53 protein-coding genes, 2 tRNA genes and 5 pseudogenes (2 of these 60 running past the window's edge) are annotated in these 57,671 nt (G+C 43.0%); 33 read left to right on the plus strand and 27 right to left on the minus strand.

Features of this window, described 5'->3' with window-relative positions; all coding sequences use genetic code 11:
• From oppB to R8N46_RS09220, 3 genes are all read right to left on the minus strand, one after another.
• Positions 1 to 5: the beginning of an oligopeptide ABC transporter permease OppB gene (gene oppB / locus R8N46_RS09210; RefSeq protein ID WP_005377838.1), read on the minus strand. The gene continues 916 nt to the left of window position 1, outside the view; the window shows 5 of its 921 coding nt (coding positions 1–5); its start codon is at positions 3 to 5; its stop codon lies beyond the left edge, outside the window.
• Positions 6 to 150: 145 nt separating this feature from the next.
• Positions 151 to 1,761 carry a peptide ABC transporter substrate-binding protein gene (locus R8N46_RS09215; protein WP_213972308.1) on the minus strand — a complete coding sequence of 537 codons (1,611 nt, stop codon included), beginning with the start codon at positions 1,759 to 1,761 and terminating at the stop codon, positions 151 to 153.
• 263 nt (positions 1,762 to 2,024) lie between these two features.
• A complete protein-coding gene (locus R8N46_RS09220) occupies positions 2,025 to 3,131 on the minus strand; it encodes a M20/M25/M40 family metallo-hydrolase (RefSeq protein ID WP_213972309.1) in 1,107 nt (368 codons plus the stop codon).
• Positions 3,132 to 3,670: 539 nt separating this feature from the next.
• Between R8N46_RS09220 and hppD the strand changes: the two genes are divergently transcribed.
• The 8 genes from hppD (at position 3,671) to R8N46_RS09260 (ending at position 9,283) form a co-directional block, all read left to right on the plus strand.
• Positions 3,671 to 4,744, plus strand: coding sequence for a 4-hydroxyphenylpyruvate dioxygenase (gene hppD / locus R8N46_RS09225; RefSeq protein WP_005377835.1), 1,074 nt, complete (start codon positions 3,671 to 3,673; stop codon positions 4,742 to 4,744).
• Positions 4,737 to 5,867, plus strand: a complete 1,131-nt coding sequence (locus R8N46_RS09230) for a homogentisate 1,2-dioxygenase (protein WP_213972310.1) — start codon at positions 4,737 to 4,739, stop codon at positions 5,865 to 5,867. The genes hppD and R8N46_RS09230 overlap by 8 nt, the downstream gene beginning before the upstream one ends.
• A gap of 9 nt (positions 5,868 to 5,876) precedes the next feature.
• Positions 5,877 to 6,914 (plus strand): fumarylacetoacetate hydrolase family protein, encoded by a 1,038-nt coding sequence (locus R8N46_RS09235; RefSeq protein WP_213972311.1) that lies wholly within the window; start codon positions 5,877 to 5,879, stop codon positions 6,912 to 6,914.
• 21 nt (positions 6,915 to 6,935) lie between these two features.
• Positions 6,936 to 7,604 (plus strand): maleylacetoacetate isomerase, encoded by a 669-nt coding sequence (gene maiA, locus R8N46_RS09240; protein ID WP_017820906.1) that lies wholly within the window; start codon positions 6,936 to 6,938, stop codon positions 7,602 to 7,604.
• Positions 7,605 to 7,799: 195 nt separating this feature from the next.
• Complete coding sequence (locus R8N46_RS09245; RefSeq protein WP_047100684.1) at positions 7,800 to 8,459, plus strand: DUF2726 domain-containing protein; 660 nt, start codon at positions 7,800 to 7,802, stop codon at positions 8,457 to 8,459.
• A gap of 119 nt (positions 8,460 to 8,578) precedes the next feature.
• On the plus strand, positions 8,579 to 8,917 hold the full coding sequence (locus R8N46_RS09250; protein WP_005377830.1) for a hypothetical protein: 339 nt from the start codon (positions 8,579 to 8,581) through the stop codon (positions 8,915 to 8,917).
• Positions 8,918 to 9,096: 179 nt separating this feature from the next.
• Positions 9,097 to 9,173 (plus strand) — tRNA-Val (locus R8N46_RS09255).
• A gap of 33 nt (positions 9,174 to 9,206) precedes the next feature.
• A tRNA-Val gene (locus R8N46_RS09260) sits at positions 9,207 to 9,283 on the plus strand.
• Between the two features lie 185 nt (positions 9,284 to 9,468).
• Here the strand turns inward: R8N46_RS09260 and R8N46_RS09265 are convergent.
• Both R8N46_RS09265 and R8N46_RS09270 read right to left on the minus strand, forming a co-directional pair.
• The gene (locus R8N46_RS09265) at positions 9,469 to 10,281 is read right to left on the minus strand and encodes a tyrosine-type recombinase/integrase (RefSeq protein WP_033905174.1); all 813 of its coding nucleotides are present in this window, start codon (positions 10,279 to 10,281) and stop codon (positions 9,469 to 9,471) included.
• A gap of 51 nt (positions 10,282 to 10,332) precedes the next feature.
• A pseudogene (locus tag R8N46_RS09270) lies at positions 10,333 to 10,614 on the minus strand (helix-turn-helix domain-containing protein); the annotation flags it as partial.
• A gap of 172 nt (positions 10,615 to 10,786) precedes the next feature.
• On the opposite strand from R8N46_RS09270, the gene R8N46_RS09275 reads away from it, so the two are divergent.
• The 5 genes from R8N46_RS09275 to R8N46_RS09295 all read left to right on the plus strand — a co-directional run bounded on the left by R8N46_RS09275 (position 10,787) and on the right by R8N46_RS09295 (position 15,192).
• Positions 10,787 to 11,002, plus strand: a complete 216-nt coding sequence (locus R8N46_RS09275) for a hypothetical protein (protein WP_033905175.1) — start codon at positions 10,787 to 10,789, stop codon at positions 11,000 to 11,002.
• A 551-nt stretch (positions 11,003 to 11,553) separates the two neighbouring features.
• Positions 11,554 to 11,997 carry a hypothetical protein gene (locus tag R8N46_RS09280; RefSeq protein ID WP_033905177.1) on the plus strand — a complete coding sequence of 148 codons (444 nt, stop codon included), beginning with the start codon at positions 11,554 to 11,556 and terminating at the stop codon, positions 11,995 to 11,997.
• A 151-nt stretch (positions 11,998 to 12,148) separates the two neighbouring features.
• On the plus strand, positions 12,149 to 12,457 hold the full coding sequence (locus R8N46_RS09285; protein WP_033905178.1) for a hypothetical protein: 309 nt from the start codon (positions 12,149 to 12,151) through the stop codon (positions 12,455 to 12,457).
• An 833-nt stretch (positions 12,458 to 13,290) separates the two neighbouring features.
• Positions 13,291 to 13,947, plus strand: coding sequence for a hypothetical protein (locus R8N46_RS09290; protein WP_104975270.1), 657 nt, complete (start codon positions 13,291 to 13,293; stop codon positions 13,945 to 13,947).
• An 837-nt stretch (positions 13,948 to 14,784) separates the two neighbouring features.
• Positions 14,785 to 15,192: a hypothetical protein gene (locus R8N46_RS09295; RefSeq protein ID WP_064353862.1), complete on the plus strand. Its 408-nt coding sequence runs from the start codon at positions 14,785 to 14,787 to the stop codon at positions 15,190 to 15,192.
• 174 nt (positions 15,193 to 15,366) lie between these two features.
• Here the strand turns inward: R8N46_RS09295 and R8N46_RS09300 are convergent.
• From R8N46_RS09300 to R8N46_RS09315, 4 genes and pseudogenes are all read right to left on the minus strand, one after another.
• Positions 15,367 to 16,344, minus strand: a pseudogene (locus tag R8N46_RS09300) (DDE-type integrase/transposase/recombinase).
• 1,033 nt (positions 16,345 to 17,377) lie between these two features.
• Entirely contained in the window at positions 17,378 to 17,542 is a 165-nt protein-coding gene (locus R8N46_RS09305) for a hypothetical protein (RefSeq protein ID WP_161781338.1), read from the minus strand.
• Positions 17,543 to 18,151: 609 nt separating this feature from the next.
• A complete protein-coding gene (locus tag R8N46_RS09310; RefSeq protein ID WP_064353863.1) occupies positions 18,152 to 18,721 on the minus strand; it encodes a hypothetical protein in 570 nt (189 codons plus the stop codon).
• Positions 18,721 to 19,050, minus strand: a complete 330-nt coding sequence (locus R8N46_RS09315; RefSeq protein ID WP_081248153.1) for an AHH domain-containing protein — start codon at positions 19,048 to 19,050, stop codon at positions 18,721 to 18,723. Before R8N46_RS09315 ends, R8N46_RS09310 begins: the two co-directional genes overlap by 1 nt.
• Before the next feature lie 652 nt (positions 19,051 to 19,702).
• On the opposite strand from R8N46_RS09315, the gene R8N46_RS09320 reads away from it, so the two are divergent.
• The 4 genes from R8N46_RS09320 to R8N46_RS09335 all read left to right on the plus strand — a co-directional run bounded on the left by R8N46_RS09320 (position 19,703) and on the right by R8N46_RS09335 (position 22,275).
• The gene (locus R8N46_RS09320) at positions 19,703 to 19,972 is read left to right on the plus strand and encodes a YegP family protein (protein ID WP_225452469.1); all 270 of its coding nucleotides are present in this window, start codon (positions 19,703 to 19,705) and stop codon (positions 19,970 to 19,972) included.
• 1,000 nt (positions 19,973 to 20,972) lie between these two features.
• A complete protein-coding gene (locus R8N46_RS09325; protein WP_033905186.1) occupies positions 20,973 to 21,206 on the plus strand; it encodes a hypothetical protein in 234 nt (77 codons plus the stop codon).
• A 184-nt stretch (positions 21,207 to 21,390) separates the two neighbouring features.
• A complete protein-coding gene (locus R8N46_RS09330; protein ID WP_033905187.1) occupies positions 21,391 to 21,684 on the plus strand; it encodes a hypothetical protein in 294 nt (97 codons plus the stop codon).
• A 165-nt stretch (positions 21,685 to 21,849) separates the two neighbouring features.
• Positions 21,850 to 22,275 (plus strand): hypothetical protein, encoded by a 426-nt coding sequence (locus R8N46_RS09335; protein WP_064353871.1) that lies wholly within the window; start codon positions 21,850 to 21,852, stop codon positions 22,273 to 22,275.
• 356 nt (positions 22,276 to 22,631) lie between these two features.
• Here the strand turns inward: R8N46_RS09335 and istB are convergent.
• The 10 genes and pseudogenes from istB to R8N46_RS09385 all read right to left on the minus strand — a co-directional run bounded on the left by istB (position 22,632) and on the right by R8N46_RS09385 (position 31,580).
• A pseudogene (istB, locus tag R8N46_RS09340) lies at positions 22,632 to 23,372 on the minus strand (IS21-like element helper ATPase IstB).
• Positions 23,373 to 23,382: 10 nt separating this feature from the next.
• Positions 23,383 to 24,899, minus strand: a pseudogene (istA, locus tag R8N46_RS09345) (IS21 family transposase).
• Between the two features lie 193 nt (positions 24,900 to 25,092).
• Positions 25,093 to 25,296: pseudogene (locus R8N46_RS09350) on the minus strand (histone acetyltransferase); the annotation flags it as partial.
• A gap of 150 nt (positions 25,297 to 25,446) precedes the next feature.
• The gene (locus R8N46_RS09355; protein ID WP_025766737.1) at positions 25,447 to 25,827 is read right to left on the minus strand and encodes a hypothetical protein; all 381 of its coding nucleotides are present in this window, start codon (positions 25,825 to 25,827) and stop codon (positions 25,447 to 25,449) included.
• A 153-nt stretch (positions 25,828 to 25,980) separates the two neighbouring features.
• The gene (locus R8N46_RS09360; protein WP_213972312.1) at positions 25,981 to 26,385 is read right to left on the minus strand and encodes a DUF1801 domain-containing protein; all 405 of its coding nucleotides are present in this window, start codon (positions 26,383 to 26,385) and stop codon (positions 25,981 to 25,983) included.
• A gap of 141 nt (positions 26,386 to 26,526) precedes the next feature.
• Positions 26,527 to 26,859 (minus strand): YnfA family protein, encoded by a 333-nt coding sequence (locus tag R8N46_RS09365; RefSeq protein ID WP_213972313.1) that lies wholly within the window; start codon positions 26,857 to 26,859, stop codon positions 26,527 to 26,529.
• Between the two features lie 64 nt (positions 26,860 to 26,923).
• Positions 26,924 to 27,391: an Sbal_3080 family lipoprotein gene (locus tag R8N46_RS09370; protein ID WP_005385757.1), complete on the minus strand. Its 468-nt coding sequence runs from the start codon at positions 27,389 to 27,391 to the stop codon at positions 26,924 to 26,926.
• Positions 27,392 to 27,809: 418 nt separating this feature from the next.
• The gene (locus R8N46_RS09375) at positions 27,810 to 28,493 is read right to left on the minus strand and encodes a DUF4336 domain-containing protein (protein WP_213972314.1); all 684 of its coding nucleotides are present in this window, start codon (positions 28,491 to 28,493) and stop codon (positions 27,810 to 27,812) included.
• A gap of 249 nt (positions 28,494 to 28,742) precedes the next feature.
• Positions 28,743 to 30,218, minus strand: coding sequence for a Na+/H+ antiporter NhaC family protein (locus tag R8N46_RS09380; protein WP_005377816.1), 1,476 nt, complete (start codon positions 30,216 to 30,218; stop codon positions 28,743 to 28,745).
• An 18-nt stretch (positions 30,219 to 30,236) separates the two neighbouring features.
• Entirely contained in the window at positions 30,237 to 31,580 is a 1,344-nt protein-coding gene (locus R8N46_RS09385; RefSeq protein WP_213972315.1) for a glutamine synthetase family protein, read from the minus strand.
• A gap of 340 nt (positions 31,581 to 31,920) precedes the next feature.
• Between R8N46_RS09385 and R8N46_RS09390 the strand changes: the two genes are divergently transcribed.
• The 9 genes from R8N46_RS09390 to R8N46_RS09430 all read left to right on the plus strand — a co-directional run bounded on the left by R8N46_RS09390 (position 31,921) and on the right by R8N46_RS09430 (position 42,667).
• Positions 31,921 to 32,667 carry a gamma-glutamyl-gamma-aminobutyrate hydrolase family protein gene (locus tag R8N46_RS09390; RefSeq protein WP_169628436.1) on the plus strand — a complete coding sequence of 249 codons (747 nt, stop codon included), beginning with the start codon at positions 31,921 to 31,923 and terminating at the stop codon, positions 32,665 to 32,667.
• Between the two features lie 18 nt (positions 32,668 to 32,685).
• Positions 32,686 to 33,243, plus strand: coding sequence for an HTH-type transcriptional regulator PuuR (puuR, locus tag R8N46_RS09395; RefSeq protein WP_005377813.1), 558 nt, complete (start codon positions 32,686 to 32,688; stop codon positions 33,241 to 33,243).
• A 35-nt stretch (positions 33,244 to 33,278) separates the two neighbouring features.
• Complete coding sequence (locus R8N46_RS09400; RefSeq protein ID WP_086046701.1) at positions 33,279 to 34,763, plus strand: aldehyde dehydrogenase; 1,485 nt, start codon at positions 33,279 to 33,281, stop codon at positions 34,761 to 34,763.
• Between the two features lie 37 nt (positions 34,764 to 34,800).
• Entirely contained in the window at positions 34,801 to 36,078 is a 1,278-nt protein-coding gene (locus tag R8N46_RS09405) for an NAD(P)/FAD-dependent oxidoreductase (RefSeq protein ID WP_005377810.1), read from the plus strand.
• A gap of 17 nt (positions 36,079 to 36,095) precedes the next feature.
• Positions 36,096 to 36,962: an N-carbamoylputrescine amidase gene (aguB, locus tag R8N46_RS09410; RefSeq protein ID WP_140100406.1), complete on the plus strand. Its 867-nt coding sequence runs from the start codon at positions 36,096 to 36,098 to the stop codon at positions 36,960 to 36,962.
• A gap of 12 nt (positions 36,963 to 36,974) precedes the next feature.
• Positions 36,975 to 38,057, plus strand: coding sequence for an agmatine deiminase (gene aguA, locus R8N46_RS09415; protein WP_213972316.1), 1,083 nt, complete (start codon positions 36,975 to 36,977; stop codon positions 38,055 to 38,057).
• A 54-nt stretch (positions 38,058 to 38,111) separates the two neighbouring features.
• On the plus strand, positions 38,112 to 39,539 hold the full coding sequence (locus tag R8N46_RS09420; protein ID WP_213972317.1) for an NAD-dependent succinate-semialdehyde dehydrogenase: 1,428 nt from the start codon (positions 38,112 to 38,114) through the stop codon (positions 39,537 to 39,539).
• A gap of 14 nt (positions 39,540 to 39,553) precedes the next feature.
• Positions 39,554 to 40,825 (plus strand): 4-aminobutyrate--2-oxoglutarate transaminase, encoded by a 1,272-nt coding sequence (gene gabT / locus R8N46_RS09425; RefSeq protein ID WP_154204640.1) that lies wholly within the window; start codon positions 39,554 to 39,556, stop codon positions 40,823 to 40,825.
• Positions 40,826 to 41,170: 345 nt separating this feature from the next.
• Entirely contained in the window at positions 41,171 to 42,667 is a 1,497-nt protein-coding gene (locus R8N46_RS09430) for an EAL domain-containing protein (protein ID WP_154204639.1), read from the plus strand.
• Between the two features lie 132 nt (positions 42,668 to 42,799).
• On the opposite strand, the gene R8N46_RS09435 is transcribed toward R8N46_RS09430, so the two are convergent.
• Positions 42,800 to 43,687, minus strand: coding sequence for a DMT family transporter (locus R8N46_RS09435; RefSeq protein WP_064353868.1), 888 nt, complete (start codon positions 43,685 to 43,687; stop codon positions 42,800 to 42,802).
• Between the two features lie 110 nt (positions 43,688 to 43,797).
• Between R8N46_RS09435 and R8N46_RS09440 the strand changes: the two genes are divergently transcribed.
• The 4 genes from R8N46_RS09440 (at position 43,798) to R8N46_RS09455 (ending at position 45,725) form a co-directional block, all read left to right on the plus strand.
• Positions 43,798 to 44,280 (plus strand): MarR family winged helix-turn-helix transcriptional regulator, encoded by a 483-nt coding sequence (locus R8N46_RS09440; protein ID WP_053350391.1) that lies wholly within the window; start codon positions 43,798 to 43,800, stop codon positions 44,278 to 44,280.
• A gap of 23 nt (positions 44,281 to 44,303) precedes the next feature.
• Positions 44,304 to 44,657 (plus strand): MmcQ/YjbR family DNA-binding protein, encoded by a 354-nt coding sequence (locus tag R8N46_RS09445; protein WP_005377801.1) that lies wholly within the window; start codon positions 44,304 to 44,306, stop codon positions 44,655 to 44,657.
• 119 nt (positions 44,658 to 44,776) lie between these two features.
• A complete protein-coding gene (locus tag R8N46_RS09450) occupies positions 44,777 to 45,211 on the plus strand; it encodes a DUF962 domain-containing protein (protein WP_005377800.1) in 435 nt (144 codons plus the stop codon).
• 202 nt (positions 45,212 to 45,413) lie between these two features.
• Positions 45,414 to 45,725, plus strand: coding sequence for a hypothetical protein (locus R8N46_RS09455; RefSeq protein WP_005377799.1), 312 nt, complete (start codon positions 45,414 to 45,416; stop codon positions 45,723 to 45,725).
• A 146-nt stretch (positions 45,726 to 45,871) separates the two neighbouring features.
• Here R8N46_RS09455 and R8N46_RS09460 read toward each other — a convergent pair whose 3' ends face one another.
• The 7 genes from R8N46_RS09460 to metA form a co-directional block, all read right to left on the minus strand.
• A complete protein-coding gene (locus R8N46_RS09460) occupies positions 45,872 to 46,963 on the minus strand; it encodes a sulfate ABC transporter permease (protein WP_213972318.1) in 1,092 nt (363 codons plus the stop codon).
• Position 46,964: 1 nt separating this feature from the next.
• Complete coding sequence (locus R8N46_RS09465; RefSeq protein WP_017633987.1) at positions 46,965 to 47,441, minus strand: hypothetical protein; 477 nt, start codon at positions 47,439 to 47,441, stop codon at positions 46,965 to 46,967.
• 9 nt (positions 47,442 to 47,450) lie between these two features.
• Complete coding sequence (locus R8N46_RS09470; RefSeq protein WP_213972319.1) at positions 47,451 to 50,627, minus strand: response regulator; 3,177 nt, start codon at positions 50,625 to 50,627, stop codon at positions 47,451 to 47,453.
• 156 nt (positions 50,628 to 50,783) lie between these two features.
• Positions 50,784 to 52,940 carry a GGDEF domain-containing phosphodiesterase gene (locus R8N46_RS09475; protein WP_213972320.1) on the minus strand — a complete coding sequence of 719 codons (2,157 nt, stop codon included), beginning with the start codon at positions 52,938 to 52,940 and terminating at the stop codon, positions 50,784 to 50,786.
• Entirely contained in the window at positions 52,940 to 53,869 is a 930-nt protein-coding gene (locus R8N46_RS09480) for a phosphate/phosphite/phosphonate ABC transporter substrate-binding protein (RefSeq protein ID WP_005385723.1), read from the minus strand. Before R8N46_RS09480 ends, R8N46_RS09475 begins: the two co-directional genes overlap by 1 nt.
• 267 nt (positions 53,870 to 54,136) lie before the next feature.
• Positions 54,137 to 54,862 carry a type IV pilus biogenesis/stability protein PilW gene (pilW, locus tag R8N46_RS09485; protein WP_151514736.1) on the minus strand — a complete coding sequence of 242 codons (726 nt, stop codon included), beginning with the start codon at positions 54,860 to 54,862 and terminating at the stop codon, positions 54,137 to 54,139.
• 179 nt (positions 54,863 to 55,041) lie between these two features.
• Positions 55,042 to 55,983 carry a homoserine O-acetyltransferase MetA gene (metA, locus tag R8N46_RS09490; RefSeq protein ID WP_158159640.1) on the minus strand — a complete coding sequence of 314 codons (942 nt, stop codon included), beginning with the start codon at positions 55,981 to 55,983 and terminating at the stop codon, positions 55,042 to 55,044.
• 340 nt (positions 55,984 to 56,323) lie between these two features.
• On the opposite strand from metA, the gene R8N46_RS09495 reads away from it, so the two are divergent.
• The 3 genes from R8N46_RS09495 to R8N46_RS09505 form a co-directional block, all read left to right on the plus strand.
• A complete protein-coding gene (locus tag R8N46_RS09495; RefSeq protein WP_053303128.1) occupies positions 56,324 to 56,710 on the plus strand; it encodes a hypothetical protein in 387 nt (128 codons plus the stop codon).
• A gap of 123 nt (positions 56,711 to 56,833) precedes the next feature.
• Entirely contained in the window at positions 56,834 to 57,169 is a 336-nt protein-coding gene (locus tag R8N46_RS09500; RefSeq protein WP_213966591.1) for a DMT family transporter, read from the plus strand.
• 420 nt (positions 57,170 to 57,589) lie between these two features.
• On the plus strand, positions 57,590 to 57,671 hold the 5' portion of the coding sequence (locus R8N46_RS09505; RefSeq protein ID WP_213966580.1) for an LpxL/LpxP family Kdo(2)-lipid IV(A) lauroyl/palmitoleoyl acyltransferase. 869 nt of this gene lie beyond the right edge of the window; 82 of the gene's 951 nt are visible here — the first part of the coding sequence; the start codon lies at positions 57,590 to 57,592; the stop codon falls past the right edge of the window.

Genomic DNA, 57,671 nt, shown 5'->3' on the forward strand with positions numbered 1-57,671 from the left:
ATCATGATCCATCATCCTTTGGTCATCCGAAATCACTTCGAACGGTTATGAATAAAAAAATGGTCTGAGCTCAGGTTGCCTTCTCCACCGAGAGATATGAGGAACGGCAAGTAAACATTGAACTTGCCGACTCAGACCGAAAACATGCTTTTAGTGGGCTTTTACATAGACATTCTTGCGGTAGTACGACGACTCAGGGTTTGTCAGTTCGTAGCCGCCCACGTAAGGCTTGATGAGGTATTGATCGTTACCCGGACGATAAATAGGAATAATGGCCATGTCTTCAATCAGCATGCTTTCTGCTTGTAAATACAGTTCTGATGGGTTGCTCATGGTCTTTGAGCGAGCCATTAACTCGTCGTATTGCGGGTTGTTATAACGAGAATCGTTGTACTCACCACTAGAAACGAAGATATCCAACCATGTAGAGGCTTCATTGTAGTCGGCCGTCCAGCCGCCGCGAGTAATGTCGGTCGGCTCTTTAAGTGCGTAGAACACTTTCGGTTCTAGCTGTTTTATCGTGACTTGCGCACCCAATCGGCTTTTCCACATGCCTGCCATGGTGGTTGCCATTTTTACGTCCATCGAGAAAGTTGGTACGGTAAACGTTAACTTAAGCGGATTGCTTTTATCGTATCCAGCTTCTGACAGTAATTGCTGCGCTTTTTCGATACGTTTATGGCGGTTCCAAGTTGCGAACTCAGGAGTGTGAGATTTAAAACCATCTGTTTGAGGTGGCACAAGGGTATACATTGGAACCCCACCGTTTCTCAAAATAGCACTCGTTAACAGTTGACGGTCAATGGCATATGAGAGGGCTTTACGAACCCGAACGTCTTTTGTTGGCCCTTGTTGAGTGTTGAGGTAATAGAATGTGGAGCCAAGAGACGCACTGGTGCTTGCCACCTCTTGTGGGCGTTGTTGAATTAACTTTTTCTTCTGAGCGGCAGGAATGGAAACCGCTTGGTCTATCTCACCAGCTAGGTAGCGGTTTAGCACTACGTTTGCATCACCAATTGGTAGCCAAGTGACTTTTTCCAGCACTACATTGCTTGCGTCCCAATAATGTGGATTTTTAACCATCACCAGTTTTTCGTTAACTTTCCATTCAGAGACAGTAAACGCACCATTTGTAACGATATGCTCAGGCTGGGTCCAACGGTTGCCATGTTTTTTAACGGTCGCTTTGTGAACGGGGGCAAGCACTGGATGACTTAATAGTTTCGTAAAGAAGGGAATAGGCTCTTCGAGTGTTACCTGGAATGTTTTTTCATCCAGCGCCTTCACGCCCAAAGACTCAGGCTCGGCTTCGCCCTTCATAATCGCTTGCGAGTTTTCGATATTTGGAATGGCCGCAAACCAAGCGTAGGGTGAAGCAGTGCTTGGATTCAGTAAGCGTTGCCAGCTGTAGACAAAATCTTGTGCAGTGACCGTTTCGCCATTTGACCATTTTGCATCACGTAAGTGGAAGGTATAAACCGTATTGTTGTCATTGACTGACCAAGACTCAGCAACACCAGGAATGGTTTTACCTTGCTTATCTTGAATGACCAGACCTTCAAACAGGTCTCGACCGAGATTAAAAGCGGGCTCTGCGGCTTGCTTGGCTGGATCAATAGAAGTAACTTCAGCTCCATTGTTTAGCGTAATTTCTTGTGTCTCATCGAGGGTCACACCTGCGGGATACGGCGCGGCATAGCTTGATGTTGCCAGTATTGGACTCATCATCGACGCTAATAAAAGCAACTTAGGTAATTTCATCCTTGTCTCACTCTTTTCATCCTGAAAGATGCCAAAAATGTATATTGTATAAATTGTCTACACAATCGAGTTTTAACATTACTGTAACAGGGTGTCAGGTGTTGAGCTGTCTGGTCTCAAAAAGTGAGCTAGGGGAATTTCTTTGAAGATCTGATATCAAGTTGGCATGACGGGAAGTAATTTTGCTTCGATACAAATTAAAATCCCCTTCAAACACAGGCTAGAAGGGGAAGATAGTCAGTCTCTCTTCAAAAGGCACGACGTTAACTGACTAGGAAATGTTTCACGAACTCAGTGATTTTGACCATATCACTTACCGCGATAAACTCTTCTGTCGTGTGTACTTTTGCCATGCCAGTTGAAAGGTTGACCGTTGTGAGACCTTTCTTGTTAAAGTTGTTGGCATCGCTACCGCCGCCAGTGCCTTTTGTGAAGGCGTCAATTCCCAACTCTGAAAACGCTGCTTTTATAGCGTTTACGTGTGGGTGGTTTTCTTCAATAACAAAAGCGTCGTAGGCTCGGCTAGATTCAATTTCGACTTCTGCACCGTGTTTTTTACAGACAGACTCTAATGTTGAGATCATATGATTGACCTGAGCATCTAGTTTATCGCCATTCAGGGAGCGTGCTTCTGCCACGATTTTTAATTCAGGCATAACAATGTTTGTGGCCTGACCGCCGTTAACCATACCGATGTTGGCTGTCGTTTCTTCGTCGATGCGCAGCAGCTTCATTTGGTTGATAGCATCAGCCGCCACCATGATCGCACTGATGCCTTCTTCTGGCGCAAGCCCTGCGTGTGCTGGTCGACCTTTGATTTTTGCCATGATCTTTTGCTGGCCTGGGGCTGCGGTCACAATGGTGCCAATAGGGCCACCCGTATCTAACACGATTGCTTCCGTTGAAGTGACGTGTGACATATCGAAGTATTGTGAACCGAATAAACCGCCTTCTTCATACACGGTGAAAGCAAGTTCTAACGTTTTGTGCTCACGGTTTTCCGCTTGAATACAACGAACGGCTTCCATGATGGCAGCAATACCAGATTTATCATCGCCACCGAGAATCGTATTGCCTTTTGAACGGATAATGCCGTCTTCGATGATTGGCTCAATGCCAATACCTGGAGTGACCGTATCCATATGACAGCTCATTAGAATAGAGCCGTCTTTTTTGCCGTCTAAACGGGCGTACACGTTAAAACCGTTAGAAATGTGCTCAGGCACTGGAAGCTTGCGTACGGTAAAGCCTAGCTCGCCTAGCTGTTCTGCCAGTGTTTCTGCAATTTGTTTTTCGTTTTTTGATTCGCTGTCGATACGTACTAGTTGGCAAAAGTGTTCAACTAAGCGTTCTTGATTGATGTGTGTCATTAGATGTCTCTTTTTCTGATCGAGCGTGAAGCCTTGTGGCTCGGCTCGATAGGGAACAGAGCACCACTTATGGCACAGTTACTTTTGAATAAAACTGAGGTGAATCAATAAAGGGGTATCCATGACACGATTCTGACCGATGAGCCTTTCGAACTGTATGAAGCGTCACGAAACATTACTTTTGATGTTTTGTAGGACCAAATGAATGAAGCAGATAGAAATAGGGGGCAATAGGCTTTCTATCCCTCTTTTACTTTTTGAGCTACGTTGCCAAGATAAAATGCCAAAGTAACAACTTGTTTACATTTTTCATGTTGGCGTAAAGCCGAAAATATCAATCTAATGTATTGAAAATAAGCAATTTGTTTGATTTTTGCGAAAGTGGATTCGATGTGCCTTCTGTGTGTAACATATATTTTACAATTATGCGTAAAAGTCGCCAAGATAAAGATTTCTCCCCATGTATTCCAATTTCTCAAGACCTGCGCCAAGTTAGAAAAATAAGTCCAAACAAAAGCTACTGAGACAAGGAGAAAGTCATGGTTGATGCATATAACCCACTAGGAACAGACGGATTTGAGTTTGTTGAATATACCGCTGCAGACAACAAAGGCATTCAACAGCTTAAAGATCTGTTTATATCGTTAGGTTTTGCGGAGATTGCAAAGCATCGCTCAAAAGAAGCGTGGTTATATCGACAAGGTGACATTAGCTTTATTGTGAATGCGCAGCCGCATAGCCAAGCTGAGGGATTCGCCAAAGTTCACGGTCCGTCGGTTTGTGGCATGGCATTTCGTGTGAAAGACGCCACCGTTGCTCTGGCGCATGCGTTAGAGAATGGCGGTAAAGAATATAAAACGGAAATTGGGCCGATGGAGCTAAGCATTCCTGCTATTTATGGCATCGGTGAAAGCTTGCTTTATTTTGTCGACCGTTATGGAAAGCAGAGTATTTATGATGTCGATTTTCGTTTTTATGATGATGCTGATGAGCGTTTATCAAAAGCGAATGTTGGTCTTTACGAAATCGACCACTTAACGCACAACGTTAAGCAAGGCAACATGGATGTCTGGTCTGGTTTCTATGAGCGCATTGGTAACTTCCGCGAAATTCGTTATTTCGATATCGAAGGTAAGCTGACTGGTCTTGTCAGCCGTGCGATGACCGCACCTTGCGGCAAAATCCGAATTCCTATCAATGAGTCGTCAGATGATAAATCACAGATTGAAGAGTTTATCCGTGAATACAATGGCGAAGGTATTCAACACATCGCATTGACCACAGACGACATCTACGAAACGGTCAAAACCTTGCGTGAGCGAGGCATGGACTTTATGCCAACGCCAGATACTTATTACGAGAAAGTCGATCAGCGTGTTGAAGGCCACGGTGAAGATGTAAGCAAGCTTCGTGATTTGCAGATTCTTATTGATGGTGCGCCAACGAAAGATGGCATCTTGCTACAAATCTTTACTCAAACCGTTATCGGCCCTGTGTTCTTCGAAATCATCCAACGTAAAGGCAATGAAGGCTTTGGCGAGGGTAACTTCAAAGCGTTGTTTGAATCGATAGAAGAAGACCAAATTCGCCGAGGAGTATTGAGCGATGCATAAATGGATCACATTCCCTCATCGGGAGGGAGTCTGCTCTAAACAAGCGCATGCTGACTTCCCGGAAGAGGCAATTTATGAACGTGAGGCAGGTCGAAGTGGCTTCTTCGGCCCCGCAACACATTTTCATCATCAACATGCCCCAACGGGGTGGTCTGAGTGGGAGGGCGAGCTACGTCCACGAGCGTTCGATTTTAATCTAGTGGAGAAAGTCAGCCATATTACCCCTTGGGCAGTCCCGCATCTATTACACAACGCGAATTGTAAAGTTCGTGTTTGGCGTATGGATGAAAAAATGGATTTCTTGGTGAGAAACGCTGATGGCGACGAACTGCTATTCATCCACCAAGGTACGGCAGATCTCTACTGTGATTATGGTCATTTGAAAGTGAGCGAAGGGGATTATGTCATGATCCCTCGCTCAACGAGCTGGCGTTTAGAGCCAAGCGAGCCGATGTTCATTCTGATGATCGAAAACACCGATGCGGCTTATACATTGCCCGAAAAAGGCATGGTTGGAAACCACGCGGTGTTTGATCCGGCGGTTTTAGAAACGCCGTCGATCAACGATCAGTTCCGTGCTCAATATTCTGAGAATCAAACACAGGTTCAGGTGAAACGCCACGATAAAGTCAGTGTTATCACTTACCCATTCAACCCGCTGGATGCGATTGGCTGGCATGGTGATTTGGCGGTAGTAAAAGTGAACTGGCGTGATATTCGTCCACTTATGTCACATCGTTACCATTTACCGCCTTCTGCACATACTACATTTGTAGGAGCAGGATTTGTGGTGTGTACCTTCGTTCCTCGTCCAATTGAAAGTGATCCTGGAGCGCTCAAAGTACCGTTCTACCACAACAATGACGATTATGACGAAGTCTTGTTCTACCATGCAGGTGATTTCTTCAGCCGTGACAACATTGAAGCAGGTATGGTGACATTCCATCCAGCAGGATTTACACATGGCCCTCACCCGAAAGCATTCAAAGCAGGGCGAGAGCACAAGAAGACTTTCACCGACGAAGTTGCGGTAATGATCGATACGCGTCACGCACTTCAGTTTGCGGATGAGCTGGAAAAAGTAGAAAACAAAGAATACGTCTATAGCTGGCAAGAGAAGTAAGAGGCAAGGATGAAATTAGCAACCAAGAAAAATGGCACTCGTGACGGTTTGTTGATGGTCGTGAGCAAAGACTTAACGCGCTGCGTACCTGCGACAGAAATTTTCCACCCCATGAACTTAGCTCCGACGATGCAGGTGGCGCTTGATAACTGGGATACGCTAGCACCACAACTGGAAGAGCTATACGTTGCACTGAACAATGGCACGGTTGCAGGGTATGAAGAGTTTGAAGCGCACTACTGTGAGTCGCCGCTTCCTCGCGCTTATCAGTGGGCTGATGGCAGTGCTTACGTAAACCACGTTGAGTTGGTTCGAAAAGCTCGCGGCGCTGAAATGCCAGAGAGTTTTAGGACGGATCCGTTGATGTACCAAGGAGGCTCTGATGCCTTTATTGGTCCTTGTGACAACATCGAGTTTGCGAGTGATGAATGGGGTATTGATTTCGAAGGTGAAGTTGCTGTGGTAACTGGTGACGTACCAATGGGCGCGAGTGTTGCAGAGGCTCAGGAGTCGATTCGTTTGATCATGCTGGTGAATGATGTCTCACTACGTGGCCTAATTCCGGCAGAGTTAGCTAAAGGGTTTGGTTTTTTCCAATCTAAACCTTCTTCTGCGTTTTCTCCTGTGGCAGTAACACCTGACGAACTAGGCGATGCGTGGTACGAAAACAAAGTGCATTTACCACTGGTCTCGACATACAACCACAAGCCGTTTGGTCGCCCAAATGCGGGTATCGATATGACGTTTGATTTTGCAGACTTAATTGTTCATGCGACTAAAACGCGCCCGCTATCTGCTGGGGCAATTATAGGTTCTGGCACGGTATCTAATAAGCAAGGCACCGAACATGGCACTTCGATTGAGGAGGGTGGTGTTGGTTATTCATGTATCGCGGAAGTTCGCATGATTGAAACCATTCGTGATGGTAAGCCGTCGACTAACTTCATGTCGTTTGGAGATTCAATTAGATTGGAAATGTTCGATGCGGATGGCAACAACATATTCGGTTCGATTGACCAACAAGTTAGCCAATATCTCAAGCACTAACAGTGCTGGTTGGGAGACGATATGAGCGATAGCATGGTTTTGTACGGATATTGGCGGTCTTCAGCGGCGTATCGTGTGCGTATTTGTTTGAATCTTAAAGAGTTATCGTATGATTCAAAATCGGTACACTTGGTGCGCAATGGTGGCGAACAACACAGTGACGAGTACCATGAGTTAAACGCTTCTGAACTGGTTCCTTTGCTGGTGGATGGGGAGGTTCAGTTAACCCAGTCACTGGCGATCATTCAATACTTAGAAGAACACTACCCGGATGTCACCGTGATCCCCGAGCAAACGCCGCTTCGATACCAAGCGCTAGCTTTGGCTCAGGATATTGCAATGGAGATTCATCCCCTGAATAACTTAAGAGTTCTACAGTATTTAGAGGGGGAGTTAGCTTGCGAGCCAGAGCGCAAAGTCGCTTGGATTCATCACTGGATCCACAAAGGTTTTACGGCATTAGAAGAGAAACTTCAGAAGCATCGTAAACTAAATGGTGATTGTAAGTTTAGCCTGACAAGCTCGCCATCTATTGTCGATATTTGTCTGGTACCACAATTTTATAACGCACAACGCTTTGGTGTAGATACCTCTCTTTATCCAACCATTAACGCTGTTGTGCAGTCATGCAATCAACTGCCAGCTTTTATTGATGCGATGCCAGAGAATCAGCCAGACGCTAATAGTTGATTCTTAGCATACATAATGTATTAAAAAAATTTAAACGAGCCAATCCAAGTGTGTGATTGGCTTGTTTTTATTGGTGAGCAAAATTTTCTGTTTCTCGCTATCGTCGTGGCGCCTCAAAATTGCGAGGTTTTGTTGCTCTGCATAACATTTCCATTTACGCTTTGAGCAACGAGTTGTTTTGGATGCACTTTATTTATGACCAACATTTTTATCATTGTTGTTCTTCTGGTTTTATTCTTCTTTGTTATTCAAAAGTACGTGATTAAGCACGATGACACGCGTGATTATCCTTATCGCTCGAAAGGCCCTCTGCTCAGAGGTCAAGAGGGTGCGTTCTATAATGCGTTAAGAGCGGCGGTAGGGGAGCATGCCGTAGTATTCGCGAAAGTAAACATGTCCAGTTTGGTTACGCCAAAAGAAATCAAAAATAAGAAGCAGTTTTTTGTCGCGAACAATCGTATATCTCGAAGCTATTTTGATTACGTTATTTGTGACCCAAGGACACTAGAGCCGCGCGTTATCGTTGAATTGGATAATGGGCAGGAGCTAAACAAGGGTAAGATAGAAAGACAAAAGTTATTGATTCATGTTTGTAAGACGGCCAACCTGCCTTTAATTGGCGCCTCGGTAAAGCACAGTTATCAAGTTGGGCGATTACGTCGTTTGCTTGCGGCACACATTGATTTGATTGAGCCTGATAAAGAAGTGCGCTTTTGCAAAAAATGCGGCAGTCCGATGATCATTAAAACCGCAAGCCAAGGTGAGTTCAAAGGGAGACGTTTCTTTACTTGTAGCCGTCAGCCGAATTGTACATACACCGAAAATTATAACGTTGTGTTTGAGGCGGACGACTAAACACGACAATTAACCTGCAGAAATAAGGGGCTTTGATTAGAGATGATCAAAGCCTTTTTTGTATCTGTCCTCAAGGCAAGACCTATACTTTGAAAAAGAGTGCAGAATAGGGCAGCCATATGCGATACGGATGGATTTTGTCAGCATTGTTCATCGCATCTAATGTTAGTGCGATACCTAATTTGAAACCACTGGAGTGTGAATTGACAGAGACACCCCAAGATCATTTCTTGTTTTACCGAGAGCAAATGGTTTACCACAGTGAGCAGTTTGTCATATTTCAAAACTTCAAAGGCAGGGTGAGCACTCAAGTGGACGTCAAAACAGGAGAGTTGATTCGTACAACCTATATCGGCGAACCATTTAAACCTAAATATCAGATTTTGTTCGGCACTTGCCCTAAGGTATCGCAAACCTTACAGATTTGGATGCTCAGTGAAGTGCCTTACGACAATTAAGTGAGATAATAAAAGTTATATAGATCACACTTTTAAACCCTGCAGGCTCAGTCCTTGTCGATAAAATCATCTGAAAACGCGTGTTGAGTTTACATTTTCGCCAAACGGTTCAAAGTTGGTAAATTTGTGCTTGCACCGTCGTTCGCTTATAGCTAATATCCTCGTCGTTCCAGAGAAATGCGTCCGTAGCTCAGCTGGTTAGAGTATCGCCTTGACATGGCGGGGGTCGGTGGTTCGAGTCCACTCGGACGCACCATTCTGAATTGAATGGTTAGGAACATAAAAATTTGGGTCCGTAGCTCAGTTGGTTAGAGTACTACCTTGACATGGTAGGGGTCGGCGATTCGAGTTCGCCCGGACCCACCAAATTTTAGAAAAAGCCCACCTTTTGGTGGGCTTTTTTGTGTCTATAACTTATTGATATTCAAGTGGAATTCCTTCTTTTTTCCTTTTTATCCCCTTGTTATTACTCTGCGTTAGTACTGAGTAAAGTTCGAGGGGGTGGTAAAAAGGTGGTAAAATACAGTAGTTTGTACAGCGCTTGAAATGGGCTATATTGCGACGCTTATGGCTGGTACTTCATGCCATTCTACGTCGTGACTATCAGTGTAAATCTGAGTGGTTCTATCACTGGCATGTGCCATGCGTTGGCGAGGGTTTACACCCATTTCATCGATGAGTTTTGCCGATAGCCTTCGGATTTCATGGAAAGTAGGGCGCTTAGCTTTTTCTACGTTAGAGTACAAACCGAGTTCGTCGCGTACTTTGGAAAATGTTTCGCTGATCATGCGACTGGTCACTTGGTAACGGTGGTCACACTGCTTAGCGATATTATTGTTTCTTGCAGGTCTACGATGCACTACGTAAGGGCAATGTAGCTTATCTGTTTTAGATAGCTCTACAACTTCTTTGATAGCGCTTGTCACCGGAATAGCAACATAAGACGTTTTAGCATTCTTAACCTTTGCTCGATGTATGTACAAGGTACCAAATACAATTTCTCCGTTCTCTGGTTTTGGAGTATCAAACCAGACAATTCCACATGTATCCGGTTTTGGTATACGGTATTTTATTCTATGTAGTTCAGCTACTGCGTGAGTCGATTGAATCGATAACCCCATCGCTACTTTTAAAAATAGAGGGGCCTCTTTTTCAATTGCTTTGAATGCTTCTATATCTAAACCCAAGCGTTCTTTCTTATTATCAGAAACATTTAGCCATTTTGGTTTTTTGTTAAACATAAAGTTTTCACTAATTGCGGATTCATCTGCTAGATAGCTAAAGCTCTTCTTTAATCGAGAAAGTTTCTTGTTATAAACCTCTTTGGATTTATCGCCATAATATGTATTTAGAAAGTCGTTCATGGTTTCCTAAGTTAATTGACTTGGAAAGCTTGTCTCCTACAAACTCATTAAGTCGAGCATTATAAGTGCGTCAATAATTTTGAAATCGTGCTTGGTATACCGCTTGTTACGCCGTGATCGGCTTAACCTGTTTCTAGCTCTTTGTTGCGCTCTAGCTGGCTGATAGGAAGGGTTGGGGCGATAGGCATTATATCGAGAGTTACGTTTAAAGTCTCGGTAGATAGTGCTCTTGTGACGCCCTAGCTCTTTAGCGATGTTGACGACACTAATGCCTTGCTTTCTAAGTGCGGACATCATATACCTTTCATTCTCAGTGAGGTGTGTGTAATTCATGGTTTTTCACTTCTTGGCGGGAGTAAAACTTATGAATAGCACATCTCACAGTTTTAAATTTCAGGGGTGTCGCACTTCGTACTTGAATCCAAGCGGTATAACAAGTTACTTCAGAGTGATTCGCAACGCACTAAGTCGACATGATATTTATAAACATTATTAAGAGGAAAAGATGAAATTTGATATGTCTGTTAATGATAACTCTGCTTCATTCTTTTATGAGGGGAGTGAAATGTGTATTTTCGTTGATAGTTTTGATAATAAAAGCTTTGATGTGAGACTAGGAAATATAAGTGAATCAGAGTTAATTGGCTCAATTTCTGCGAAAAGTGACTCTGAATTGAACTCGAAGCTTGAAGAGCTTTATCGTAGCTTTATGGAGGGGTAAACATGATTTCACGATCTCAAATAGCTGCTCTCGAACGTTCAGTGAATAAGATTTTACGTTGCCATAAATGTCATTTAAGTCATCTAAGCACTTTGTTAAAGATAGAATGAATGGCATACGTAATAATCTATTGATAATTATTACTGAGCTTAACTCTATATTTAACAGGTTAACAGTATTACATGTAGAGGTGCTTAAGAAGTTGAGTTACAATGATACTTTTAATATTAGGTGTACGGTTTCGCATATAAATATGCCTTGCGCTGTTAATAAGATTCACGTTGATGGTGATGAGCATCAACGTGAATATAGTTATTACAGTAATGAGGAAAAAAGGACTGGAAGTCAACGGACCCCAAAGAATTTCTTGTTTAACTTAATAGCGCGCTAACAAAGCGTTTAAGAGGGATTTTGCACACGTGGCATTTTTACTATGCGTCGATTTAAGTTATTAAGGTGGTATGCGTCAGCTTCGGCATTGCGTTGCTCACACCTTAACAGGGTGTTAGCTGTAATGCCAGATATTGCCTAATGTAAATTGGAGGAATAACATGAATGGAATCTTACCTGACTTGATTCAAAGCTTTGAAGAGTGCTTAAAAATGGTTGGCGGCCAAAACGATCATTACGATGTTGACGCAGCATTGGCGATGACTCTTATTTTGATGCAAAGAAAAGTTTTCAACGAACAAGAGCGCAGTATCTTGTCCATGAAATTATCCAAAAAGTGTCTAAAACGGGAAAATATATTTAATGATGTGAATGAGCAAGCTGAATTTTTAGAAATGGCCAGTTTTTATCCTGAGACAGTAAAATATTTGGTTAATAACGGAGTGTTTAATCTTTCAACTCTTCGTCTTGCGCTAGATAATTTGAATCATGAAGTACGTAAGAGTAGTGGCTATAGCTCTATGGCACAATGCGCGATGCAAACTCAAAGTAAAGCTGATAGTGCAATCATCATTCAAAACTGTATCAATTTGATAGATAGCTAACAAACTGTTTAAGAGTGATTTCCAACGCTTGGCATTTTTACTATGCGTTAATTTGAGTGATTAAGGTGCTTTGCGGTGCATCGGTTTTGCGTTACTCACCCCCTTAATTGGGCGTTAGCAGACAAAAGTAAATCAAGGAAGAGGGTACGTTATGTCTGATAAAGTAATTAAGTCTTCAACAGCTACAACTCAATTCGGTGCGACTAAAGCAGATGGGAAATTAGAACTAACGAAGCCGGATTTAATTTTTATTCCGTACAACGAAAAGTTGGGTTTTGGTCCATATCAATTAAAGCGCCAAGGCATTGCTGCCGTAGCTAAGTACTTGGGCAAAGGTGGTGGTGTAACTCCAACCAACACGAATGCATTTCGCATAAAGCTAGCCAACAACACGTGTTACGAGTTTATTGTAGCGAAGCCAGAGCAATGGATAGATGCACTCGGTGAAACTTTCAGCTAACAAACTGTTCAAGATGGATTCTCGATTTCATTACAAGGCATTGTTTTATATGTAATATTGTCTTGGTGTTACCCTCTAGGGAAACATTGAGAGGAACTGCGAAAATAACTCCTAATTGTGATTTAAATCACTGTTTGTGCTTGTTTTTGTTTCGGATCTTCACCGAATAGCCTCTAAGATCAAAATGTGCTCAAGAGGAGTAATTTAAGTTTGTGGAATTAATCTCAGGATTTAAGATAGCGCCCAAGTTTTTTAAAGTGGAGTTCAAATTCGTTAATTTGCCTCATTTCCTGCTGGCAATAAGTAAGAAACCCTTACCTGTTGCTTTCCAACTCAAAGCAACTCTTTAGTTGTTGCGTCCGTATATTCGGTTTCTTGATGAAGGAGCTACCCTCTAGCCTTTTATGCTTCATCATCTTGTAAAGTTATTGAATTTATTAATGATTAAGCACTGAGCAATATGGGTTTGTATTCGGTGTGCTCTGTTCCAATGATACTGGGCGCTCAAATAAGCGAGTTGCCATACATCAGTTAATTCATGCTCTACTAAATTAGAAAAACGCAACTCTGAACTGTGCAAAGGCGTGTCAGATGTCGACCACGGCAGACTCACCTTTGCCTCAAAATAAGTTTCACCAAGTTACAATCAACGATGCAACTTTACAAGTTTGCATCAGCTTTTGTAACCTAAAAGTGGATACCCCTACCAGATCTCACTTTTAATATAGTTCTATATATCAATACATTAGAAGTAAATGACATTTTACAAACGAAACGCCTACTTAATATTATGTAATGATTTGTGTATTGAAATTACCTAAGGACTTTTAGGCATGGACTCTTTAAGCGTCACATCTTCCAGATACACCCATCGGCAACACAATCAAGATCCGTTAAAGTTTTTCATTGTTCTCATGGGTCTAGAACCATATAAAAATGATTTACATCGTGAAAATCAATCGTTAAGCCTTTTATCTGGTATTGTGTTGTACAGACATTTATCGAAGCCCGACCAAAGAAAAGTAACGAGTAGTGTGTTGAATTTAAAAAACAATCGCTTGAAGTCTAAACTCTATGGAATGATAGGCCAAATCGGCGCAAATCCATACTGGTTCTGCTGGTCACTAAGTGATTCTGAGTTAAAAAGTTATTATAATTCAAACAAGAAAATCTCTGACTTACTCAGTAGCCCTGGCTTTGATGTTCCAACGATTTCAGTCGGAGTGTTACCCGCTGGCGTATATTCTGTTTTTAATGAAGGAATGAAAACAACAGTGACCAAAGGTCTAACGAGTATCGTTAGTTCGAATAAGGTGTTAGAGACAGCGAAAAAATTGGGATTAAGAAAGCAACTTGTAGGTGAGTCAGGGCGAATGCTTGGCGCTTTTGTGATAATGATTATTGGTTTTAATGCAATGCAAACCAAAGGCATGAAAGATGCCAGAAAAGAGCTGATCCTCAGAGGTCTAATCAATCCTTCGGAGTTATAATGATTATAGCAATATTGGGTCTTTTCGGTGGGTGCACTTTACTCTTCTTTTACTTGCAAGGACTAAAGACAGAGCTAAGAGAGGGCTCATCCGGTATAGTTAAATTCAACGCTTTTCCATTCAACGTAGCGATGTTGATTGGTGTTATTGTCGGCTGCTTATTCTACATCGTGATGGCTGTAGACAGTTTGGCTGTGGTATCAGCGACGATAGCGATAACATGGTTTATCTTACGTATATTTCGCGATCGAATAATTCGTGCACTCTTAAAGGGCCTATGAACTACTATCTACCCTTTGATGTTTGCTTCGAGTTCTTAGTATCAAGTTTGAAGTGCGACACTTAGAGTAACTGCTATTTTTGAGTGTGTTAGAGTGCTTTTTGTTTCAGTGAGGTACGTACAGTGTCAGTAATTCAATTTGTCAAGTTGTGGAAAAACCATCCATACCCAAAATCTCCTTGTGATAGGGCTCATTTTCCTAATCAGTGTGCTATTCGTACGGGTTGCTCTGGAGGAAACAGGTATCGACACTTCAAGTTTTGACCAAAAATATCCTAATAGGCGCTGCTACCCTGGCTTTAAACATAGTCCTAGACACATTTTAGCAGCCCAAGAGTTAGCAAATTGGATCTCTGTTAACCCTAATATATTTGGAAATAAAGAGCTTATTAAAGAGCAAAGAGAAAATCATTAATGGGTCGGAGAGGGATTATCTTTATCAGGAATGGGTGGGGTAGTACCGATCACATTGACGTTTGGGATGGCGAGCATATGAAGGGAGGCGCCCCTGATTGGATTAATCTTGGTGATGAAGTTTGGTTTTGGGAGATAAAACAGTGAAACAAACAACTACGCTACTTTTATCGTTTGTTAATTTTTCTTCCTTAGCATTTAATCTGTCAGTTAACAATGGATCATCTTGTACTTTGTTTGAAGAGTCTACCATTTTTGAAACAAAACTAACTTCTCAATGTAATTGGGCAGTTAATGCTCAAGGTGATTTACAGACACTCAGTGTAAAAGGTAACAAAGTAGCCATTCTTCTAGGCCAACCTATATCTTCTAATCAAGCTGAAAAATGGGGGGTGAGTGTCGAACAGAACTGTTCTCTTGAATCTGTTGGTGTAATGATTGATGAGGTTTCAAAAGTAATCGCGGTCAGTAAGCCGCTTGAAGGGGCATTGTTGTGCCCGGTTCTTCCTATAGATGATGTGTTTTTCAAAAGCTACAATTGGTCTCTCTAGCCGCTATACATAACAAAGCATTTAAGAGTGATTCCCAACGCGTGGCATTTTCACTGTGTGTTGGTTTCGGTGTTTAAGGTGGCATCAGTATTGCGTTGCTCACCCCTTAACAGGGCGTTAGTCGCCAGAAAAAGCTAGCAATCAAAATCATGTTTCTAAGCTTAAATGTGTGATTCATAGAGATGGTTTCACTTTTCTTAGCTGAAGATCGAGCTTGTAATTCTGCTCTTGATACCTCTCTTTCTTGATCTCGTAGTTCTGAGATACCTCTTCAGACAAAAGGGTTTGATCAGAATCTTAGTAATCCTGTCTATCCGAGGTTAGCCCATTTAACGAGCTGTGGGGCCGTTCCTAGGTGTAGTAGTGTTGCCATTCAGCTAGCAGCAGGTCCAGTTCTTCCAACCCCACATAGACATCTATGGTCGGATAGAACTCACTTTTATCTGTTTTCTGCGAGAGTTCCATTTTACCATTCAAGTGAGGTGAACCAGGGTTATTTGGGCGAAACTTGATCCCATAAATCATGAGTTGTTTCTGGACTTTCTCAGCAAAGAATTCACGCTCTCTGTCCGTCTGAATACGCTGGATAGGAAATGGTATCTCTTCCACGACACAATCGATAAAGTCAACTGTATTTGCTGCTGTGCGCCGAGAGCAGCACCTTAGAACCCGATAGCGAGAGCAGTCATCAATAGCTGTATAATGGTAAATTCCAGGCGCTATTTTACAGGTGTTCATGTGGACTCTATCACCAGGAATTGGGCGCTCATATCTTTGGAAATCTTTTTTTCGTCGGTAAGTTACGATGAGTTTGACTGGTGCTTCGTATAAAACTTTATGGAGTGTCGCTGTGCTTAGATGTATTTGGTGAAGTCGGATTACTTTCGTTTGTATACGCCGCGCCCCTAAATTGCCTTTCTCACGCATCGTAACGATCAATGCTCTTAGCTCATCATAGAGCTTGGCAACTGGAGATGAATGAGGGCGTCTGCTCTGGCTTTCCAGACCAGCGATTCCATACTGCTTCTATCGCCTAGCCCACTTATGTAATGTTGGTCTGGAAATACTACAGCGTCGACATACCAGGCCTGCATAACCACATTCCTCATACATTTTTACCCACCGTAGTCTTTGTTGGATTTCTCTGTCCATAGACACCCAGCATAGTTGAAAGAATGTCTATGAATCACACAGTTTAGGATAAAGACTCTAAAATCTGAAGGGGCTGGTTTGTGTACGGATAGCGTCTTGGTTGTAGAGGTTTAAATTAGAGACATCCTTTAAAACATGATAGGGCCAAGCTTTGAAAGTTAACTCTAGTCACTTCGTAATATCTTGTATTTGAGGTTGAAAATCCTCCCCTATGGCTGACCGATAAATTAAATTCTTAGCTAACTCACGCATCACTTTAGTACGCATTGACATAAAATGATTTATTTTGTCTCGGTCGACACTATAAGTAATTAAATGAATCAACCCCATTCTCATGTGTTAACTTCAGTTTCTTGCGGAGTTTCTTAATATACTGTTTATCGTCATCTTTTTTGCCCTTGCAACCTCCTGGCTCAAACACATAATTAATTCGTATATCTTCCAATTGTTGATATTTTAGAGGGTGCTCGTCATTTTTCGGCGACGTGAATTACGCTGAAGCCAGTCCGTAACCACTACTAGTTCTTCATCGGATTGAGTAGTAATCAGAAAGCTAGTTGTAGATAGAATAATCAACATCTTTGGTATATTCTTGGGTTTTTCGTCGTCATTTGTGTTTGGGGTACATAGATAATTTGACTCCCTTCTGGATCATACCCTGCACAATTTCGAGAACCACAGTATAAAAATATCATACTAGTCTCATACTCTTTAGTCCGGAATGTGACTTTGTCATTTCCATTGCTTTTTATAACTGCTATCACATCATTTTCTCTAGTGACGCCTTGTTTTTCATGATTGGATATATGACAATAAAAATGAATTTTGCTAAAAGCAATCCTCAAGATACCTTTAAATATGATAGATATTTATCTTCTATTTTCGTTGGATTTTTAGTATTTAACCTAAAGTGCTTTTGACCTGCTACTTTTCTGGCTAAAAATTTTACGTATATTTGTACTGATTGATATTCTAAAAAATGAATATACAAACACGCATCCAAACGAAAGAAGCTAAAAATCTACAATATTATTTAAGATTTATATAAAACCTCATAAATAATTTCTTGGAAGCTTCGCTCTAATAAATCGCCATCAAGACCTAAGGTTCTAAAATATCCATGTTTAAATTCTGTGCTAGCACAGTATAAACATTCAGTAATTAAAGCAGTAGCTCCCGCGCTGTCAACTAACTTCATATAATTCCCTTTTAAGACTATAATGGAATATTACTTTGTGATAATTTTAATAATTAACTTTAACCACGAAGGTCGCTATTTAATTGAAATGCCAAGCGTTTGAGTCATTCTTAAGGGATTTTATAAAAGCCGACGTATGTTTACCACAAAGGAAAATACTTTGCTATTGATGTACTCAAAGAAACAGCTATGAGAAATAGCAAACCAAACATAAACATAGGATACATGGTGAAGTTTGTTATAAAATTAAAGTATTTTTGCTCTAGGCCTAGTAGTATTAACTTTGTCTTCTCGTCTGATTTTGCTTTAACTCTTAACTGCCAAGTTTTATGAGGTAAATACTGGGAGCCATTAATCCTTACAAAGAAAATAACGAGTAAAGAAAGAACCCGATTTACCGACGGTGAAGATGTTCCCATATACGTTATTGCCAGAGTAAAAGTTAACACCCCGAACCTGTATTGAGGAAGTTAGCCCACAGTTTAAATTGTTCGCTAACTAGTGCAATGTACTCGTTTGTTCATTCTATTTTATCCAATCACGGTTTCCTCATTGTTACTCTTGAATAATTTAATACATTTCATAGCTGCTACTTGAAATTTAAGTTGGCTAAAACACTCTTAGCAGCTCTTCTTCAAACCGAAGCCCACGCAAGTCATAGTGGTCACATAAGTGTTTAAAAGATTCAGTGGCATACAGTCTTTGACAACCTTCAAGTCGTGATTTAAATAGATATCGCTTCTCGATATCCGATTCTTCGAAATAAAGTATTTCGTAACCATCTTCGATGCCATCAAGATATTTCTTCACGCAAACAGATTCGTCTTCTTGGCCAAAGGAGAGGCAGTTAAAGACATAAACTTGTTCCTCTCCGACAGTTACCAATAGAAACTCACCTTCATTTTCTAAGGTGGGTTTTAATATTTCGTAAGCACGATGGGACAGTACTAGGTATGTCATAGACCACAGCGACACATCAGGGATGTCAGCGTTAGTTCCTAAAACGTCATCGAATGAGGCGGATACATTTTTCCAAATATCTAGTAATGACGTGTTCTGAGAGCGCTGGCGGTGTATGGTCATTAGATGTTGTTTGCCTATGGCACCGAAGAGTTCCGTTGGACCTAATTGCAAAGCCTTGTAATCATGCGGCGCCTCTTTCAATTGGTAGACGTTCATTATTCATCATTCCAGTTCGGGTTTTTGCTAGAAATCATACCTTCGGGGTAAGTAGAAGTTTTTAATTTAATTTTGATATTACGAAGACGGTTAATGAACACATCTTTTTTAAGAGAGTTATTGCTTAAATTTGTAACTACCCATGCTTCATAGTCATAGCGATGAACTTTCTTATATGCTTCAGCATCTGGAGAACTCCAATATCCTTTGTTTTTCACATTTCTAGGTAACCAAACACCATTGGATGGGTCATTGATTCCAAGACCAAGCGTATGAAGGTTGCGTGTTACAAAGATCATTTCCATTTTTCGGAAATGCCCAGTTCCCATAATAATATGGTGGCTTCATGCGGTTTAGTTTGCTTGGTGTCACCGATACTGGGTAGGTATCTTGCCAAAACACGGGTAAGGTGATGAGGTTCATCCATTAAATCGTCTGGCGAAGTCACTGCGCTTCGCTCTTGATATTCTGTAAGTTATTTTGTAATGATACCGTGCATTTAAGCTACGTCTCAAGGTTTTGAGGTGTTTCAAATCTTCTTGAGAAGCTTTGAAAGATTTAGGGTTGTCTCATCCAAGTTTGATTATAAAGTTTAATAGTTGAAACCTCATATCGGTGTACAGCTAGTTCAAGTGCCATTGGATTTTGGGACGTAGTGGTACAGAAAGTGATTTGCCTCTAGGTTGCACAACATAATCTCCATTTCCGATTGTGCGTCTATCATATGCACAACTACAGATAGCTTCAACGCTAATTAGTTGATATTGTAATTAGCTCTCAAAAATGTCCTTGGTTGTTTATAACTCTATAGATGGCAGCTACTTGTGAGTGCATTAAGTTCTTTGAGAACACACCTACAGAAGCTAGTGTGTATTACTTATTCAACATAATTGAAAATTTTGAAAAATTGATTATATTTTGTATGATCTGACATGCATATATCTTTAATGTTTGATTTGTCAATAATATTGTGGGGCGTCTATGTCTGGAAAATTTGAACTTTATAAAGATACAGCGGGAGAATATCGCTTTCGTTTAAAAGCAGGAAATGGACAAAATATCTTAGCTAGTGAGAGCTACACAACAAAACCAAGTTGTGAGAATGGCATTGACTCAGTGAAAAAGAAGGCGCCTGACGATTCAAAATATGAAAGGAAAGAAACAGCGGCTGGCAAATACATGTTCAACCTAAAAGCTGGTAACTATCCAAGGAATCTAAAGCTAGAGGTAAACTTGGCAGAGGTGGTTTAGCTATGTTTGTCATTTTGGGAGCTGTTGCGTTTAATAAGTCTGAATTAAAAAAAGTAAGTACAGAGTTAGAAAATCGAAGTGTGCGATTAGTTTCGGGGCTTCATCAATGATTTCAAATATTATTTCTTATGTGCTTGTCACTGTCTTCGCTATATGGTTGTGGAATGATGCTCCAGCTCAACATAGAGATAACCTGTTCTATGTGGCCGTAGTATGCTCTCAAATCGGTTTCTTTATTTATTCTCGAAAGTTAGAGAAACTTAAAAACAGGTTAGACGACTTGGAAAATAAGCACACTCTAGAAACAAAAAACTAACAAGGTATTTAAGAGTGATTTCCAACGCGTGGCATTTTTATGTCATCGTTGGGTTTTGTATTTAAGGCGTATAAGTTAGTGTGGTGGTGACGTTGCTCACACCTTAATGCGGCATTAGTGCGGGTTTGGCGTCGAAGGTCATAAGTTTTGGTATTTATCTGTGTTGGCGCTCGTTTTTACACCTTTCAGTTTGTGTCTTTCATGTTCTTTCCGGTGGCACTATATATGGATTGTTCGCTTCGATTTCATCGTTTACGGTTTCTAACTATTAGCCTACTTCTTTGGAGCTTCTTCGTTTTCGCTGTACTTCCTAAGTTAATCTTGTCGTTTTTCGGGTGTTGCCATAAAAGTGCGATGAATGAATCCTTTTCTAATTTGAAGCCAGTGAAAGTAGGGCAGTTCAGTGCATTTTTCTTCTAGTCAACTCTCGTCCATTAATCGAGTTGAAGTTTTGTAGCTGCCCGTCTCACTTCAGTGTTCAAATTCTTTCATATTATGCCACTTTTCAATATTTTTGAGCGTATAAATAGAAGTGGCGCATGTACGAACAAATTGCTTAAGAGTGATTCGTAACGTGTGGCATTTTTACTTTACGGTGGCTTATGGTGATTAAGGCGCTGTGCGGTAGCTTATTATTGCGTTACTCACACTTTAGCAAGGCGTTAGCATTCATGGAGAAAAAGAATGTCTCACAAAACAGAAGTTCGTTACTGTTCAGATTGCGGTACGGATACTCATCACGTAGTTGTCTTGGTCAGAAAGCCGAGTGCTTTTAAAGGTGCCAAAAATCAGAAATTTAAGGAATTTATAGCAGGCGCGATTAAAGGCTGGGCTCTTGGAGCATTTGTTGCCTCTATGGATGAGTTTGAACGCCACCTAGTTTGTGAAAAGTGCGGTAAAAAGACAGTAGAAGGTTAGCTACCTATATAACGTAGAAAATTTATAGTATAACTTGGTGCTGAATGCTAACAAACGCTTTAAGACGGATTCGCAACGCGCTGCATTTTCACTATGCGTTGGTTTTAGTGTTTAAGGTGGTATGCGGCGGCTTCGGTATTGCGTTGCTCACCCCTTAGCAAGGCATTATTGCCCAGAGGAAAAAATGAAGCATAAACAAAGAGAGCTGTTAGCATATATTGAGTTGGAAAGTGGTACTGTTTTGATTGATATCGTCAAACTGACTCGAAACGGTCGCTCTTATTATTTTCAAGGTAAAAGATGGTTACGCAATCAATATGGATTAGGTTGCGATGATTGCACATCAGAATCTGGGGATAAGCTAAATATTTCCATTTTGAATCGAAGACATGCTCCTAAGTGGATTGAGGGCACAGTGTTGCGTGTATCTGAAAGGGCAAAAGAACGGTATGAATTTTGGCTATCAAATGGGCGCTGACAGCGTAGCCGTTAGCTCAGTGCAATAACAAACTATTCAAGAGGGATTCGCAACGCGTGGCATTTTCATTATGCGTTGGTTTTAGGGATTAGAGTGGTGTGCGGCGGCTTTCGTATTGCGTTGCTCACACCTTCACAGGGCGTTAGCTTTCTTTGGGAGAATGAAATGAACCAATATTTGATCGAACCAGAAGTTCCTGGAAGCTTGGGTGAAAATACGCTGGCAAATTTCGATTTGCATCCACCGACAATAGAAAAGCTACATTTTCAGTTTGATGGTTGGTTAGGTGATGATTTATTGACTTCATTTCCATGCTTTTTAGTCTCTGAGCGTTTAGCCATGGCCTTACGCTCATCGCAGTTGTCAGGATACAATCTGGAAGTGGCTGAAATATCTATTTCTGACATATTTGAAGAACTGTATCCAGAGTGTACATTACCTCGTTTTTCGTGGTTCCAAGTCTCTGGAACCATAGATAAAGACGATTTTAGCGTGACAGATACTGGGCTACTCTTAGTTTCTGAAAGGGCACTGGTTTTGTTACAAAAATATCAACTAAAAAATGCTGACGTCGTAGAGTACGAAAGCTAACAAAGCATTTAAGAGGGATTCCCAACGCTCGGCAGTTTCAGTTCAAAGTTTTAGTGCGGTGTTTATGGCACTATATTTCGGGTTAGGCGGTGAGTTGCTCACCACTTAATGCGGCGTTATACGCAGGGTGAATTTTGCTTCTAATTCCTTGCGTCAAAGGCTCCTTCTCTGTAGCTTATCGCTTTGTTTTATATGCATTAGTTCCTCTTAGTTTTGCTAAATCATTAGGTAATGGACTCCAAGCCTTCATGCCAAAATTCTAAATTTGCGAGTGTTTTGCGTATTTCGGTGATTGCGATCGCTTGTTTCGTTTTATTCCGATCACCTGATCCTGCCGTTTTTCTCTCTTCCTATTTTTACTCTAAGTGATCGGATTGCGCCAGTTTTCTCATCGACTCACCTCCTAGTTCTGTTCGATGACTATTATGTACCAGCCGATCCATGAGAGCGTCTGCGACGGTTGCGTTGCCGATCATGTTGTACCACTCTTTTACAGGTAACTGAATAATGACGATTGTGCTGCTGTTTTGGTAATGATCTTCGAATACTTCCAGAAGATGGCCTGCATGCTCTTGAGTCAGTTTTTCCATCCCCCAGTCGTCAAGGTTCAGTAAGGCTTTCTTAGCCTTCGATTGGAGTTGTTTTTGATAGCTGCCATCTAGACGTTCTGCGGTCAGAGCATCAAGCAAGCGAATTAATCGGTAGTACCTGACGGTTTGTTGTTGGTCGAAGGCACTGGTTGCCAGTGCGCAGCCAAGATAGGTTTTGCCTGCGCCTGTTGGGCCTGTGATCAAGATGTTCTGATGCTTGTAAAGATAACTACCCGTCATAAGTTCGCTTATCTGTTGACGATTGAGATTTCGTCCTTCTTTGTAGATGAGTTGGCTTGGCTTCGCATCTACTCTCAGCTTGGCTTGTCGCTTTAGACGTTGGATTTTGGTCTGAGTACGATTCAAGATTTCACTTTCCAGAAGCAGGCTTATTCTTTCCTCGAAGTCCAACTCTGCGTAGGTGCTTAGTTGTTCCTGTTACTGCTCTAACGATTTTACAACATGGCTCAGGCGGAGAGTTTTGGTTTGGTCGTTCAGTGAGTTCATGTCTTTTCTCCTAGTGATAACAGTTCGGGCCACGGACATTGCTATGAACTAGGTTCGGCGTGCTCGCCTTGTCTTTGCTTAGTTGCCCTTCTCGATTATTTTTCAGTAGATTGCTGATGAAGGTGTAGTTCGGTTTTGTCAGCATCAGCGCATCGTTACAGGCTTGCTTTAAGCGCGATTCGCCATGCGCTTTGTTCAGATTGAGCAGCTCAAGGCAGGAGCGATACGACTGCTCTGGATGAGGCTTGGAGTTGAGCATCTTATTAACGGCTTCTCGCATAGCTGGGCCGATATTGGCTCCCTTAGTTGAGCAGGCGTCCAAGCGACCACTTCTGATGTTGATGATTACTCGGCATGTGCTCTGGTTGGGTGCTGTTTCCGCGCTCTCTTTGGCTGAGTGGATGCTGGGCGACCAAGTTACCTTGATGGTAGATCTGCACGAGACGGTTGTAGGCTTCCAGTTCGACATGGTGACCTACAAGTTGATGTGGCACGAGTAGTGGTGGCGGCGATATTCGATGTGATAATCAGGCCCGACTTTGGCTCGTTTGGTTTAGGTATACAGGTAACGCTGTATTTTTTTTGGGGGGGGGGGGGGAACGGAGGCTTATCGAGTTTGTCGAACAACGCTTTACGACTTGCACCATACTGTTTCATCTCACGTTGGTTTAAGTCGTTCATAAGCTGACGGATGGCGAGATTCAGTTCCTTGAAGGTATGGAAGGTTTGTGTCGTAGCCGCACCATGATCCAGCGCTCTACTAAGAGTTCGGCATTCTCGGCCTTCGCTTTGCCTTTTGGTTTGCAGGGACGAGCTGGCATTACGGCTGTTTGATAGTGATTCGCCAGTTTCTGATAACTCTCGTTAAGCCTTGGCTCATATTGGTTAGCTTTGGTGACCGCGCTACGCAGATTATCGGGAACCAAGTGTTGTGGTACGCCGCCGAGGTGCTCTAACGCATTGGCGCGCCTCTAACCTGTATGACTTACCTTGGCTTGAGAAGGCTTCAACATAGGTGTAATTGGACGCGCCCAAGGTCGCCACGAACACTTCTGCTTCTCGTACTTCGCCTGTGTCAGGATTGACTACCTGAAGCCGAAGCCCACAGTAATCGATAAACAGCTTGTCACCTGCCACATGGAGCTGACGCATGCTGCGCTTTTGGGTTTTGAACCAACGAGTGAAGTGCTCGCAGAACTGAGTGTAAGCGTAAGCTTGCTCTTGATATTGCTCATGATGTTCCTGCCACAACAACATCTTCGTCATACCTTTACGTCTGAGTTCGACTGCGTATTGAATGGAGTCTGGCATGACTTTATCGCGACTGGCTTTGTTGCCGTGATACAGAGCTTGAGTGAGATCAGCATCGCTACAACTTTCAGGTAGAGGCCAACCAAGTTGGCTTTGTTTAAAGCGAGTAAGGAGTTCCGATATGGTGGAAGGGCCGAGTTTAAGGCAAGAAGCGATGCTGCGATTTGAAAGACTGCAGTCGTACTTAAGGCGTAATACCTCTCTTATTTTGTTCATTGGATTCCTCTTTTTGCCATTGTCGCTTCCTTACTTACTTGTTTAAGAAGTAAAGAATAGCGAGCTATTGTTCTAAAAGAGGAAAGGTAGGAATTCGGGCTTTCCGATCGCGGTTTTCGTTATTCCGATCACCAATTTCGGAGTTAGGTTAAAAGTGATCGGATAATCCCGAAATGACTGATCGGAATGTTCCGAAATATGCAACTTGTGAGCTATTTTCGGATAAAGCGACTGTAAACACGCCCCGTTCTGGGAAATGAGTAATGAACTCTTTTTCTTCTTCAGGTGTGAAAGGCGTATCTAATACAGTGTATAAACCTTCAATAATGATGGGATTGAGGACGTTTGTAATGCCTTCAGCATCACCTAAAGTTACCTGACGTACAATTAAATTCATGCCACTTAGCTCCTATTAAATTTAGGGCTGTTTTGTACATGAGTTGGAGACTTGCGGCAACAAGTAACGTCATTAAGTCGTAAAGAATATACCTATTACACTTAAGCGGCGGTTAATAGTGCTGATTGTTACTTTAGTATTTCTGATATATCACTTTTTAAGTGACGGCTTAACTTCTACAGAATATTTCCACATCACGATCCCGTTTTCTACAAGATCATAACTCGCGCTTTGACCCTCGGAGTTGAGTACAAATACCGGCATTTCCATCCTTGACGTAGCGCCATCTCGGTTGCATGACATGGTAGCTTCAAGCTGTATGCTATTTTTGCTCGGTTCTGAAAGGGTTCCTAAGTACGCGCAGCCGTCGACAAAACTGGTTTTGCTTTTTCCTTTAGAGGATATTTCAAAAGTCGGAAAAATGAATGTTGATTGAGGCTCTGTTACTACCACATTGACTTGATAGTTCGTCGCTGAAAAAGCATTGAAATGAGCTCCAAGCATAAGTAAGAACAAGATTTTTGATTTCATAAACTCTTCTTTATTTCGATATTACTAGTTTGGTTACGGCGCTATTAACGCGACCACTTAATCTAAAACTTTACTGCGTAAGCATTAAAAAGGATACAAAGGTAGAGTAGTTGAATATAGTTAATCGGCCGTAAATAGTTTTATTAAGCGATCTTACATACCTAAAAGAGGTAAGTTCTTTCGCTTTTGATAGGTTAATGCTAATTCTAAACAGCTCTTGATTGAAGCTTCTGGCAAAGGAGCTGATAAAGATAGAATTACTGCTCGATTACCCTGAAACTCAAGTGAGTCACTATACAGTTCGCGGAATGTGTCGACGAGCTTAGTTTGGCAATTAAAGAACAGATAATAACGACTAGGCGTTTTCTGTTTCCAATCCATCCTTACCGGGCTACCTGTTTTCACACTGTAGCTTGGCTCTCCCCATTTTAGAGATTCTTCAACTTCCCCCAGTTTTAATTCAGAAGCGATAGTTAAGACGGTATTTCGTAGCTCTTCTATCCGAATACGCACATGTTTTGGATACTCATCAAATCTTGCCTTCACTGCATGGTTCATTGGTATCTCCTATAAATAGCGCTGTTTTGGGAGGAAGCCCAAGCGTACTTTGGCTATGTAGCAATTACATCATAATGTTATTAATCAATAAATCTAGCACATAGCCAAAATACCAAGCGTAAGGGTTTCCCTCGGTTACGTTTAGGATGCTCTGGGTGAAAACATGATGATTGACATGCCAAGCATAGCGACAGAAACCCCCACTATGTCCCAGAGCGTTGGTCGAACGCCGTCGATACACCAGAACCATAGAATTGCGACAAAAATATAGACACCACCGTAAGCGGCATAAACTCTGCCAGTTGCGGTAGGATGTAAAGATAGAAGCCAAGCAAACATAGCAAGGCATAGCGCTGCTGGTACCAAAAGCCAAACTGACTTATCTTCCTTTAACCAGAGATAAGGTAAGTAGCAGCCTAATATTTCTGCAATGGCGGTTATAAAGAAAAGCCCAATGGTTTTGACTTCAGTCACTTAAACATTCCTATCTTTCTCTACAAATATATGATGCTTGTTAAATGGGCAATTGTTCGGCTCATTACATTTCGCCCAGCTTAATCTTGGATTGAGCCTCACTCACGGTTTGTTTACCGAATAACAGATCCATCATCGAAATGATTCGTTTGTTGTCTTTACCCCATTTATCTGGATTCGCGCTGTTTGGTGCTTTAAATTCAACTTGTCCTACTTTTTCGTTATTTTTGTAGGCTTTGATCTGAGCATCAGCGATAAATGTTCTAAAATCCCAGCTCCAGCGTGATACGTAAGTAAGTGTTAGCTCAGAGCTAACAGGAGGCGTGCCGTCGCTTACGACTGTGCATTTATGGGCGGTATCCAAACACCAGTCTTGCATCGAATCTAAGAAAACATCTCGCGTGGCGTTGTCTTTTACGATGGTGATTTCCTTGCTCTGATTTTCTTTCGAGATTGTTTCTACCGTATACTTTGGTGCCGCACATGCAGCTAATAGAATAGGCAAGCTTAGAATGATGAGTTTTTTGTGCATCTTATGTCTCTTTTTTTTAAATTTATATATTCAAACAACTTCAAGATACTGAGTTCAACGAGAATAACTAACAAGCATGGCAACTGTTATTAACAAAACCTTTAGAGTAGAAGGGTTTGTTTCGGGAGTATGCCAATGTCTCGATGCAAAATAATTAGTAAGAGATTGCTATTGCGTTATGTTAACTCTTGAACTTATGTCCGTATCAATGTCCAGAATTCTTCGCATTGAAGTTTTTGAAGTGCAATTCTAACGGAATTTTAAATTGCTGCATAATGCTCAATTAAGAGGAATAGGGGAGCTTATCGTTAAACATAACGTGTAGTGCTGTAAATTCGTCCCTAAGACTAAGCTAAAAGGGCCTAATGTTTTAAAATAGCTTCTTGTCTATTCTGTTGTGTGAGTTTTCAATGTTGTCTCATACTAGCCACTTAAAAGAGCGCTGTAAGAACTCGTCTGCATTATCAAGGACGATTTCACCGTGAGCCATAACCAATATATTAGGTTTCCAAGACAGCAATTTATTTAAGTGTTTTCGAGCCTCTTGTTTGCTAAACATAAAACTTAGGCGCCAATCCAAAGGCATTTTTCCATTCGGAGCAAGAATACCGGCCCCTTTAGCCACAAACCGTTGCCAGTAGTTAAAGTCCTGGCCAGAAAAATTCTCGACGAGGTCAGTAACAATTAAGGTCTTTGAAAGTCGATGATAAAACACACACTCTTCCATTAATGGAGAGCCAGAAAATAGTTCTTGTTCAACCTCAGAGTTCCAAGCATTACCGCCTTGGTTAAGTGAAGCATGAAAGTGTATATCACGGCACTTCTTAATGACTTCATCTGTGCCATAAACTTCTGCGCTAGGATAGGCAAATACCCATTCAGATAAGAACAAGTGGTGTAAATGATTAGGAGCGATTAAGTATTTCACTTGGCCTAGATTGTTGATTTGCTCTCTAATCGAATTTGATAACTTAATTGGACTATGAACCCAAAGGCCACTATCAGAAAGCCTAACAATAGTCATACGAGTGGTGTATGGGAGTCCTAAGAATTGGACGGGATCTCCGTCAAATATCCATATCTCATGGGCTAACTTTTTCATGTCTCTCCAACCGTTAACATTGTATTAAGGCGGCATTTTAGTTACTCAAAAGCTGCCTTGCTGCACAATAAACGCTTCGCTAAGCGTAAACCAAAAATATTAGGTTTACCAAACCCTTATTGAGTGCAGTTGTATATCTTTGAGTATTTTTATACTGAACGGGCGTAAAGTAGTTTTAAGAGGATCATTTGACTTGATAGAACAAAACCCCGCTATTTTTGAGCAGGGTTTTGCAATTAGATAAAGGGGCTAACCGATGATGAAGAAGAAAATCGCGGTTGCAACAATACCAATCAACGCATAAGGAAACTGTGTGGTTGCGTGTTGCATTGCTGTACAGCCTGAACCTTGTGCAGATAACACGGTTGAGTCACTAAAGAAACAAGAGTGGCTCCCTGCCGCTGATGCTGAAAGCAGCGCTGCAACGGTTAAGTGTAGAGGCACACCAAGCTGTTCGCCCAAAGGTAGAACAATTGGCATCGCTACTGCAAACGTTCCCCAAGACGATGCCGTTGCAAATACCAACGCGCCCGTAATCATAAAGATAATCGCAGGGAAGTAAGACGCTGACAGGTAAGGGCTGACGGTCTCAATGACATACTGCGTGACGCCCAATGAGTCGTTGACCGATTTCAACATGAAACCACCAATAACGGTCGCAAGCGGCAGTAGCATAACTTTAATGCCATCATAAACAGCTTCGAACATGTCGTTCATCGAGATCAGTTTTTGTGCGCCGTAAAAGCTAATAGTAAAGATTAACGCGACGAAAACACCAGCAAGTAGATCGATACCAAAATACCAACTTGCGGCAACAAGTACGATCATTGGTAACAAGAAGTTGACAAGGCCCATGGTTGGGTTGGTATGTGCAGATACATCGGGACCAAAGTCGACATCTGTTGCACCGTCTGGACGAACTTGACCATTCTTCGCACGCTTTTCTGCCTTTTTCATCGCACCTAGATCTGGGATCTTTTCCATTGCAACCAGCAAAACAATCACCAGCGTTACCCAGCCGTAAGCCATGTATGGAATAGCTTCAATGTATGCTTTGATACCATCTCCCGCTTCTGCTACTCCGTTTGCTTCTAGCAACGAACTGAAGAAAATTGCCCAAGTGGAAATCGGTACGAGGATACAGATAGGCGCGGCGGTTGAATCCACAAGATATGAGAGCTTTTCACGCGAGATTTGGTAGCCGTCCGTAACTTTTTTCATTGAGGAAGAAATTGCGATCGCATTCAAATAATCGTCGATAAAGATCAGAATACCTAAAGCAAAGGTCATCAGCATTGATTGCTTACGGCTTTTTACTTTCGTGACTAGCATGTCGGAGAAGCTTAAGATACTGCCGCCTTTCTCCAAAATAGCAATTAGGCCGCCCATCAAACCACAAACGAGGATGATCCAAGCAATAGTTTCATCCATCATTACACTCATGGAAATATCAACAATCTGTTCCACCGCTTCAGTTGGGTTAAGCAGAAGAACACCGGCAATAGCGCCGCTAAAGAGGGCTTCCACAGTTCGGTGTGTTGTCAGCGCAAAGACCAATACCAACGCCGTTGGTAAAAGACTCATCCATCCGTAGGCTTCGCCTTCCTCATGGTTTAAACCGATTGTGGTAAAAAAGACAAACGTCGCAACCGAGATTAAAGAAACAATAATGTGTTGAGAGTTGATTTTAAGAGGCGCATCCAGCGCCTTGGTCTGCGTAGTCATAAAGTTCATTTCCTTTGTTTATGCCGAGTGCAACATCCAGTCGATTTCCAATGGAGTAATCGCTCGCTCAAATTCTGCGAGTTCACTCTGTTTGCAAGCTAGATACAAATCGATAAAGTCTCTTGAGATGTATTGAGCCAGCTCACTGTGCTCCAGTCGCTCTAGAGCTTCTGACATACGCAGAGGTAACTCAATTGCATCACCACTGAGAGTCGGTGGACATTGATCTTTGGTGTAGCTTTCACTCGCTAATACTGCGGAAAGTACTACTGCAGCGAGAATGTAAGGGTTAACGTCAGCGCCTGCTATACGATGCTCTATACGGCGATTTTTGCTATCGCTGATAGGCACACGCAACGCAACACCGCGGTGGTTTTCTCCCCAATCGGCTTTGGTTGGGACGTAAGCGCCAGGAACAAAGCGACGGTAAGAGTTAACGTTAGGGCAGATTAGGGCCATGGCATCGGATGTTTGTGATAGCATCGCTGCCATGGTTTGATAGAAGAAGGCGCTCGCTTGACCGTCTGGCTGGCTAAAGTGGTTGTTACCATCTGTATCAACCAAGCTGAGGTGAATGTGCATGCCATTACCCGCTTGCTCACTAAAAGGTTTCGCCATAAATGTGGCGTCAAATCCGTGCTGATGAGCGACTTGGCGGATCAAGCGTTTTGCGATGATGATTTCATCACATGCTCGAAGTACATCTTTAGAATGGTTGAAGTTGATTTCGAACTGCCCTGGTGCCGATTCAGATAGGGCTCCGGAAGTGTTTAAACCTTGTTCTAATGCAATTCGATTAAGGTCGGCCAAGAAATCAGCGTAGTCATCTAGTCCATCAAGGTCGTAAACCTCGGTATCTTTTTCTCGAGTTTTTTTCGTGGGGTTAATTGCCGTTAATGGTTCGCCATTTTCGCCGCGGGTTTTGTCTATTAAATAGAACTCCAGCTCGAGCGCGACACAAGGATATTGGTCTTTAGCATGCAGTGTTTGCAATATAGAAGCGAGAATGTTTCGGATGAACAGTGGGTTAGGGTGCTGCCCGGTTTCATCCATCATACTAAGCAGTAGCTGACCAACTTGTTCTTTTGCCGTCGGCATTAAGGTGCCGCTGATTGGATAGCAGAGATTATCTGGTTCTCCGAGATCTTCTCCCAACCCGGCTGTTTCAACGACGTTACCTTTGGTATCTAGGGTGATGGTCGAAAGGGGGAGGGCAACACCTTTATTCAGTTTTTCTAGAGCATCTATCGGGATGCGTTTTCCTCTTGGGGTGGCATTTATATCGGTAAAGATGAGATCGATAAATTCAATATCGGGCCATTTTTGTTTAAAATTTTTTACTTCCTGTAGATACGATTCCATTTTCTTCTCCAAATAGCCTGACGAGTAGAAATTAGAAATAACCAAATTAACAAATAAATTACAGTACTCTGAGCGAGTTGTTTGTTTTTTAGGTTATTTTTAATTTAAACATGCACTTACACTGTGTTTTTGATGTTTAACGGCTGGTTTTTATGTCTTTCTGTTAACTATTTTGTAACAGTTGGTTTTGTTTTGTTCAATATAATGAGCATAAATATTCAGTTTTGAAGCCTAAAAAGTGCGTCAGATCACGTTGTGACGATAATAATGGTCATCTGTGTTGATAATTTTGTACATGGTTTGTAGGGTTTGTGTTAAATAAATTGAACACGGGCATATCATGGCAGATACACACAAACCCATCATTGGTGTGGTTAGCTGCGCTAAAGAGTTGGGTGGCTATCAGATACAAGCGGTCAACGACTTTTACCTTCGCGCCATAAAGGATTTTGGAGGACTACCGATTATGTTGGCTCCCGACATGTCGGGCAATGACGTAACCACCATCCTAGACATATGTGATGGTTTTCTTTTTCCTGGCAGCCACTCTAACGTTGCGCCACATCGATACAATGCAACGCACGAAGAGAGCTACAAAGATGAAGCTCGTGATGAGCTCTCATTCACGTTAATTCGTCATGCGGTTGACCAAAACATTCCGTGCCTTGGTATTTGCCGCGGCTTTCAAGAGATGAATGTCGCACTCGGTGGCTCGTTAAACCCAGCCGTTCATGACTCCGGCTTCAATGACCATCGTGAAGCGCCTGTTGAAGATTTCGAACAAAAATACGCGCCAGCACACGCTGTGCTAGTTCAAAAACAGAGCTTATTTGAACAATGGCTGGTGCAAAATCATTGGGAAAACACCACCTTCTTTGAAGTGAACACACTACACAACCAAGGCGTCGATCAGCTTGCTCCTCTATTACAAGTAGAAGCTAAAGCCCCGGATGGCTTGGTAGAAGCATTTAGTCTTCCTAATCAAAAATTTTTCGTTGGCGTGCAGTGGCACCCAGAATGGGAAGCAAAAACCAATCATTTCTCTCAAATTTTGTTCAATGAATTTATGATGGCTACCTCTCGTTAAACGTTTGGAGCTGTATGAATGGACAATCAAGAGATTGGTAAAAATATTGTTCAGTTACGAAAAAAACATGGATTGTCACAAAGGGAACTAGCCGAGCGCGCTGGTATTACCCACAGTGCAATCTCATCCATTGAAAATGGCAAAGTGAGCCCGTCGGTCAGCTCACTACAAAAAATCGTTAATGTATTTTCTTTATCGTTATCAGAGTTTTTCACTTTTGAACAACCTTCGAACGATGAAGTGAAAGTAGTCATCAAGCCGTCAGATCTTGTGGAAATCGGGAGCGAGACGGTGTCCATGAAACTGGTAACGAATGGCGACAAAGATCAAGTCATCGGATTCTTGATCGAGGAATACGCACCTTATGGAACCACTGGTGCGGCAGAAATCAAACACGAAGGCGAAGAGATTGGCACCGTATTAGAGGGTGAAATCACTCTGGAATATAAAGGGCAATCTCATGTCATAACAGCGGGCGAGTCGTACATTATTGATACGACGAAGCCCCATCGATTTACAAATCACACAGACAAGGCTTGTCGAATGATAAGTGCGCATACGCCAACCACATTTTAGTGGGGGCTTGCCTTGTGTGATCACAAGGAGAGCGTATGAAAACCCAAGAGCAATGGATTGAACTAAAAAACAATCTAAACATCGAAAACAGGGCGTACATTAACGGTGAATACAGTGCCGCTTTAACAGGGCAAACCATCCCGGTAGTTAACCCAGCAACAGATGAGATATTCACCGAAATCGCCCGTTGCCAAAATGAAGATGTTGATCTCGCGGTTTCATACGCTCGCCAAGCATTTCAATCCGGTCAGTGGAGCGAGAGCAGCCCAGCTCATCGCAAAGCAGTGCTTAAACAGTTTGCTGACTTGATTGATCAAAACCAAGAAGAATTGGCTCTGCTAGAAACGCTTGATACCGGTAAGCCTATCTCTCACAGCTTCTCTACCGATATTCCTGGCGCGGCGAGTGCATTACGCTGGTACGCAGAAGCAATCGACAAAGTATACGGCGAAGTTGCCCCAACCGAAAAAGATGTACACGCTTTTATTTCTCATCAACCAATTGGTGTGGTTGCTGCGGTTGTACCGTGGAACTTCCCCCTTTGGCTTGCGTGCTGGAAGCTTGGTCCTGCTTTAGCCGCTGGTAACAGCGTGATTCTAAAACCGTCAGAAAAATCTTCTCTCACCGCGATATTTCTAGGTCAACTTGCTTCTCAAGCGGGCTTACCAACAGGCGTTTTCCAAGTCATTACGGGTTTTGGTCATGAAGCTGGCGACGCGCTGGCGAAACACCAAGACGTAGACTGCATCGCCTTCACAGGCTCGACGCGCATTGCAGGTCAACTGATGGTCAGATCGGGTGAGAGCAACCTAAAGCGCGTGTTTGCAGAAGCGGGCGGCAAGAACGCGAACATCGTGTTTGAAGATTGTGATGATTTAGACCGCGTAGCAGCAGAAACCGCCGCAGGGTGTTTCTACAACCAAGGTGAGGTGTGCGTCGCGGCAACCCGCCTGCTTGTTCACGAAAGCATCAAAGAGCAGTTTATAGAAAAAGTTATTCAAGCGTCGAAAGCGTTCACGCCAAAAGACCCAATGGACCCAAGTTCATCAATGGGTGCGCTCATCGACCAAGATCATAAATCAAAAGTATTGGAATACATCTCGTTAGGTGAATCAGAAGGTGCAAACGTACGTTGTGGCGGCGATGTCGATGGGCAGGGCGCATTTGTTTCCCCAACCATTTTAGACAACGTCGACAACAAGATGCGTGTCGCCCAAGAGGAAATTTTTGGTCCGGTGCTGTGTGTCATTCCATTCAAAGACGAAGCGCAAGCAATTGAGATCGCTAACGATTCGAAGTACGGCTTAGGTGCTGCACTTTGGAGTAGCAATATCAACCGCGTTCATCGCGTAGCAAAACGACTGCAAGCCGGCTCGGTTTGGGTCAACAACTATAACGAAGGTGACATGACGGTTCCATTTGGTGGATTCAAAATGAGCGGAAACGGTCGAGACAAGTCTCTCCACGCGATTGAAAAATTCACCGAAACCAAAACCACTTGGATTCGCCTCCATCCTTAAGCCTGCTGACGATTACGATAAATAAAGGAATAGTTCTATGAACAAGCATACGGATTCGTTCTACGCGCACTCTGTGCCAAACATGCCGGAATACCCACAGTTGCAAAACGACATCGAGTGCGATGTGTGTGTAGTCGGTGCGGGATTTTCTGGTCTTTCTTCTGCACTACACCTTGCAGAAAAAGGTTTTAAAGTCGTTGTGCTAGAAAGCGCAAAAGTGGGCTTTGGAGCAACTGGTCGTAACGGTGGCCAAATCGTTAACAGCTACAGCCGAGATGTTGACGTGATTGAAAGCCGTTACGACCAAAACCAAGCCAAAGCTCTGTGCGATATGATTTTTGAAGGCGGCGATATCATCCGTGGCCTGATCGACAAATACGACATCAACTGTGATTACAAGCAAGGCGGCTTGTTCACGGCACTGAACAGTAAACAACTCAAAGGGCTAGAAGAACATAAGAAGAACTGGGAGCGTTACGGCAACGACCAACTGACTCTGCTTGACGCAGGAGAGGTAGAACAAGCGGTAGGTACGAAAGTGTACACTGGCGGTTTGCTGGATATGCGCGGTGGTCACATTCATCCGCTAAAACTGGCATTAGGTGAAGCCGCTGCGTTTACGTCTCTAGGTGGTCAAATCTTTGAGCAGTCGGCGGTCGTGTCGATTGACAAAGGGATTAACCCAGTAGTGAAAACGGCGAAAGGCAGCGTGAAGAGCAAGTACGTGGTACTGGCAGGTAACGCCTACCTTGGTGGTTTGGCACCTAACATCAGCAACAAAGCGATTCCGTGTGGCACACAAGTGGTGGCGACTCAGCCTTTGAGTGATGAGCAGCTAAAACAAGTGCTGACCAGTGACTACTGCGTTGAAGACTGTAACTACTTGCTTGACTACTTCCGCTTAACCGCCGACAAGCGTTTGTTGTTCGGAGGTGGCGTGGTTTACGGCGCACGTGACCCAGAAAACATTGAAGCATTGATTCGTCCGAAGATGGAGAAAGTCTTCCCACAATTGAAAGGCATCAAGATTGATTACACTTGGACAGGTAACTTCTTGCTGACTTACTCACGCATGCCGCAATTTGGCTCGTTTGCAGACAACATTTACTACCTACAAGGCTACAGCGGTCACGGTGTAACGTGTACTCACCTAGCAGGTAAGTTGCTGGCCGAAGCTCTGACCGGACACGCTGAACGTTTCGACGCGTTTGCTGCACTGAAACATTACTCCTTCCCGGGTGGCCGCCACTTCCAAATTCCGTTTACGGCAATGGGCGCGGCTTACTACAACCTACGTGACAAACTGGCGATTTAAGAGATAAGGAATATCCAATGAGCAAAGTGGTGAAATTTGCAGCCCTTCAACTGACGAAAAGCTGGGATCTGGAAGATAACCTAGCCAAAGCAAAAAAGGCGATTCGTGAAGCAGCACAAAACGGTGCGAACGTGATTCTTCCGCAAGAGCTGTTCGCTGCGCCTTACTTCTGCAAAAAACAGGAAGCAAAGTATTTCGAGCTTGCAGAAGAAACGGAGAATTGTCGTCTTATTAAAGAGATGAGTGCGTTGGCTAAAGAGCTCGGCGTCGTTATTCCAGTCAGTTACTTTGAAAAAGCGGGCAACACGTTTTTTAACTCGCTAGTGATGATTGATGCCGATGGTACGGTACTAGATAACTACCGCAAGTCACACATTCCTGATGGCCCGGGCTACAGCGAAAAGTACTATTTTAGCCCTGGCGATACCGGTTTCAAAGTGTGGCAAACCAAGTTCGGTAAGTTCGGTGCTGGCATTTGTTGGGACCAATGGTTCCCAGAGCTTGCGCGCAGCTTGGCTCTGCACGGCGCGGAAGCGATTTTTTACCCAACTGCAATCGGTTCTGAGCCTCAAGATCCGACACTGGATTCACGTGATCACTGGCAACGTACAATGCAAGGTCACTCGGCAGCAAACCTCGTTCCAGTCATCGCGTCAAACCGAGTGGGCACTGAGGTCGATGATGGTATCGAGACCACGTTCTACGGCTCTTCTTTTATCACTGACCACACTGGTGCAAAAATTGCCGAAGCACCACGTGAAGGTGAAACCATCATTTACGCAGAAATCGACCTTGCTGCGACAGCGAAAGCGCGTCACGCATGGGGCTTGTTCCGCGACCGTCGTCCAGACCTTTACACCAGCGTTGGCAAACTAGCCGTTTAAAGAGGTATTAAAATGAAGTTATCGACAACACCAGCGCAAGATGGCTTCTATTTTCCGGCTGAGTTTCAGCCGGTTAGTGAAGTTTGGCTAGCGTGGCCAGAAAGGAAAGACAACTGGCGTGATGACGCATTACCCGCGCAAGAAACCTTTGCCAGAATCGCGAACTTAATCGCGGATGTGACCAATGTGTGCGTGGCGGTGTGCTCGCACAACTTTGACCGAGCGCGTCAAATGCTTCACTCAGATGTACGTTTGGTGGAAATCCCATTTAACGATGCGTGGATGCGAGACATCGGGCCGACCGTGCTTGTTAACCGAGCGGGCGAGCGCCGTGGGATTAGTTGGCAATTCAACGCGTGGGGCGGCGAATACAACGGGCTTTACGACAACTGGAAGCAGGACGACCTTGTCGCTGGCTCGGTGTGCGACATCATCGGTATTGATCATTACCGCGCTCCGTTTGTACTTGAAGGTGGGGCGATTCACACCGATGGTGAAGGCACGCTTTACACCACAGAAGAGTGCTTACTCAGCCCAGGACGTAATCCGCAGTTGAGCAAAGCGCAAATCGAAGAGCAGTTAAAGGCGTACCTCGGTATCGAAAAAGTCATTTGGTTGCCAAATGGTTTATTCAATGACGAAACAGACGGCCATATCGACAACCTGATGCACGTGATCGCACCGGGTAAAGTGGTACTAAGTTGGACCGATGACCCAAGCGATCCGCAATACGCGTTATCTCGTCAAGCGGAACAAGTACTGAAATCGCAGCAAGATGCGAAAGGACGCGAGATTGAAATTGTCCGTTTGCCATTACCGGGTCCGTTGCATTACAGCGAGCGCGAAGCCAATGGCATTGACGCCAGTTCAGGAATGAGTCGACAAGCTGGCGAACGCCTAAGTGCCTCTTATGCCAACTTTCTTATCGTCAACGGACATGTGTTCTTACCGATGTTGGACGAAGAAACCGATGCTATGGCGATCGATATTTTGCAAAACGCGATGCCGGAATACCAAATCATCGCGATACCGTCGAGAGAGGTTCTACTCGGCGGAGGGAACATTCACTGCATTACGCAGCAGATCCCTGCTTAAACATAAACTCGCCGCTGGCTTAGCGGCGATGATGAGTTGTCAAAAGGAATGACCATGCAACAGATACAAAACCAAAGCCTTGTTTCGTTTATGGTAGCGAATCCACAACAGGGCATTGCAGTGACTAATCCGGCGACCGGAGAACTCCTCGGGTACGCACCAGTCTCAAGCGAAAACGACATTTTAAATGGCATTGAACGTGCCAGTGTGGCGCAGAAAGAATGGTCGGCACTGACAGCAAAAACTCGCGCTGGCATGCTCAATCTTTGGTTCCAACTTCTGTTAGAAAACAAAGCCGACCTTGGCCGCTTAATGACGTTAGAGCAAGGTAAGCCGCTAGCGGAAGCTCAAGGTGAAGTGCTTTACGGTGCGAGCTTTATCGAATGGTTTGCTGAAGAAGCGAAACGTACCTACGGTGAGACGATTCCTGCCCCAAGTGCTGACAAGCGTTTGGTGACCATCAAACAGCCGATTGGTGTCGCCTGTGCGATTACACCGTGGAACTTCCCAATTGCGATGATCACGCGCAAAGCAGGTCCAGCTTTAGCGGCAGGCTGTAGCTTTGTCGTAAAACCATCTGAATCTACGCCGCTGTCTGCGTTTGCGGTCGCTGAGCTTGCCTATCAAGCGGGTATCCCACGCGATGTGCTGCAAGTGGTTCTGGGGGAAAACTCCCGTCAGGTCGGTGCTATCTTCACTTCGCATCCGTTGATTCGCAAGTTGTCTTTCACTGGCTCTACCCAAGTTGGTAGTGTGCTGATGCAGCAAAGCGCGGCGGACATTAAACGTACCTCAATGGAGCTCGGTGGCAACGCGCCGTTTATCGTATTCGATGATGCGGATATTGATGCAGCCGTGGCGGGTGCGATGGCGTCGAAGTTCCGTAACGCAGGCCAAACGTGTGTTTGTGCGAACCGTTTCTATGTACACAGCAAAGTGTATGACGAATTCGTTGCTAAGTTTGACGCTGCGGTTCAGCAGCTCAAAGTTGGTAACGGATTGGAAGAGGGGGTCAACATTGGTCCAGTGATCAGCGAGTCAGCGAAGCAAGGCATTCAAGCGTTGATCGATGGTGCTATCGAGCAAGGCGCGAAGCCGGTTTCAGAACTTAAAAAGCTCGATGGTCTATTTATGCAGCCAGTGGTTCTCAAAGACGTTACTCACGACATGAAGATTGTCTCTGAGGAAATCTTTGGCCCTGTCGCGCCAGTGATTCGTTTTGACAGCGACGAACAGCTAGTCGAAATGGCGAACGACACCATCTACGGTCTCGCGTCGTACTTCTACAGCCAAAACATTCACCGTGTTTGGAAAATCGCAGAAGCGCTCGAATACGGCATGGTTGGCATTAACGAAGGCATGATTTCTACTGAAGTCGCTCCTTTCGGCGGTGTTAAGCAGTCCGGCATCGGACGCGAAGGAGCAAAACAAGGTATCGATGAATATATGGACGTGAAATATCTCTGCTTTGGCGGCAACTAATTAAGGACAAAACAATGACAAACCAACAACTACACGAAAGAAGAAGCCAAGTTATCGCTCAAGGCATGGGCGCACTATACCCACTTTACGTCGAGAAAGCAGAAAACGCTTACGTATGGGATATCGAAGGCAACAAATACATCGACTTTGCAGCGGGCATCGCGGTAACTAACACCGGGCATTCTCACAAACGTATCAGTGAAGCGGTAAAAGCTCAGTTGGATAACTTCTCGCACACGTGTGCGATGGTTACGCCGTATGCGTCATTCGTTGAGCTGGCAGAAAAGCTGACAGAACTTGTACCAGGTGAGACTAAGAAGAAAGCGATCTTTCTAACCACTGGCGCCGAGGCGGTCGAAAACGCAGTGAAAGTAGCGCGCGCTCATACGGGTCGTAGCGGCGTGATAGCATTTAAAGGCGGCTTTCACGGTCGTACTAACATGACGATGGGGTTAACTGGTAAAGTTGCGCCGTACAAAGCGGGCTTTGGTCCTTTCCCGAACGAAATCTACCACGCGCCGTACCCAAATGCGTTCCACGGCATCAGTGTGGAGCAAAGCTTACAAGCGATCGACGATCTATTTGCTTGCGATATCGAACCTTCACGCGTTGCGGCGATCATCTTCGAGCCAGTGCAAGGTGAGGGCGGCTTCTACAAAGCACCTGAAGCGTTTGCACAAGGCTTGCGTCAGCTGTGTGATAAGCACGGTATTATGCTGATTGCCGATGAAATCCAAACGGGTTTTGCTCGTACCGGTAAAATGTTTGCAACAGAGTACCTAGGCATTGAACCAGACCTAATGACAATGGCGAAAGGCATTGCTGGTGGTTTCCCAATCTCAGCGGTAGTTGGTAAAGCGGATGTAATGGACTCCGCACTGCCTGGTGGTTTAGGTGGCACTTATGCGGGCTCGCCACTTGGTTGTGTTGCTGGTCTTGAAGTGCTGAAAATCATCGAAGAAGAAGATTTGTGTGCTAAAGCGATGGGCATCGGTGAAGTGGTCAATGCACGTATGACCAAACTGCAACAATCTGTGCCTGCTATTGGTGAAATCCGTACTACGGGTGCGATGATGGCGATTGAATTTACTGACCCAGAATCAGGTAAGCCGCTACAAGAGATGACCAAATCGGTGATTTCTAAAGCGCAAGAAAATGGTCTTATCCTGCTTTCTTGTGGGGTAAAAGCGAACGTGATTCGTCTGTTGCCTCCACTGACCATCGAATCTGACGTACTGAACGAAGGCTTAGATAAGTTGGAAAAAGTGATTCTTGAAGTGGCGTAATTCACGCGCTTTTAAATAACAATAACAAATCAAGGAAGCGGTTGGCATCAATCGTTTCCTTTTTGTTTTTTAGCGTATCTGCTGCCTATCTAAAAAGTATTGCTCAAGCTCCAAGTCGTCACTTTTATTACGGATGACTTAACAATTGGGCTCGTTCTTACTTTCCACTTATTCGCTACTCTGTTCCCCTCGAATGTGGTTTGGTGCTCACATTCTAAATCCCGACATCTGAAAGCCACTTGAGCCTATCATTTTATTGAGCGTCATTCCTCACTTTTTGGACTATAAAAATGAGATAGTATTCATATCCCACTTAGGTTGCTTGACAGATTAGCAGGACGAACTTTGATAACAAAGAATACAAGGTATGCCACTTTACTCGGCTTAGTTCCCATCGCCATATTTGTAGTGGCCTTTCATTCGATAACCAACTTTTACGTCAACTCGGTAAAAGCGTCGAAAATAGATGCTTACGTAGATTATTTAAATCAAAGGTCTGCCTATTTGGACGGAGCAATAGTGAAGCAGATTGCTCAGTTAGATTTTACTTGTAGTGATAGTGATGTAAGAACTTTACGCGACCCACGTTTTTATAACCGTTACATTCGTTTTATTGCGATGACCACAGAAGGCGGTAAAAAGTGTTCCACGGTTGGTAGTGAAGTGTCTCGCCCATCTAGTAGTGAACGATTTCAGATGGATGAAAACTTTTTCGCATCACTTATTTTGCCGCAACAGAATGACCAAATAGAGTGGATGGTCATTTATGATAATGAACACGTTGAAGTCTTCTGGGTGCTTGATAACAGTTGGGTTAACGAGGTAATAAAAACGCCTTGCAAAGACTGCCTATTTGTAGAGTTTAAGTATGATGAACCAATATTTGGTGATTTAACGATAAGCCGTGGCAAAGCGAATATTGCAGGAGAAGAAAACGCACTCTCAAAAGAGTTTTTCTTTTCAGGAGAGTCTCAAGCCAACATGCTCATAAAGATATACAGCGGTGAAAAACTTAAAAATTATGCTCAGGAAAGAGTACTTTTGTGGGGCGGTCTTGTAAGTGTGCTTGCTGGTCTTGCGACTGCCTTTGCATACATATCTGGTAAAAGCTTGAGAAAATCCATTACTGGTCTAATTGAAAATGGGATTAGTAATGCAGAATTTATTCCTTACTACCAGGCGATTGTCGATAGTCGCGATGGTAAGACAGTAGGATACGAAGCACTGATTCGATGGTCGCGGCGTGATGGAATGGTGCCACCAAATATGTTTATTGGTGCTGCAGAAGAAAGTGGCCTGATTATCCCGATGACCAATCAGCTTATTCGTAAAATCATACAAGACTTAAGTGACTTACCCGAGCATACGTGGGTCAGCATCAATATTGTTTCCTCCCATTTAGAGTCAGGCGTATTAACGAAGTTGCTGTCGGAGTTAAATTGGCCAATCTCGAATAGAATTCATTTTGAGTTGACCGAGAGAATACCAGTAAAAGACACTGAGGCCGCGAAAAAAGAGATTTTGTATTTAACGAATAAAGGCTACAAGTTCAAAATTGACGATTTTGGTACCGGATATGGTGGCTTTTCTTACCTACAAGATTTGGGCATCCGATGTTTAAAAGTGGATAAGATGTTTATTGATCCAATAGGATCTGACGACCAAAAATTGAAAGTGCTGGACTCAATTGTGTCTGCAGCGAACAAAGCGGAATGTGAGATGATTGCAGAAGGTGTAGAGAGCCAGGCTCAAGTCGAATATCTGGCTCAGCATGCGATTTACCTTATTCAAGGTTATGTTTACGCTAAACCAGAGCCCCTGACTAACCTTGCAAGCGCTTAATAGCCATAACGTCATAACATCCCGCTTTAAAGGTGCCAGTTTCCTAGGTTAGCGCTGATTTCTGCTGGTAGGCTCACACTTGAGGATTCCTAACACTCTCATTACTCCTAGAGTGTTAGGAATTAACGTTACTTAGGAGGAGAGTGCGGCTCTTTTCGTTTTGATTGACGTAATGAGCTGAGGTAGTAATGACATTACGATCATTCCCAGCATTAAGCTGTATTGCAGAGGAGTGAACGTTTCCCCCAATAGCAGTAGGCCCGAAACAATGCCTGCGACTGGGTTTGCAATACCACCAAAGGTAAAATCTACGACCGACATCCGCTGTAATAACCATACATACATGCCATACCCTAATGCGGTGTTCAGAATAATTACCCACAGTAACCCTAGAATATTCGTCATGGATACGTCCTGAACGACTGTAACATATGGCTCTGGATTGTTTATCGCCAGCACACTTGTTGCGATAGACATAATCACGCCACCCAAAATGAGCTGCCATGTTAGCACTGTCCACCAGTGCATTTTTGTACCTAGTGACTTTGTTACGCTACTTCCTATCACGATGCACATAATGGCGGAGATCATCGCAAGTAAGCCCACGGGTTCGAGAGAAATAGAGCTAGGATCAAATAAGAACCAAGCTAAAGCAATCAAAGTTGCGCCGCTTATCGCTTGAATGCCACTAGGCTGACGTTTGTAGACCGCCCAACCAAACAGCATCGCAAAAACGGGGACCGAAACCATACCAACACCAGAGATGGCAGAAGGAAGCGTCAACGCCATGACAAAAATGAGACCAAAGAAGCAAGCGATGTTGATGGTTCCTAAAACAAGCAGCACCTTCCACTCACTTCTTTTTGGAAACGAGGGCTTTATTGCCAGCAACAAAAGACCCGCAGGCAGTGCCCTTAGAGCGCCAAGTAAAACGGGAGGCCAGTCCGGTAGAGTAAACTGAGTAACAGCGTAAGTCGTCCCCCAAAAAAAGGCAGGAATCATCGCAAGTAAAATGTTCATGTTAAATATCTTTATGTAGAGATAATTAAATGTAACGATATCGGCAAGGTGGCTTTTTGTAAAGTATCTTTATGTTAAAATAAAAAACATATGATGTTTGGAGAGAAATAATGGATGCAATTGATAGAGTGGTAGAGCAGTGGGCTAGGGAGAAGCCAGACCTCGACACTGAACCGATGGCAATAATGGGTCGACTAATGCGAATTGCAAAACACATGGAATCTAGGGTCGCCGAGCTACATAAGAAGTACGATCTGAAAATGGGTGAATTTGATGTGTTAGCGACACTGCGTCGAGCTGGTTCACCATATTGTCTTACTCCCTCAGCGTTAATAGAGTCGATGATGCTCACTTCGGGTGCGATGACTAATCGCTTAGATAAACTAGAGAAGAAAGGGTTTATTACCAGAACCCATAGTAAAGAAGACCGACGTAGCGTCACCGTTGAACTAACAGAGCAAGGCTTAACCTTAATTGACAAGCTAATTTTGGAGCATGTAGACGTTCAGCAATCGTTATTGCATGGTTTAGAAGGCAATGAAAAAGCGCAGGTTAACCAGGCGTTAAAATTGCTATTGCCACAATTTGAATGAGAACGCAGAAGGAGGTAGGGGATATGAAAAGCAAAGAACTAGAACAATACTTAAGTACCTTCATGTGTGCAGAAAGCGATTTCCCATTTGGGCCTGAAGCGGTTGTTTACAAAATCAAAGGCAAGATGTTTGCCATCATTGCAGAGAGAAACGGTCGGGAGTATGTCAGCGTAAAAGTAAAACCAGAAGATGGAGAAGTCTTAACGTCGCAGTTTACGGACATTATCCCGGGTTATCACTTAAATAAGCGTCATTGGATAACGGTTTATTTTAACGGTGATGTCGAGGATGGGTTGATTCAAGACTTGTGTGAACGCTCTTATGCTCTTGTCGTTGCCAAGCTGCCGAAAGCACAACGAGCGTTGCTTGGTGAGTAATCGGCAACGCACTGGCCTCTGTTGTTTTGTCGCTCGTTGCTCGTAGCCTTTACGGAAAAATTCGCACCTTTTTCATCCTCGGGCTATATAAGAATAAGAAGGTGGAAAAGGGGAATGATATGCGAGCATTATCTGAATGGCTAAAAGAATACGGGGAGAGTCACCAAAACCCTATCAACCAAAAGATTCACACAATCGCAGTTCCAGGTATTTACCTTTCTGTGGTTGGACTTATTTGGTCGATTCCCCAGATTTCATTATTAGGCTTCGAACTTAATTGGGTTTGGGTAGCGGTGATCCCCACTTGGGTTTTCTATTTTCGTTTGTCTCTGAGTGTATTCATGATGATGATCGGCTACACATTAGCGTGCATTGGCCTTATTTGGTCGCTAGAGGTATTGATGTTGCCCGTTCTGCATATTTCTATGCTCTTGTTTGGCGTATTGTGGATATTGCAATTTATCGGTCACAAGATTGAAGGTAAAAAACCGTCGTTTTTTGAGGATTTACAGTTTCTACTCATCGGCCCGATTTGGGTGTTCAGAAAACACTAGCGATAAGCAAAATCAGGCATCATCCGAATGATACAAGACATATAACGTTCAGAGATTATGTAGCTCTTACTACATAATACCTCTCCTTCTTATTGCCACGACAAGCATTCACTTTAGATACGCACTATGATTAAAGAGGTGCCAACGCACTTTACGCTATCGAGATACTTAAACTTACGGCAAGTTTACTTTAGGGGGATGAATGTACGACCGACAATATAAATATGCCTATTGGAGAGAAGAGCGTAAAAAAGGCAAATGGCACTATATATTAAAGTCCTTCTTTATGATTTGTTGTGCATTACTGCTTGGTAAAGTCATCGGTTTGTTCATTTTTGGAGAGCTGCATTCTTTAAGCGACATTTGGGAACAACTCCCTGCGGATGTTTTTATTATGATGCTCGTGGGCTTTCCAATTAGTGTCCTTGGTTGGTACCACGAAGAGTCAAAGTTTTTCCGGGCACTGCGACGCAAAGAAAAGCGGTTAAAAGGCAATCAAAACAAACCGAAATAGAGTAACCTTTGTCTCTGTTTGGATTGCCACTTACCTATCTGAACGATTCTATCCCTTCCAGTCGTTTAGCGTTTAGTTACGTGTTGCAAAAAGCCTTCTTAATGCCACAGCCCCTAGTGTTGTGGAAATTGGTACTGTAAGAAACATTAAAAAACGAAGTTGAGCATTAGCGTATAAAGGCTCGCACTGTCATCCTTTGGGGCTGATGAAAACGCGCCAGAGCTATTATTGTAGGCGTTGAACCTTTGCCATTCTGCGTTCAGGGAAACGTTGTAATCTAGGTCATATCTCAACCCGAGTAAGAAACTGTCTCCACTTTTTTTATCCCGACTATTAAACTGCTGACCGTAAACAATATAAGGAGTTAGCTTGTTTACATTATAACTTGTTGTCGCGTACCAAGATGAGGAAAGATTGCTGGTCTGTCCTTCTGCCATAATCACAATGTTATCGAGCTCGTATCTTAACCCTAGAGAAAACAGATCGATCGTGTTGTTTTTTTCTGTTTCAACTAGACGGTCAATGATTGTGGTTCCGCCACCGGGAGTGGATTGCTCAATGTTAGAGAGCGTCGTTGTTTGATCATAATCGCCGTGGAGGTAGGAAAAATTCCAACGATAACTCTCTCCGCTTAGCGTTAAGTTCATCCCTGCAGTGTTGTTTGACTCAATTTCCAATTCAGTGCGTTCATTGATGGTTACGTCACTATTGTCTTTAAACCCGACAAACGGCATGGCGGTAAGTACGATTTGCTCATTAAGGTCATGAATCCAGCGTGCAGATAGGCCGTTATAAGCTGTGATACCTAGAATGCTGTCATATACCTCATTCGGTGGGCGGGCTTGGGTAAAAGCGTGGCCGACATAGTTGTACTCAGACATCAAAAACAGTGGCAGTCTTAAGCGTCCTCCTCGTATTTCTATGTTTTTATAGGTATAAGCCAAATACGCCCACTCGAGCTGAGGCGAGCTCCAATGGTCTTGCGGGCGCTTTACGACTTGTGCGGATGCCCGAAATGCCTTGTGAAAATAATCGAGCTGCATGCCGAAAGTGGTATCGCAATCGAAACAAGATTCATCGCCAATAAAGCGGTTAACTAGTACCGTAGTTGGGTTATCGGATTTTGCCCACGAAGTAGAGCCAAAACCACTTAAAGAAAGTTGTTCTGTTAGTTCAATCGTGGCTGAGCTCGGAAAGGTCGCGATACTCAGCGATAACATGGTTAAATATTTTTTCATATCAATTCTCCGAGCTAACCACACATAAAACATGAGCATTACTAGGGACGCTCGATGTTGGGGCATAACCAATTCTATTCGGCTTCTCTTGCATCCATGCTATGAGGTCATCAATGCTGGAGCGTGCAATCACTTTTGGCGGTCTAGCTTTACCTGAAAAAGACAAGCTTGCCCAATGCGCGTTCATTTGCGCTAAATTTTTGTTGAGAAGATAACGATAGAACTCAGCTCTTTCTGTTGATGTCGCAGGCCAGTCAGAGAGTTCAATTCGCTGGCCTTGTAAAAGTTGCGTCTTCCCTCTGTACAACTTTCGCGCTTTATTGACAGTGAGCGGAGAGAATTCGTCATTAAATGAGAAAACGGCGTAGCTCTCTGCAGCGAGAGCTTGGCAATTTAATGAAAGAAGGGCAATCAGAATAAACAGATAGCGTTTTATGTAACGCAAAGGAAAAGCAACGCGAGAATGATTTCTACTCATAGAATCCACCTACATTGCTTGTTCAATTTGATACAACAGTTTTTCTTTGCGCACAGGCTTTGGTACGTAGGCATCCATTCCTGAATCAAAGCAGCGTTGAATATCATCATCAACGACGCTTGCTGTTAATGCGATAATGGGCGTCTTAGCTAATCCTTTACTCGCTTCATAAGCTCTAATTTGCCTAGAAGCTTCAAACCCATCCATTATGGGCATCATGCAATCCATCAAAATAACATCAAACTTTCCATCTTTTTGGAACATTTCGACTGCAATTTGACCGTTTTCTGCGACTTCGAATTGATAGCCTGCTTTAGATAGCAATAGAGAAGCCACTTTCTGGTTCACTCTATTATCTTCGACAAGCAAGATGCGTTCGGAGCGAATAGGCGTTACCGTTGCTTCTGGTTGCTCAGAACTTGCAGGTAGTTCATGAGTTTTATCGGGGGTGGTGTTCTCTTGGTGTGGTTCAGCAGGCGTCGTGTTGGAAACGCGTAACCCTATTGCCTTATCTAACTTCTCTTTAAGCAACCCTGCTTTAAACGGTTTGGGCACATAGTCATCCATTCCAACGTCAAAGCATTTTTGTATATCGTCATCGACCACACTTGCCGTTAGAGCAATAATCGGAATTCTGAAAGCGCGTTTTTCTTTTACTTCTATTTGACGAATTATTTGGGTGGCTTCAAATCCATCCATTACGGGCATCATGCAGTCCATTAAAATTAGGCTGTATTGATTCTGTTGAAATTTCTCAACTGCTTCTTGTCCGTTTACTGCGACATCAAAGTCGAAGCCAGCTTTTGTGACGTGTAGCCCCGCGATTTTTTGATTGACCGTATTGTCATCAACGACCAAAATTTTCGGCAAAGATTTAACATGTTGCGCTGAAATGCTCTCTTGTTGTGCGTGCGAGAAGTTTGCCGCACAACTTTCAAGTGCTTTAATTAAGCGCTGCCCTAGTAGTGGCTGAGTGACCAAGGCGCTGATACTGCTTCTAAAGTCGAATTGTGGGCTATGAAGGTGCTTGATGAGGCAGACACGAATGTTTCGTTTACAAAGGCTTTCTATCTCATCGATATGCATCGCCGCTGCATTTGGTGATGCTTCTACATGAATAACGATAACGCGCTCGTTATCAATCCACGTTGGCAACGCACTTAAGGTATCTACTGACTGCGTTATATTGATGTTGAAAAAACTTAACTCGTTACGCAGTTTTTGTTCTAGTTGAGTACTGCTGCATACAATCCATATGTCGTTGTGATTCAGAGCGTGATAAGCGTTAAACTCTTGAGTCACCACAGGAGCAGTTAGTTCAAAGAAGAAGCGACTGCCTTTACCTTTCTCGGATTCAAGTTGAATTTCTCCACCCATTAGCTCAACTAATTGCGTGCTAATGGCAAGCCCAAGTCCAGTTCCCCCAAATTGTCGGGTAGTAGAGTTATCCTCTTGGGCAAATGGAGCAAATATTTTCTTTTGCTGCTGGGCATCAATACCAATCCCAGAATCTTTAACGGAAAACTCGATGACCGCTTCACCATTTTTTATTTCGCGGGTGATGACCGATAGCTCTACACTGCCTTGTTCGGTAAATTTTACGGCGTTAGACATGAAGTTCATGACAACTTGGCGTATACGATGGTCATCCAACATTACGTGGTAAGGCGTGTTACGGCTAATGTTGACTTGCACATCGATGCCTTTTTCCTTTGCTTTTGGTGAAATGATAGAAGCAATGTCATAGATAGACTCTCGAACACAAGTTGAATGTGGGCTAATGAGCAGCATCCCAGATTCAATTTTTGAGAAGTCTAGAACGTCATTAATTAAACTCAAAAGCAGTTGGGAGGAGGTTTCAATCGTGTCGACGTAATCGCGTTGTGTGGCAGTCAGGGAAGTATCGGATAAGACTTCAGAGATACCAATAACGCCATTTAGCGGCGTGCGGATCTCGTGGGACATGTTGGCCAAAAAGCTACTTTTGGCTTTACTCGCCTTAATTGCATCATCTTTTGCTTGTTCTGCATCTTCTTTAGCTTGTGTGAGCTTTAGTCTGGACAACATCCGCTCATCACTAAGCTTTTTTACCTCTCGAGCAAACTTACTCAGCTCGTCTTTACCCTTTATTAGTTGAGCAAGAGGTGAATTTTCAGTGTTACTTTGTTCATTGCTTTCGTTACTGAGAAATTTGAGGACTAGATTCAAGTTTCCAGTAACTTTTCGCACCAATCTTAGCGTTAAACTTACGACCAACAGCGTTAAAAGGCTCATCATTGCGATAAAGGTAAAGCGGTGCTGTGTCGTCGTGTTGATTGTCTTTGATATATCATCACTCAGCTGTTGTTCCATTTTGTCGTCAACACTTTGTAATAACGATAAGCGTTTGTTGAGTGCAGATAACCCCGCATCAATCTCATCCGGGGTTAATGATTTGAGTTGAGCTGGTTGCAATAAATAGGCACGAAACTCTTGGCTTTTGATAAAGACTTCACCCGTAAACGTCTCAATGAGCAGATCTACTTGTTGTTGATTGGCATTTAGCGTCACAAAACGCTCTAGAAATAGTTGTTGGTTCTGGACTAAAGATTGGATAGAAGCCTGTGTTGTGAGGTCATACTCGTTATTTTCCTCTGAAGATCGAATCAAATATTCGCTTAATCTATGCTCTTCAGTAGACCAAAACATCAACCATTCAAGTTGCATCAAAGAAGAAAGGTGAGTGTTTGTTTCATAACTCACATTTCTAAAATAGACTTTGTCTAAGCTCATGAGGATTTCTTTGAACGTATCAGCGCGCCACTCTGCCGCATCTAACTTTTCCTCTTGATTTTGCGAAGAGAGCATCGAGAGGGTTGCTTCCTCAAAGCTTGTCAACTGGTTTAGTATCTCAGCGCTTTCACCGAATACTGGTGCAGCGGTGTCGCGTAACAATTGAGATATCTGCTGAGTTTTTAGTTGCTTATCTATTACATCAGGGTTATTCGGTAGGTGATAAAGCGAAGATACGCGGTCGATGTAGACAGAGAATAACTGTGCTTTTTGTAGTTCCTGAGCCTGGATAGAAAGGCTTTGTACATGTTTACCCGCGAGGACAAGCAACAATAAAATTGGCAGCAAAACCAACCCAAATAGCTTTTGTTTTACCGACAGGTTGTTCCAAGAAAAGATTCCTACCACGCGCATTTCCATATCCAAGAAGTTGATATGAAAAGTGTAGTTTATTTATCTCAGATGTTAGATTTTAAGAGAAAATTCATATTAATGAGGTGGGGGAAGTGTGACCGATATTGCATTACGAGTACTAACGCGCTAAGCGGCAATAGTTAACAAAACGGCGTTCTAAGCAAAGTGATTGACGCTTTGAGCGCCATTCCCTCGTTGGTATTCAAATGCAATCAATTCCTCGGCAGGTACAGGTCTACCTAAGAAAAAACCTTGTACGACGTCACAGTGGAGAGACTCCATTCGTGTGAGCTGAGTTTGAGTTTCTACGCCTTCGGCTACTACTTTCATTCTTAGGTTGTGAGCCATGGATACAATCGCGCGAACTAATGAATCGTCTTGATCGCTTTTTCGGATTTGAGCGATAAATGAACGATCAATCTTGAGCCCGTCAAAAGCCATATGTTGTAGGTAGGCAAGGGCTGAATACCCCGTACCAAAGTCATCTAGCCAAACTTCCACTCCGATACTTTGTAGTTTTTTAAGCACATATTGAGCTTTCTCTGTATCATCAATAAAAAGTGACTCTGTCACTTCAACATGAATGGTTTGAGGGGCGACATCATGTCGTCGTAAATACTTAGAAAATAATTGACTTAAATCTTGGCGATAGATTTGCCTTGGGGATAAATTTAATGCGATGTGAAAATCAGTACCGAAATGTTCTGCCCACATTGCCCGCTGAGCAACTGCTGTCTCAATGATATGTTCTCCAAGCTCCAATATTAAATCACTTTGCTCTGCGATCGGGATAAACGATTCTGGACTGATATAGCCTTTCTCGGGATGATTCCACCTAACCAATGCTTCGACTCCAATTAGGCGATAGGTTTTTAGATCAAATTGTGGTTGATACCACAGCTCGAATTGAGACAAGTCACGTACTGAACGACGCAGTTCTCGTTCTATGTATAAACGTTGTTTAATCGTTTCATCAAACGTGGAGTCGTATATCGTCATAATGTCTTTACCGCGTCTTTTAGATTCCTGCGCCGCAAGAGAGGAAAGCTGTAAAAGAGACTCAGCGTTTGAACCAAATTCTGGATACACAGCAATTCCGAGGCTTGCCGTAATTTGAATATCGTTCTCTTCCAAACTAAAGGGAGAGAGTAGTTGGCGATGAATAGCGTGCGCTTTTTCTCTAGCTTCATGACTGTCCGAGCACGGAAAGGCCAGTACAAATTCATCCGCACCTACTCGACTTACGATGGTAGAAAGGCGGTAAAGCGGCTTAAAATAACTCGGCAAACGGCCTTGAAGCTCTGAGGCAAGATGGCCTAGCAATTTATCCCCAATGTTATGTCCATAGTTATCGTTAATGTGCTTAAAGTCATCCAAGTCAATAAACACAACCGCGAGTGAGGGGGATTTGTGGTCAGTTATTTGCGTTTGAATATCAATGAGTAACTTTTCTCGGTTTGGCAGGGAAGTCAGAATATCGTGGTACGCCATGAACTCAACTCGGCTGGTGTATCGGTTCACTTTGTTTGACATTTTGTTGTACGCCGAAATAAGTTCTCCCACTTCATCTTTGCTTTGTATGTCGGTGACTGGCAGCGCTTGGGTATTTGACTCTGAAAATTGATCTTTTAGTTGCTTGAGTGGCTTAGTTAACGACCGCCCCAAAGCATAAGCGATGATGCTACCGAATAGAACGGATATCCCACTGATCGTTAGCAGCAAGTTAAACATCTTCTGTTTATCGTTTGAGGTAATCGCTTGGACTTGTTCAATGTTCTGTTCTTTCTCTTCCAGTAGATGTATCAAGTTAAGCTCAAGATATACCGCCCCAAGAGTAATATTTGATTGCTGAATCGGCGCTGCGATCTCCAACTGATGCTTGGAAAAGGAAACGAGAGTTCTGGATTCTTCTATTGCTTTCAAAATAAAAGGAGAGCGGTAATGAGGTTGGGCAAACATCCTTAGCTGAGTAGTGCCGTCGTGAAAGATTAGCCCTTCATTGTCAACAACATGTATTTTCGAGACATCTGGCTGGCTCAATGTTGCCTTAATTTGCTCATACGCTTGACTGATATTGTCTGTATAGAGTGGATCAAAAAGCTGTTTTGATAATAGCTCTGCATAAACCAACCCTTTTTGCTTAACGTAAGATTCTGTTTTTTCTTGAGAGTTGTTCGTGATTTGTTGAGTTAAGCTATTTGAATACGCATCGTAACCGTGCATGTATAACGCAAGATTTATCACCACAACAAACAAGACAACGAATATTGTCGAGCAAATATATTTGGTTTCGAGTGAGAGCTTTTGAAACATCAATCCACCTTCGGTAACAAGTGAACTGACTTGCGCACTGTACTTAAGGAGGCTCGCATTTCTGGAGTAAGCGCGCTGAATTTTTTGGTGTTCTGAAACTTTTTAAGTGCGAGAGAGCCTTCGTGAGTTGTATCCATATCAAGCAGTATGGACGTGATTTTACGCTGTTGCTCTAGGCTCATGCTTGGAGAAGCGAGAATCAAATCCCTGGGTATTTCAACAGAACGAGAAAAAATCGCTAGTTTGTCTTTCATGTTCTCTGGCAAATCTTTGGGATTGTTCCAGTTGAAGTTACTGAATGCTCCTGCTGCAACTCTCTGTTTATATACCCATACAGATAGGTTGATTTCATTTGACTGAGCGAGTTGCTCATCAAGGAATAAATAACCAATACTGTCTTTGGCCGGTTTGTCATCAGGAGAGGGAAGGTATTGCAGTTTTTCTCCGTGATTCAGCAATGTAATCGCAGGTAGGTAATAGCTGCTGGTAGACGTACGCTTTTCGAAAACAAGCGTTTTTCCGCGCAGGTCAGAAAGTGACTCAATGCCACTCTCTTTATTAGTAAAGAACACCGTATGATATTTTTGCAGGCCTTTTTTCCATCGTATAGCAAGAACTTGGCTATTAGACTCCTTTTCTAAGGTCATCGCATTAAAGGGGGTCGCCGTTGCAATTTGAACGGTGCCATTTTCAAGCGCAACCGCGAGCTGACGATAATTTTTAAATACCTTTACCGCCCCTTTTGCGTAACCATATTCAGCCATATTTTCAGTTACATACTGAGTAAGGGGCGTCGCTTTTTTGATTTTGCTTTGGGCTTTATTGGACACAATGCCAAATGTGAATGTTTTCTCAATATTTTCTTGTGCACTGACGACAAAAGGTGAACTCAGCAAAGTGAGTAATAACAGAGTGCAGGCAGGTTTCATCCGGCTTCAACTTCCTTCTGGTGCATGTCAGTAATATTTAGTATTTATCAATGTGCCGAAATCAATCTTAAAAACAGTATGATGTACAAATTTCGTTGTGTGCGCACTTTTTATAATGTGACTTGGTCACTTATTCCGTTCAAATAGTACCGAATTTGACGTTTATGTACAGGATGAATGTATCACCGTGAGTCTGAATTCACCGGATTCTTGGTCAAGCGCAGTATTGGCTGTGAGCTAATGCGCCATCTGTATCGCTATTTTGTACTAAGAAAAATTCTCCAATTGTTTTTGATACTTTTTCTGGAGAGCTTCATTGCCTGCTGCACGTTCAAGTTGAATCATGAGTTGCAAAGAGGGCTTCTTCACGCCATACATTTGATTGAATCTCATTAATCGAATTCTAGCTTCAGTATAATCACCGCTATCAATTTCTATTTTAGCGAGTTGCAAAATCGATTTTGGTCTATGAGGGTCATGATCGATAGCTCTAGTAAAGTAGTATCTCGCTTTGTCTTTATCTTGTGATTTTAGCGCACAAAAAGCTGCATTCTCATAGCTCGCTGGAATAAGGTAGTAATAAGGCTGCTCAATGGCTCGATTAAACATCTGATCGGCTTTTTCGAAGTCACCTCGCTTGCAAAGAAAAGTACCGTAGTTATTGAGCACATTTCCGTTTTTAGTGTGTTGGCGTAGAGAGCGTTTATACATCTGTTCGGCTTTAATATCTTCACCAACCGTTTCGTAGTAGTGAGCCATAGATAATTGCGCGCGATAGTATTGAGGTGCGTGGTTTAAGGCTTGTTGTAAGTTATCATGCGCGCGAATCATGTTACCGCCGTCTAAATAACCTAAGCCAAGTGCGATACGTGATTCTGCCATTGCCACAGGATCGGCTTTAACGACAGGGCTTCCATCTTCTTTCACCGTCACGCAACCCACGAGTGCAAACTGAGACAATAATATTAGTGCACCGAGCTTTGCTGTTTTCATTCTTTATCCCTACATCCCTGAATCTTTCTGCATGATATGAATTACTTAGCAAAAACCTATTGAGGAAAAAACACTATGCGATCAGGTTTGCAAACTGTTATGAAAAAGCCGCCATATGGCGGCTTGGTTCACATATTACATTTCGGTAATGATGAGTGCTTTGTTTGCTCATTTTGAAGCTAATCGTCTTTAGTGAAAGCATCTTCACTGAAGTGCTCGAGGTCGTACGGTGTTTGCTGATAAACACAGTAGTTCAGCCAGTTTAAAAAGAGAAGGTGTCCATGGCTTCTCCAGCTTGCAATTGGTGGGTTATCTGGGTTGTTGTTTGGGTAATAGTTGACAGGAATAGCGGGCTCCATACCTTCGCTTAAATCTCGGATATATTCATTATGTAAAGTGTGAGAATCATACTCAGGGTGTCCTGTGACAAAGACATTTCGTTTGTCTTTTGTGGTGGCCAAGTACACACCTGCGACATCCGATGTCGCTAAAATGTCTAAGTCAGTATGCTCTTCTAGAAAGTGAGGCGAAAAATCTGCGTAACGCGAGTGAGGAGCCAAAAACGTGTCATCAAATCCGCGTAAGATAGGGTGAAACTGATGATGGATTTGATGATGATACACGCCTGAAAGTTTTTCTTTACGCGTTTTTTTAGGTAGATCGTAGAGTAGCTTTAACCCTGCTTGCGCAGCCCAGCAAACATAAAGAGTGGATGTCACATGATCTTTTGCCCACTCCATGATGGTTTTGAGATGATCCCAATAAATGACATCTTCAAATTGCACCAAACCTAATGGAGCCCCAGTAATGATCATGCCATCGAAGTTTTTATCTCGCACCATTTCAAATTGGCGATAAAACGTGTCTAAATGTTCAGTTGGCGTATTTTTACTCGGGCGGTTATCAATGCGCAGTAATTCGACGTTAACCTGTAGTGGGCTGTTTGAGAGTAGACGCAGAAACTGAGTTTCAGTCTCTATTTTTTTTGGCATCAGATTAAGGATCAGCACTCTTAAAGGACGTATTTCCTGACTCGCTGCACGCGTTTCACTCATCACGAAGATGTTTTCTGTCCTTAATACATCGGTAGCTGGTAATTGATCTGGAATTCTAATTGGCACGACTTTCTCTCCCTAAGTATAGTCAATCTAGACGTCTATACTTCTAAAGCTAACTTAATTAAGTTTAGATGTCGATACGAAATCCGACTTTTCAATCTACTCTTTACATTATGGTAAACCGTACTCGGGGTTGTCACACAATTGTGACTAAAGCAGAGTTTCTGATGAGATAGGTTTGAAACGCAGTGTGTACTATTTGCTGGTAATTATGCGATCACGTTAATATGTGAAGGTGACTTCGTAGTAAGGAAGTCTCAAATTAATGAGCCATACTAAAAACAATCAGCTCACCATTTTGCATTAATGTGCATATTTGGAAACATCGTCAGTGGAGGACATTATGTTCGGTATTTTCAAGAGAAAGACAAAGATTCAGGGCATCGCTCAAGAAGTTCCTTGCGTGCTACTGCATTCGTTTGGTGATAAAGACATTTATACGCCGGAAGAGATTGATCAAGCTCTTCAAAAGCTGGGTTATGATAAGAGCAAGGATATCAGTCATTATCAGTATGCGTATGGAATGTTTGCCGATGAAGCCTCTTACGAGCTCCTAGAACTAACGGATGAGCTAGGTAATTATGGTCATTTCCAACGTGAAGTAGGTAAGATGCTACTCAATACACCTGAGCCGATTGATATGCATATCTACTTTGAAATTTCTCGTCAGCACCAAAACGTCAGCCTTTCACCTGGTCATCAAAAAGTAAGCGAAAGTGATGGTGTGTAAACATCGTTAGTGGTATTCCATCGTGAGATGAGTTGGGTATAATGCGCGGCCTAATTATCCGGACATGTTGTCGGTTACATTTCTGTTGAGCGTTAATGCCTTATGTTCAAAATGCTTGTCTCTATGCCACCAATGTTGGCGCTGTCGATAGCGATTGTATGTGAAGTGATTGCCACTTCTTATATTCCCAAAACAGAGCAATTTACGAAAGTAATGCCGAGCACAGTCGTTTTGATTGGTTACGGCATCGCTTTCTTCTTGCTTTCCATCACAGTGCAAACAATGCCTGTCGGGGTTGTTTATGCCATATGGAGTGGTGCTGGGATCGTTTTGGTTGCGACGGTTGGTTACTTTGTTTACGGACAGCGTCTAGACTTACCGGCCCTAGTTGGTATTGGGTTTATCATCGCTGGTGTGTTGATCGTAAATTTATTATCCAAAACAGTAGGGTACGAATAACGCCACTCTACTTGTTAAGTGAATAAGAAGCCGCAGCGAGAAATTGCTGCGGCTTTTTAGTGCAAATTCAATCGCTAATGGCGAGTATTGATATGACGTCTTATTGTTGTATTCATAACGGTCGCATTATGTGATTGAAAAATAGACATTATTTAGCGCATTGAAAATACAAAGTTATGTTTCTTCAAACTTTAGGAAAGGGCAGTAGATAAATCACTCCGATAGATGTTAACGTGGCGACTCATCTTTACTGCTTTTTCATTCCCTACATATTTCTGCAAAGTTCTTATTGTGTAGTGTGTCGAAGAACCATAGAATCCGCGCGCTTTAATTTATGTTATTAGCGTTATCAATGATAAAAGTGCAGTCCATTATCATTGTTTTTATCACTTATAGATGGGCACATCTGACAATACTTACATGAACAAATACAAAAAGCCTGCATTCAAGGCCGAATTTCTTTTGCCTCGTTACTGGGGAACGTTAATTATCATTAGCGTGA

This window comes from Vibrio sp. 1874 (genome assembly GCF_033344395.1).
Taxonomy (GTDB): Bacteria; Pseudomonadota; Gammaproteobacteria; order Enterobacterales; family Vibrionaceae; genus Vibrio; species Vibrio alginolyticus.

Excerpts from the sequence above, each read along its gene's own strand:
- R8N46_RS09325 (WP_033905186.1), top strand. The coding sequence starts at position 20,973 with ATGTCTCACAAAACAGAAGTTCGTTACTGTTCAGATTGCGGTACGGAT.
- R8N46_RS09220 (WP_213972309.1), bottom strand. The coding sequence starts at position 3,131 with ATGACACACATCAATCAAGAACGCTTAGTTGAACACTTTTGCCAACTA.
- R8N46_RS09235 (WP_213972311.1), top strand. The coding sequence starts at position 5,877 with ATGAAATTAGCAACCAAGAAAAATGGCACTCGTGACGGTTTGTTGATG.
- R8N46_RS09330 (WP_033905187.1), top strand. The coding sequence starts at position 21,391 with ATGAAGCATAAACAAAGAGAGCTGTTAGCATATATTGAGTTGGAAAGT.
- R8N46_RS09455 (WP_005377799.1), top strand. The coding sequence starts at position 45,414 with ATGTACGACCGACAATATAAATATGCCTATTGGAGAGAAGAGCGTAAA.
- R8N46_RS09250 (WP_005377830.1), top strand. The coding sequence starts at position 8,579 with ATGCGATACGGATGGATTTTGTCAGCATTGTTCATCGCATCTAATGTT.
- gabT (WP_154204640.1), top strand. The coding sequence starts at position 39,554 with ATGACAAACCAACAACTACACGAAAGAAGAAGCCAAGTTATCGCTCAA.
- pilW (WP_151514736.1), bottom strand. The coding sequence starts at position 54,862 with ATGAAAACAGCAAAGCTCGGTGCACTAATATTATTGTCTCAGTTTGCA.
- R8N46_RS09355 (WP_025766737.1), bottom strand. The coding sequence starts at position 25,827 with ATGAAATCAAAAATCTTGTTCTTACTTATGCTTGGAGCTCATTTCAAT.
- R8N46_RS09290 (WP_104975270.1), top strand. The coding sequence starts at position 13,291 with ATGGACTCTTTAAGCGTCACATCTTCCAGATACACCCATCGGCAACAC.
- aguA (WP_213972316.1), top strand. The coding sequence starts at position 36,975 with ATGAAGTTATCGACAACACCAGCGCAAGATGGCTTCTATTTTCCGGCT.
- R8N46_RS09480 (WP_005385723.1), bottom strand. The coding sequence starts at position 53,869 with ATGAAACCTGCCTGCACTCTGTTATTACTCACTTTGCTGAGTTCACCT.
- R8N46_RS09285 (WP_033905178.1), top strand. The coding sequence starts at position 12,149 with ATGTCTGATAAAGTAATTAAGTCTTCAACAGCTACAACTCAATTCGGT.
- R8N46_RS09230 (WP_213972310.1), top strand. The coding sequence starts at position 4,737 with ATGCATAAATGGATCACATTCCCTCATCGGGAGGGAGTCTGCTCTAAA.
- R8N46_RS09390 (WP_169628436.1), top strand. The coding sequence starts at position 31,921 with ATGGCAGATACACACAAACCCATCATTGGTGTGGTTAGCTGCGCTAAA.
- R8N46_RS09420 (WP_213972317.1), top strand. The coding sequence starts at position 38,112 with ATGCAACAGATACAAAACCAAAGCCTTGTTTCGTTTATGGTAGCGAAT.
- R8N46_RS09440 (WP_053350391.1), top strand. The coding sequence starts at position 43,798 with ATGGATGCAATTGATAGAGTGGTAGAGCAGTGGGCTAGGGAGAAGCCA.
- R8N46_RS09495 (WP_053303128.1), top strand. The coding sequence starts at position 56,324 with ATGTTCGGTATTTTCAAGAGAAAGACAAAGATTCAGGGCATCGCTCAA.
- R8N46_RS09320 (WP_225452469.1), top strand. The coding sequence starts at position 19,703 with ATGTCTGGAAAATTTGAACTTTATAAAGATACAGCGGGAGAATATCGC.
- R8N46_RS09405 (WP_005377810.1), top strand. The coding sequence starts at position 34,801 with ATGAACAAGCATACGGATTCGTTCTACGCGCACTCTGTGCCAAACATG.
- R8N46_RS09435 (WP_064353868.1), bottom strand. The coding sequence starts at position 43,687 with ATGAACATTTTACTTGCGATGATTCCTGCCTTTTTTTGGGGGACGACT.
- R8N46_RS09465 (WP_017633987.1), bottom strand. The coding sequence starts at position 47,441 with ATGAGTAGAAATCATTCTCGCGTTGCTTTTCCTTTGCGTTACATAAAA.
- R8N46_RS09450 (WP_005377800.1), top strand. The coding sequence starts at position 44,777 with ATGCGAGCATTATCTGAATGGCTAAAAGAATACGGGGAGAGTCACCAA.
- R8N46_RS09315 (WP_081248153.1), bottom strand. The coding sequence starts at position 19,050 with ATGGGAACTGGGCATTTCCGAAAAATGGAAATGATCTTTGTAACACGC.
- R8N46_RS09305 (WP_161781338.1), bottom strand. The coding sequence starts at position 17,542 with ATGAAGTTAGTTGACAGCGCGGGAGCTACTGCTTTAATTACTGAATGT.
- R8N46_RS09310 (WP_064353863.1), bottom strand. The coding sequence starts at position 18,721 with ATGAACGTCTACCAATTGAAAGAGGCGCCGCATGATTACAAGGCTTTG.
- R8N46_RS09400 (WP_086046701.1), top strand. The coding sequence starts at position 33,279 with ATGAAAACCCAAGAGCAATGGATTGAACTAAAAAACAATCTAAACATC.
- R8N46_RS09460 (WP_213972318.1), bottom strand. The coding sequence starts at position 46,963 with ATGAAAAAATATTTAACCATGTTATCGCTGAGTATCGCGACCTTTCCG.
- puuR (WP_005377813.1), top strand. The coding sequence starts at position 32,686 with ATGGACAATCAAGAGATTGGTAAAAATATTGTTCAGTTACGAAAAAAA.
- R8N46_RS09245 (WP_047100684.1), top strand. The coding sequence starts at position 7,800 with ATGACCAACATTTTTATCATTGTTGTTCTTCTGGTTTTATTCTTCTTT.
- R8N46_RS09385 (WP_213972315.1), bottom strand. The coding sequence starts at position 31,580 with ATGGAATCGTATCTACAGGAAGTAAAAAATTTTAAACAAAAATGGCCC.
- R8N46_RS09360 (WP_213972312.1), bottom strand. The coding sequence starts at position 26,385 with ATGAACCATGCAGTGAAGGCAAGATTTGATGAGTATCCAAAACATGTG.
- R8N46_RS09370 (WP_005385757.1), bottom strand. The coding sequence starts at position 27,391 with ATGCACAAAAAACTCATCATTCTAAGCTTGCCTATTCTATTAGCTGCA.
- R8N46_RS09470 (WP_213972319.1), bottom strand. The coding sequence starts at position 50,627 with ATGCGCGTGGTAGGAATCTTTTCTTGGAACAACCTGTCGGTAAAACAA.
- R8N46_RS09375 (WP_213972314.1), bottom strand. The coding sequence starts at position 28,493 with ATGAAAAAGTTAGCCCATGAGATATGGATATTTGACGGAGATCCCGTC.
- R8N46_RS09475 (WP_213972320.1), bottom strand. The coding sequence starts at position 52,940 with ATGTTTCAAAAGCTCTCACTCGAAACCAAATATATTTGCTCGACAATA.
- R8N46_RS09335 (WP_064353871.1), top strand. The coding sequence starts at position 21,850 with ATGAACCAATATTTGATCGAACCAGAAGTTCCTGGAAGCTTGGGTGAA.
- aguB (WP_140100406.1), top strand. The coding sequence starts at position 36,096 with ATGAGCAAAGTGGTGAAATTTGCAGCCCTTCAACTGACGAAAAGCTGG.
- R8N46_RS09215 (WP_213972308.1), bottom strand. The coding sequence starts at position 1,761 with ATGAAATTACCTAAGTTGCTTTTATTAGCGTCGATGATGAGTCCAATA.
- R8N46_RS09275 (WP_033905175.1), top strand. The coding sequence starts at position 10,787 with ATGAAATTTGATATGTCTGTTAATGATAACTCTGCTTCATTCTTTTAT.
- R8N46_RS09380 (WP_005377816.1), bottom strand. The coding sequence starts at position 30,218 with ATGACTACGCAGACCAAGGCGCTGGATGCGCCTCTTAAAATCAACTCT.
- maiA (WP_017820906.1), top strand. The coding sequence starts at position 6,936 with ATGAGCGATAGCATGGTTTTGTACGGATATTGGCGGTCTTCAGCGGCG.
- R8N46_RS09265 (WP_033905174.1), bottom strand. The coding sequence starts at position 10,281 with ATGAACGACTTTCTAAATACATATTATGGCGATAAATCCAAAGAGGTT.
- hppD (WP_005377835.1), top strand. The coding sequence starts at position 3,671 with ATGGTTGATGCATATAACCCACTAGGAACAGACGGATTTGAGTTTGTT.
- R8N46_RS09445 (WP_005377801.1), top strand. The coding sequence starts at position 44,304 with ATGAAAAGCAAAGAACTAGAACAATACTTAAGTACCTTCATGTGTGCA.
- R8N46_RS09280 (WP_033905177.1), top strand. The coding sequence starts at position 11,554 with ATGAATGGAATCTTACCTGACTTGATTCAAAGCTTTGAAGAGTGCTTA.
- R8N46_RS09500 (WP_213966591.1), top strand. The coding sequence starts at position 56,834 with ATGCCACCAATGTTGGCGCTGTCGATAGCGATTGTATGTGAAGTGATT.